This window comes from Clostridium sp. (assembly GCF_021372645.1).
Classification (GTDB): domain Bacteria; phylum Bacillota; class Clostridia; order Clostridiales; family Clostridiaceae; genus Clostridium.
This window is the reverse complement of the sequence record NZ_JAJFUC010000103.1, coordinates 1-47,072: the sequence shown is the minus strand read 5'-3', so window position 1 is coordinate 47,072 and position 47,072 is coordinate 1. Positions and strand designations below refer to the sequence as shown.

Annotated in this window: 40 protein-coding genes and 1 other annotated feature; of the genes, 5 read left to right on the top strand and 35 right to left on the bottom strand. The window is 29.5% G+C overall.

Annotated elements, in window-relative coordinates; all coding sequences use genetic code 11:
- Positions 1–182: 182 nt before the first annotated feature.
- From LLF98_RS15215 to udp, 13 genes are all read right to left on the bottom strand, one after another.
- Entirely contained in the window at positions 183–1,022 is an 840-nt protein-coding gene (locus tag LLF98_RS15215; protein WP_291705095.1) for an Mrp/NBP35 family ATP-binding protein, read from the bottom strand.
- Positions 1,023–1,037: 15 nt separating this feature from the next.
- Complete coding sequence (locus LLF98_RS15210) at positions 1,038–1,874, bottom strand: hypothetical protein (protein WP_291705093.1); 837 nt, start codon at positions 1,872–1,874, stop codon at positions 1,038–1,040.
- On the bottom strand, positions 1,861–2,634 hold the full coding sequence (locus LLF98_RS15205) for a prolipoprotein diacylglyceryl transferase (RefSeq protein ID WP_291705091.1): 774 nt from the start codon (positions 2,632–2,634) through the stop codon (positions 1,861–1,863). Before LLF98_RS15205 ends, LLF98_RS15210 begins: the two co-directional genes overlap by 14 nt.
- A 111-nt stretch (positions 2,635–2,745) precedes the next feature.
- Positions 2,746–3,312, bottom strand: coding sequence for a hypothetical protein (locus tag LLF98_RS15200; protein ID WP_291705089.1), 567 nt, complete (start codon positions 3,310–3,312; stop codon positions 2,746–2,748).
- Positions 3,313–3,327: 15 nt separating this feature from the next.
- Positions 3,328–5,208: a hypothetical protein gene (locus tag LLF98_RS15195; protein ID WP_291705087.1), complete on the bottom strand. Its 1,881-nt coding sequence runs from the start codon at positions 5,206–5,208 to the stop codon at positions 3,328–3,330.
- Positions 5,209–5,291: 83 nt separating this feature from the next.
- Positions 5,292–6,143 (bottom strand): 16S rRNA (adenine(1518)-N(6)/adenine(1519)-N(6))-dimethyltransferase RsmA, encoded by an 852-nt coding sequence (gene rsmA / locus LLF98_RS15190; RefSeq protein ID WP_291705085.1) that lies wholly within the window; start codon positions 6,141–6,143, stop codon positions 5,292–5,294.
- Entirely contained in the window at positions 6,144–6,701 is a 558-nt protein-coding gene (gene rnmV, locus LLF98_RS15185) for a ribonuclease M5 (RefSeq protein ID WP_291705082.1), read from the bottom strand. It lies immediately after the preceding gene.
- Between the two features lie 174 nt (positions 6,702–6,875).
- Positions 6,876–7,931, bottom strand: a complete 1,056-nt coding sequence (locus LLF98_RS15180) for a 3D domain-containing protein (RefSeq protein WP_291705080.1) — start codon at positions 7,929–7,931, stop codon at positions 6,876–6,878.
- Between the two features lie 269 nt (positions 7,932–8,200).
- Positions 8,201–8,986, bottom strand: coding sequence for a TatD family hydrolase (locus tag LLF98_RS15175; protein WP_291705078.1), 786 nt, complete (start codon positions 8,984–8,986; stop codon positions 8,201–8,203).
- Between the two features lie 82 nt (positions 8,987–9,068).
- Positions 9,069–9,248 (bottom strand): hypothetical protein, encoded by a 180-nt coding sequence (locus tag LLF98_RS15170; RefSeq protein WP_291705076.1) that lies wholly within the window; start codon positions 9,246–9,248, stop codon positions 9,069–9,071.
- A 122-nt stretch (positions 9,249–9,370) separates the two neighbouring features.
- A complete protein-coding gene (locus tag LLF98_RS15165) occupies positions 9,371–10,561 on the bottom strand; it encodes a phosphopentomutase (RefSeq protein WP_291705074.1) in 1,191 nt (396 codons plus the stop codon).
- An 80-nt stretch (positions 10,562–10,641) separates the two neighbouring features.
- Positions 10,642–11,046, bottom strand: coding sequence for a cytidine deaminase (cdd, locus tag LLF98_RS15160; protein ID WP_291705071.1), 405 nt, complete (start codon positions 11,044–11,046; stop codon positions 10,642–10,644).
- A 39-nt stretch (positions 11,047–11,085) separates the two neighbouring features.
- Entirely contained in the window at positions 11,086–11,862 is a 777-nt protein-coding gene (udp, locus tag LLF98_RS15155; protein WP_291705069.1) for a uridine phosphorylase, read from the bottom strand.
- A gap of 383 nt (positions 11,863–12,245) precedes the next feature.
- Here udp and LLF98_RS15150 point away from each other — a divergent pair, with 383 nt between their 5' ends.
- Positions 12,246–12,998, top strand: a complete 753-nt coding sequence (locus LLF98_RS15150) for a GntR family transcriptional regulator (RefSeq protein WP_291705067.1) — start codon at positions 12,246–12,248, stop codon at positions 12,996–12,998.
- Positions 12,999–13,226: 228 nt separating this feature from the next.
- Here the strand turns inward: LLF98_RS15150 and metG are convergent, their stop codons facing one another.
- The 4 genes from metG to LLF98_RS15130 form a co-directional block, all read right to left on the bottom strand.
- Complete coding sequence (metG, locus tag LLF98_RS15145) at positions 13,227–15,155, bottom strand: methionine--tRNA ligase (protein ID WP_291705065.1); 1,929 nt, start codon at positions 15,153–15,155, stop codon at positions 13,227–13,229.
- Positions 15,156–15,281: 126 nt separating this feature from the next.
- Positions 15,282–15,525 (bottom strand) — a binding site (T-box leader).
- Between the two features lie 112 nt (positions 15,526–15,637).
- Complete coding sequence (locus LLF98_RS15140) at positions 15,638–16,882, bottom strand: aminopeptidase P family protein (protein WP_291705063.1); 1,245 nt, start codon at positions 16,880–16,882, stop codon at positions 15,638–15,640.
- A gap of 115 nt (positions 16,883–16,997) precedes the next feature.
- Positions 16,998–17,519 (bottom strand): nucleoside recognition domain-containing protein, encoded by a 522-nt coding sequence (locus tag LLF98_RS15135; protein ID WP_291705060.1) that lies wholly within the window; start codon positions 17,517–17,519, stop codon positions 16,998–17,000.
- A gap of 81 nt (positions 17,520–17,600) precedes the next feature.
- Positions 17,601–18,176: a nucleoside recognition domain-containing protein gene (locus tag LLF98_RS15130; RefSeq protein WP_291705059.1), complete on the bottom strand. Its 576-nt coding sequence runs from the start codon at positions 18,174–18,176 to the stop codon at positions 17,601–17,603.
- A gap of 111 nt (positions 18,177–18,287) precedes the next feature.
- On the opposite strand from LLF98_RS15130, the gene LLF98_RS15125 reads away from it, so the two are divergent.
- On the top strand, positions 18,288–18,473 hold the full coding sequence (locus tag LLF98_RS15125) for a hypothetical protein (protein ID WP_291705057.1): 186 nt from the start codon (positions 18,288–18,290) through the stop codon (positions 18,471–18,473).
- A 63-nt stretch (positions 18,474–18,536) separates the two neighbouring features.
- Here LLF98_RS15125 and LLF98_RS15120 read toward each other — a convergent pair whose 3' ends face one another.
- The 6 genes from LLF98_RS15120 to LLF98_RS15095 form a co-directional block, all read right to left on the bottom strand.
- Positions 18,537–19,910, bottom strand: coding sequence for an MATE family efflux transporter (locus LLF98_RS15120; protein ID WP_291705055.1), 1,374 nt, complete (start codon positions 19,908–19,910; stop codon positions 18,537–18,539).
- Between the two features lie 18 nt (positions 19,911–19,928).
- Positions 19,929–20,345 carry a MarR family transcriptional regulator gene (locus LLF98_RS15115; RefSeq protein WP_291705053.1) on the bottom strand — a complete coding sequence of 139 codons (417 nt, stop codon included), beginning with the start codon at positions 20,343–20,345 and terminating at the stop codon, positions 19,929–19,931.
- Positions 20,346–20,589: 244 nt separating this feature from the next.
- Entirely contained in the window at positions 20,590–21,588 is a 999-nt protein-coding gene (locus tag LLF98_RS15110; RefSeq protein WP_291705051.1) for a LacI family DNA-binding transcriptional regulator, read from the bottom strand.
- Between the two features lie 282 nt (positions 21,589–21,870).
- Positions 21,871–24,984, bottom strand: coding sequence for an isoleucine--tRNA ligase (ileS, locus tag LLF98_RS15105; RefSeq protein WP_291705049.1), 3,114 nt, complete (start codon positions 24,982–24,984; stop codon positions 21,871–21,873).
- Positions 24,985–25,482: 498 nt separating this feature from the next.
- The gene (locus LLF98_RS15100) at positions 25,483–26,205 is read right to left on the bottom strand and encodes a 2-phosphosulfolactate phosphatase family protein (protein ID WP_291705047.1); all 723 of its coding nucleotides are present in this window, start codon (positions 26,203–26,205) and stop codon (positions 25,483–25,485) included.
- Positions 26,206–26,300: 95 nt separating this feature from the next.
- A complete protein-coding gene (locus LLF98_RS15095) occupies positions 26,301–27,227 on the bottom strand; it encodes a TIGR01212 family radical SAM protein (RefSeq protein WP_291705045.1) in 927 nt (308 codons plus the stop codon).
- Positions 27,228–27,492: 265 nt separating this feature from the next.
- Between LLF98_RS15095 and LLF98_RS15090 the strand changes: the two genes are divergently transcribed.
- Together LLF98_RS15090 and LLF98_RS15085 are read left to right on the top strand one after the other, a co-directional pair.
- A complete protein-coding gene (locus tag LLF98_RS15090) occupies positions 27,493–28,566 on the top strand; it encodes a transporter (protein ID WP_291705043.1) in 1,074 nt (357 codons plus the stop codon).
- A 186-nt stretch (positions 28,567–28,752) separates the two neighbouring features.
- Positions 28,753–29,736, top strand: a complete 984-nt coding sequence (locus LLF98_RS15085) for a radical SAM protein (protein WP_291705041.1) — start codon at positions 28,753–28,755, stop codon at positions 29,734–29,736.
- Positions 29,737–29,813: 77 nt separating this feature from the next.
- Here the strand turns inward: LLF98_RS15085 and LLF98_RS15080 are convergent, their stop codons facing one another.
- From LLF98_RS15080 to murI, 5 genes are all read right to left on the bottom strand, one after another.
- Positions 29,814–33,002, bottom strand: a complete 3,189-nt coding sequence (locus tag LLF98_RS15080; RefSeq protein ID WP_291705097.1) for a S8 family serine peptidase — start codon at positions 33,000–33,002, stop codon at positions 29,814–29,816.
- Positions 33,003–33,227: 225 nt separating this feature from the next.
- Complete coding sequence (locus tag LLF98_RS15075) at positions 33,228–33,896, bottom strand: helix-turn-helix transcriptional regulator (protein ID WP_291705039.1); 669 nt, start codon at positions 33,894–33,896, stop codon at positions 33,228–33,230.
- Positions 33,897–33,925: 29 nt separating this feature from the next.
- Positions 33,926–34,291 carry a DUF3783 domain-containing protein gene (locus LLF98_RS15070; protein ID WP_291705037.1) on the bottom strand — a complete coding sequence of 122 codons (366 nt, stop codon included), beginning with the start codon at positions 34,289–34,291 and terminating at the stop codon, positions 33,926–33,928.
- 114 nt (positions 34,292–34,405) lie between these two features.
- Positions 34,406–34,930 carry a peptidylprolyl isomerase gene (locus LLF98_RS15065; protein WP_291705036.1) on the bottom strand — a complete coding sequence of 175 codons (525 nt, stop codon included), beginning with the start codon at positions 34,928–34,930 and terminating at the stop codon, positions 34,406–34,408.
- Between the two features lie 103 nt (positions 34,931–35,033).
- Positions 35,034–35,813, bottom strand: a complete 780-nt coding sequence (murI, locus tag LLF98_RS15060) for a glutamate racemase (protein ID WP_291705034.1) — start codon at positions 35,811–35,813, stop codon at positions 35,034–35,036.
- Positions 35,814–36,395: 582 nt separating this feature from the next.
- On the opposite strand from murI, the gene LLF98_RS15055 reads away from it, so the two are divergent.
- Positions 36,396–37,505 carry an HD-GYP domain-containing protein gene (locus LLF98_RS15055; protein WP_291705032.1) on the top strand — a complete coding sequence of 370 codons (1,110 nt, stop codon included), beginning with the start codon at positions 36,396–36,398 and terminating at the stop codon, positions 37,503–37,505.
- A 119-nt stretch (positions 37,506–37,624) separates the two neighbouring features.
- On the opposite strand, the gene LLF98_RS15050 is transcribed toward LLF98_RS15055, so the two are convergent.
- The 7 genes from LLF98_RS15050 to LLF98_RS15020 form a co-directional block, all read right to left on the bottom strand.
- Positions 37,625–37,762 carry a hypothetical protein gene (locus LLF98_RS15050; RefSeq protein WP_291705030.1) on the bottom strand — a complete coding sequence of 46 codons (138 nt, stop codon included), beginning with the start codon at positions 37,760–37,762 and terminating at the stop codon, positions 37,625–37,627.
- A gap of 183 nt (positions 37,763–37,945) precedes the next feature.
- Positions 37,946–41,158 carry a carbamoyl-phosphate synthase large subunit gene (gene carB, locus LLF98_RS15045; RefSeq protein WP_291705027.1) on the bottom strand — a complete coding sequence of 1,071 codons (3,213 nt, stop codon included), beginning with the start codon at positions 41,156–41,158 and terminating at the stop codon, positions 37,946–37,948.
- Positions 41,159–41,172: 14 nt separating this feature from the next.
- A complete protein-coding gene (gene carA / locus LLF98_RS15040; RefSeq protein WP_291705025.1) occupies positions 41,173–42,222 on the bottom strand; it encodes a glutamine-hydrolyzing carbamoyl-phosphate synthase small subunit in 1,050 nt (349 codons plus the stop codon).
- A gap of 443 nt (positions 42,223–42,665) precedes the next feature.
- Positions 42,666–43,445, bottom strand: a complete 780-nt coding sequence (locus LLF98_RS15035) for an SDR family oxidoreductase (RefSeq protein WP_291705022.1) — start codon at positions 43,443–43,445, stop codon at positions 42,666–42,668.
- A 195-nt stretch (positions 43,446–43,640) separates the two neighbouring features.
- Positions 43,641–44,903, bottom strand: a complete 1,263-nt coding sequence (locus LLF98_RS15030; protein ID WP_291705020.1) for a glutamate-5-semialdehyde dehydrogenase — start codon at positions 44,901–44,903, stop codon at positions 43,641–43,643.
- A 16-nt stretch (positions 44,904–44,919) separates the two neighbouring features.
- Positions 44,920–45,735 carry a glutamate 5-kinase gene (gene proB / locus LLF98_RS15025; protein ID WP_291705018.1) on the bottom strand — a complete coding sequence of 272 codons (816 nt, stop codon included), beginning with the start codon at positions 45,733–45,735 and terminating at the stop codon, positions 44,920–44,922.
- A gap of 355 nt (positions 45,736–46,090) precedes the next feature.
- Positions 46,091–46,735, bottom strand: coding sequence for a hemolysin III family protein (locus LLF98_RS15020; RefSeq protein ID WP_291705016.1), 645 nt, complete (start codon positions 46,733–46,735; stop codon positions 46,091–46,093).
- Positions 46,736–47,072: the final 337 nt, after the last annotated feature.

Here is a 47,072-nt window from a genome sequence, read left to right as displayed (position 1 = left end):
TGCTTTAACATTTATTTACCACCTTGCTTAGTCTTAATAAATAAATTATATAACAAAAAAAGCATATTCCCAATACTAAACGTATTGGAATTATACTTTTTAATTCTTAAAATAGAGTGAGGGCACTTTTTCAGTGGCCTCCTCGATTATGCTAGTTATTTTTTAAATATTCTTAAACACTTTTAGTATAATCCTTCAAATATTAATGAATATAATGGATTTTCTCTGACATATTCTTCAGCTTCTCCTTCTTCTAGTGCTTCTGTAAGTTCAATATTAATTGGCAGTTCTCCTATTAGAGGTAATCCTAGATATTCAGCATTTTCTTCTGAAGATTTTCTACTAAATACTCTTATTTTTTTATCACAATCTGAGCAGTTTATATAAGCCATGTTTTCTACTACTCCCTTAACTTTTACTCCTATCTTTTGAGCCATGATAACAACTTTCTTAACAATCATTGATACCATATCTTGTGGTGTAGAAACTATTACAATTTCATCAATTGGAAACTCTTGCATTACAGTTAAAGCTATCTCTCCAGTACCTGGTGGCATATCTATAAGTAAATAATCAAGTTCTCCCCAATTAGTTTCTATAAACATTTGCTTTAATACTCCTGTAATCACGGGACCCCTCCAAATAACAGGTTCATCTTCTACTGCTGTTAAAAGATTCATAGAAACTATCCGTATTCCACTTTCTGTCTCTACAGGCTCAAACTTTACCATATCATTTTCTAAAGGAATTATAGTTGCTCTTTTACTATTAACACCAAAAAACCTTGGCATAGATGGTCCTGTAATATCTGCATCTAAAACGCCTACCTTATAGCCTCTCTTAGCTAACATAGCTGCCATAATTCCAGTAACAGTTGATTTACCAACACCACCTTTTCCACTTATAACACCTATTACATTTTTTATCTTTCCATATCTAGGTATTAACTTTAAACTTTCTTCTTTACAGCCTTCTCCCTTAGATTGACATGTATCTTTACTTTTACAGTTTTCACAACTCATTATATTTATCCTCCTCTACCAATCTTGTGGTACTTTGTTAGGATCGCTTACTTTAATGTCCCAATCCTTATAATTATATTCTGCTGTTATATAATAACTTTCAAAGGACTTATCCTTCTTATTATTCACAGTTATTAAAGTTTTAAAAATTGTGCTATTATATCCTCTGTTTTTGACTTTAATTATTGTATCAAAGTCTTCAGAATTATTGTTTACTAAATCAATATTAGGTAAAGTTTTATTTAAACTTTTTCTAAAATGTTCTAAATATACAGAAAATATATATTTTAAACAATCTGTATCTCCGCTTATATCTAATCCAACCTTATTTACATTGGATAAAACATCTTTTTTATTTTCAATAACCTTTAATATTGATTGATAGTATATATAATTAAAATCTGTTGGTTTTCTTATAACTGAAAGATTTTGCATTATTGTATTCTCTAAATTCTTCGATACCAAAAAAGCTTTATCATCATCATAAAAATTTCCTGTACCACGCTCATTTGCTCCAACTACATAGTTATATTTTCTTACTTCATCCCCAACATATATTTCAAAAATATAATCTGGATCAAGAGAGCTTTTTTTAGAAACCTCACTACCTCCTGACAAAAGATTATAAATGTCATATATTGCCTTACTATCATTAATCACAAACCTAAATCCGCTATCTCTAACATTTTGTATTATTATCTTATCTACTTTATTTTGTTTTATATACTCAAATTTCTGATTTCTAAGATTCATTTTAACTTCTAAATTATTAATAAAGGTACAGCCTGAGAGCATCATGCTTGCAATTAATAGTGCAGTTAAAACTATAATTGAAAATTTATTGTTCTTCAATGTTCTTCTTCGCTCCTTTAAAAATCTTGTGCTTATTAAAAATAATAATCCCAAGCACTAAAGTAAATATTGAAATGAATTGTGATGTAGAAAGAACTCCAACACTACCTCTTGGATCATTTCTCAAAAATTCTACTAAAAATCTTCCTATACTATATATTATTAGGTATAACCCCATTACCTTCCCATTTTTTCTTTCCCTTTTACTATAATATAAAAGAACAAATCCTAATAAAAAATCAAAAATAGAAGAATAAATCTGCGTTGGATGAACATGTATCCCTGTTGGCGCAAGAGAATTTTTAGGAAATTCAACACCTATAGGCAATGTAGTTTCTGCACCATAACAGCATCCTGCTAAAAAACATCCAATTCTTCCAAATCCCTGAGCTATTGCAAGTCCTGGAACCATCATATCTAGCATTTCAATGATATTCCAATTCTTCTTTTTACAATATAAATACATAGCTAGAGCTCCACCACCTATAGCTCCATAAATAACAAAACCATATCCAAAATTTAATAATATACTTGAATCCTTTATAATATTCTTGAATTCAGTTATTATAAATAATCCTTTTCCTCCAAGCATTCCACCTATTATTGCAAAAATAATTAAGTTTAATAATGAATCTTCATCAAAACCTTTCTTTTTTGCCCTATTTATAAATAACGTTGCTGCAACTATTATACCAATTGCAATCATTAATCCGTAACTCTTTATCTGTATACCAAATATTTCAAACAATATGATTCTCATTATTCCCCTCCAAACATCAAATAAGTATCAAGGAGAAGCTAGTTTCTGCCTCTCCTTGATACTTAAATTATAATACTTATCCTTATCCTTGGCAAATTTTATTTGTCTTGTTTAAGATACCTTAACACTTGAAATAATAGTATTAAACATAGTCTTCATATTCTCCTTATAATCTTTTTCCTTTAGATTAAATAATATCTTTATTGTTTTACCTTCTTCTAAATTTAAGTAATAACATTCATTTTTAAAGTCATATCCATTCTTTATAGCTGTCTCATATTGTACTAATACTCCTGAATTATTAGAATTTTTAAAAGGCATTACCTCAGAATTATAATACTCCAAGTATTGATTATTTAAATCATTTTCTGCAAATACGCTTAGATCCTCTTTAGTATTTATTAATTCTACTAAACCATTAAGTTTATTATTTTTGTCTCTAAAATCTAATTTATAACTTACATATTCTCCTTCACTTTCTTTTTCATCTACAATCCATTCACTTGGCAATGATATAATGTGCTTACCTTCATTGAAATGATATTCCTTAAATTTACTTATTCCTTGGTTCATAAGAACTACTTGTTCAAAATCATTCTTAAAGAAACCCTGAGTTATGGCTAATATTAGCATTAATGATAACAATATTGACGTAACAATTACTTGCTTTTTATTCATAACAATTTTATTTCCTTATTTTGTTGGGATTACAATTGAAGAATTTTTAAAATCATAGAACATTAGCCAATATCCTTTACCATTTGCATTATCGCTAGTCCATGTTACGAAACCTGTTCTTCCACCATATGGTTGATCAATCTTATCTTTACTTCCTGGTACTGCATATACGATATATTTCATTTCCCCATTTCCATCACATTTATAACCTAATAAAAAATATCCTTCTTTACTAATGTAAGGATAATAATTTAGCATTGGATAATATGCCAATGTATATTTATTATAATTTGATTCATCAGATAAATCTTCTATACTATTTACATTCATTTTATACAATTTGCAATAATTTATATCAGCTAAACTTCCGTTATAGGGCTCAAAGTCTTCCGCAAGTTTTTCAAAATACTTACCTAATTCTCCAGTTATGTTAAAATTCTGTGTTGAAACTAGCTGTTGTTCCATATTGCCTAAATTGCATTTTTCTTTTTTCTTTACTACTTCTGGCTGCTCCATTATTAGATGAGTTGTTTTAGTTTGACATTCTGCATTCATCGGCCCTTTTGGACCCATTGGTCCTGTTGGTCCCATTGGTCCCATTTCTCCTGTTGGTCCTTTGTCTCCTGTTGGTCCCATTGGTCCTATTTCTCCTGTTGGTCCTTTGTCTCCTGTTGGTCCCATTGGTCCTATTTCTCCTATTGGTCCCTTTTCTCCTGTTGGTGCCTTTGGTCCTATTTTTTTAATTTCATTTTCATATTCATCAAAATCTATTATATCTAACCTATCCAACCGATCTACTGTATCAATTTCATTTAATTTGTCTAATTTAAAGTTTTCTTCTATTCTCTTAGAGTTGCTTTGAATATTATTGAAGTCTTGTCTCTGATTTCTACATTTCTTTTCTATTTTAAATTTTTTCCACTTACAATCACAATCTTTCTTGTCTTTTATAAAACCATAAATTATAACATCTTCATGTACATTGTTTATCATTAAATCTATTACGCCATCATAACTATCCAATTTTTTAGCTAATTTATTAATAGTATCTTCTATATTCTCAATTTTCTCACATTTATCGTGTTTCTCACATTTCTTAGGTTCTTTACACTTATTTCTATCTTCATCTAAAGTATTTATAGTTTCAGCTATATTTTGGTGATTTTCAGGCACTATATTCTGATGATTTTCAGAAATTCTATTTTGTTTCTTATCTTCCACGTTAGAATTATCTTCCACGTTAGAATTATCTTCATTTAAAACACCTATTTCTGTGTTCCCTTTAGGCTGAAGATTAATTTCATCTTTCTTACGCTCAGCTAATACATTTTCTGATTTAGATGTTTCTATAATTTTAGTTTCTAAAATATTTGATTTTGATGTTATAGGTTTATCAGCTATACCTAAACTAGAAATATCTTTCTTTTTAGGCTCTTCATCCAATTTATTAATGTACCTTTTAGAGTCTATCTTAACAATTTTAAATTTTCTCCAGTTATCAGTAGAATCTTCTCCATTCATAAATCCGTGCATTATAAACTCAGTTTCATTATCCTTCACCTTACAAATTGCAGCTCCAGATATTTTTTCGTAAGATATTCCAAGTCCAGCTATGTTATTGACATAGTAGTCTTTGCTGACATCTCCCTTTCCAACTTCATTTATTGCCAAAGGTCCTAAATCGATTAGTTGTTTTAAATCCCTTTTGCAACAGATAAGTACCATAGAATAATTATCTCCTTGTCTAAGATTTTGGGCATAAAAAGATACCTTACATTTATCACCTTTTGCCTCAACCTTCGCATATCCAGACAAAGCTTTATCATTAGAATGAGAATATCCTCTTTCATCTTCCTGTAATATTATAAAGTTTCTATATAATTTATTATGTGCCAACCCTATATTCCCTCCACATACATTTATTCCATATATTATATGCTGAGGAATTACTATTATGATTTAATTAAGGTTCAATGCCTTTAATCTGTGATTTTTACATCATATATACTATCTGCCAATGTTGCAAATTCTTGTACTGTTAGTGTTTCAGCCCTTCTCTTAGGGTCTATTCCTGATTTTTTAAATGCCTCTTCTAATTTTTCTTTATTTACTTTAAGTGTCTTTGTAGCATTCCATAAAGTCTTTCTTCTCATATTAAACCCAGCCCTTACTAATTCAAACATGAGCTCTACATCCTTAGTTTTAACTCTTGGTTTATCTAGTCTATCTAATTTTATTACTATAGATTCAACCTTTGGTCTTGGAATAAATGATGTTGGTGCTACTCTTCTCACTATACTCGTATCACAGTAATATTGTACCAAAACAGACAATGCACCATATTCTTTGCAATCTGGCTTAGCATTAATTCTTTCTGCAACTTCCTTCTGTATCATGATAGTTAAAGATTTAAAATTATATCCATCTTTTAAAAGTTTAAGGATTATAGGTGTTGTAACGTAATATGGAAGATTAGCTACAAGTTTAACACTTTTCTCATCTCCTATAAGTTCATTAAAATCTACTTTAAGTGCATCTTTATGTATTAAATTAAAATTCTCATTATCCCCCAATTCTTTTTCTAGAATGGGAATTAAGTCATTATCTAATTCTATTGCAGTTACCTTCTTTGCTTTTATTAAAAGCTGAGCAGTTAAAGTTCCTACTCCTGGACCAATTTCTATAATAAAATCTTCATTATTTACTTCTGCTCCATCTACTATATCGCTAAGTACTGAATCATCAACTAAAAAATTTTGACCAAGACTTTTTGTAAACTTAAAATTATACTTCTTAACTAATTCTTGAGTTTTTATATCTTTTAGATCCATTTATTTCTTACCTACTTCCAATTGTTTTTCAATTTCTTCTATAGCATTAGTAAATTCTTCTTTTGTTATTCCATAATTATTTAATCTAGAAATCATTTGAGTTGCATTGCCATATCCTATCCCTAATATTTTACCTAACATGCGTCTTCTAACCTTTGATGTGCCATCTCCAGTAAGTTTAAAATAGAACATATCTTGCATAGTAAAAAACTCTTGTTTTTCTATCTGTGTTATTTTAGCCATTTCAAGTGCTTTTAAAATAACCTCCGGGCAAGCATTTTCAACTCCAATATCCCCATTTTTAAGTCCATCTTCTTTTGCAATATATGCATGCTTTATGCCCTTAACTCTCTTAGATATTATTCTTCTTATCTTCTCACCTGCAAAATCTGGATCTGTTAAAACAATTACTCCTTTTCTTTTTTGGGCTTCTTGTATTCTTGCAATTACCTTTGCATTTATTCCGAAGCCTCCAACAGCTATTATTTCTGCCTCTAAAGCCTTCTTTACAGCATCAACATCGTCTCTACCTTCAACAACGATTACTTCTTTTATCAATATTCTACTTCCTTTCATTTCCCATTAAATTATTCACTGTTCTATAAGACTATTAACTTAAATTTAATTATCAAATAATCTCTCTTTATTTTATCTCTTCTTTAATAATATGCTAAAAACTTTATAATTTAAAGAAAAAAAATAGAGATAACAAATGTTATCTCTTAAGATAATTTACCATTCTCCCGGAGAAGCAACTACTAATACATTAACTGATTTTCTACCCCAACTATTACATTCACTTGACGAATTAAGGTATATGTCAATCTTATTGCCCTTTATAGCACCACCTGTATCAGCTGCAATTGCATATCCATATCCATCTACATAGACTTTACTTCCTAATGGAATTACACATGGATCAACTGCAATCGTACTTAAACCGCCTTCATTTCTAACAGGTGTTCTTCCTGTAGCAGTATTAGAATGGTTACTGTAAGCTGTTGCTGTGCAATTAAGCTTTTTCTTATAAGTTATGCTATCTCCGCCTCTGCTTGCATACACTTGACCAGTTCCTTTTACCACTATTTCATTTTGTGGTTCTAAAATAGTTTTAGTGCTCTTTACATTACGAGAAATTTCTACTCCATCTTTATATACTACTTGATAGGTAATTTCCTTCTCGCCATTATTTCCTTCACTCTTAACCTTTTGAACACTACTATCTAGATTTGCATCTTTTTCAACTATTGTATCAAATTTAATTGCTTCTTTCTTAACAATATCTTTTGTTTCTACTTTAACGAGTTGTACACTTAAGTTACCTTCTATTTTAGAATCTAACGAAGGTGATACTTCATCTACATTTTTGTCAAATTGGATCCCTTGTTCTTTTAATGTAGTTCCTTCTGCATCTAGCATATCTTCAATAGTATTTTCTGCTGTTTGCACTTGTACTTTTATTCCATTTGAATTAATTTCCACTGGAATAGCTGTCTTTAATTTAATAGTTTCTTTCTCAGATACTTTGGATTCCAATGATGGTTGCACTATATCTTTAGGCGCTAATTCTATTCCCTTTTCTTGCAACACATCTTTAACAGTCCCCTTGTACGTGACAAAAGTCGCTTCTTTACCGTCTATACTTATTACGAGCGTTTTTCTCATGCTCATTATTGTCACTAATGCAACAATTACAACTGCCATTGCAATTGTTCCAATTATAATTTTTGCCTTGGTCGGACCGTTAGAAAAACTTTGTTTAATAAATTGTTTCAATTTTTCTACCATTAGTTTCCCTCCTTTGGCAAGAGTGTTCTTTGAATTATATATTAATAACCCAAATTTGTCAAATTCATAACCTCTTGCATTATAATGAAGCATAGTAATAATGCACTCTGTGCATAAAAATATAATAATATAAAAATGATAGCTGATTTTAACGCTACTCCATTATATAGTTAGAAATGCAATGATATTTAATTGTAAACTTTTGTATTTAATTTATTATTAATTGAGTACAAGAATTATTGTTTTGAGTGTACAAGTTATATTTTACCTTAATTTTCCTTATTAATCAACCTAACAAAATTCTCATTAAAAGTCAAATTTGCCTTGTATGGGTCAATTTCTTTAATCTCTGCAATCTTAGTTATTATATATTCAATATAGTCCGATTTGTTCCTTTTTCCTCGGTTTGGCTCTGGCGTCATATACGGACAATCTGTTTCAACAAGAATTTTTTCTAGTGGTATTTCCTTAGCTACTTCAACAAGCTTTTTTGCATTTTTAAAAGTAACAACACCTGTGAATCCTATGTAATAGCCTAGACTTATACACTCCTTTGCAAACTCTACACTCCCTGAAAAACAATGCACTACCCCTGTAACTTGTGGAAATTCCCGCATTATTTTCAATGTATCTTTATGTGCATCTCTATCATGAATAACAACTGGAAAATTCAATTCTCTTGCTAAATTCATTTGTCTTCTAAATACTTCTTTTTGAATATCCTTTGGTGGATTTTCATCCCAATAATAGTCTAGGCCAATCTCTCCTATTGCTACTATATTATCATTATTTTTAATATAAGCTTTAATCTCATCTAAAGTATCTTCCTTCATTTCATTAGCGTTTTCTGGATGTATTCCTAGGGCTCCAAATATAAAATCATAGTCTTTAGTTAATTTATCTGTAGTTTTTAAGCTAGCATATGATGCTGCACAATTTAATACTCCAATGACTCCATTTTCTCTAATTTCATTTAATACTCTTTCTCGATCTTTATTAAAAGCCTCATCATCATAGTGTGCATGACTATCTATTATTTTAAATTTTTCTTTCATACTTAGTATCATCCTTCCTGTTAAGTACATTAAAGATAATGTTATTCCATCAAATCCAATTATCAAAATGTCTTCTGGAATTTTATATTCTCTTCTTTGTAAGATCTTTTATTCCTCCTATAGCTATTATATCATTAGAATAAAAAATAGCGTCAACAGATTCACATTTATCAATTATTTGATTAGTTATTTCAATACCACCTTCTAAAGAAAATTTACTTTCAAAAATTAACGATTTATTATAAATTCCATGCTCAGTCATAATCTCCTTATATCTGTCTACAAATACAAATGGTATGTTATTGAATTTTAATAGTTTAGCACTAGCCTCACTTTCTTGTCCTGGAATTAAAATTATTCCATCAATTAATACCTTTCCTGGTCTTAAATAAGTTTTTCTAATACTGATTCACCAATTGTGTTTTCAGGCATTTCTAATTCAAAATTATCTGCTATTGTAGCTCCAATAGCTGCAAAACTATTGCTTGTTTCCATTAATCCATTTTCAATCATAGATGGTGAATATGATAAGAAAGGAACAAATTCACGTGTATGATCAGAACCTTTATAAGTTGGATCATTACCATGGTCTGCAGTAATTATTAGTAAATCATCTTCTTTTAATTTACTTAATACTTTTCCTAAGTTTATGTCAAATTTTTCTAATTCCTCTGAATAACCAACTGGATTTCTTCTATGTCCCCATAATGCATCAAAATCAACTAAGTTAACAAAGCATAATCCATTAAAATCTCTATCCATTATTTCTAATGTTTGTTCCATTCCATGGACAGAACTTTTTGACCTGTTTGATTCTGTTATACCTTCACCATCAAATATATCTCTTATTTTTCCGACAGATATTACATCAAATCCATTATCTTTTAATACATTAAGTACAGTTGCTCCATATGGTTTTAATGCATAATCATGTCTATTACTTGTACGTTTAAATTCACCTTTTTTCATTCCTAAATATGGCCTTGCTATAACTCTTCCCACTTTCCATTCGTCTATAAGCGTTAATTCTCTTGCAATTTCACAGCAACGATAAAGTTCATCTAATCCAAATGCTTCTTCATGACCACAAATTTGCAAAACAGAATCTGCTGAAGTATATACAATCATATCACCTGTTTCTATTTGATACTCTCCAAATTCATCTAAGATTTCTGTACCACTAGCACTTTTATTTCCTACAATGTTATGACCTGTTCTTTTTACTAATTCATCTAATAATTCTTGTGGAAAGCCTATATCCGTAAAAGTTTTGAATGGAGTTTCTATTTTTAATCCCATCATTTCCCAGTGACCAGTCATTGTATCTTTGCCTACGCTTGCTTCTCTCATCTTCATAAAATAACCTAAAGGTTTTTTAACTGGATCTACATGTTTGATAGGATGTAAATTAGCTAAACCTAACTTTTGTAGATTAGGCAATTTAAAATTTTCCACTGATTGCGATATGTGTCCAAGTGTATCTACACCAATATCTCCATATTCTTTTGAATCAGTCATTTCCCCAATCCCAAGTGAATCTATTACTATTGTAAAAATTCTATTATATTTCTTCATAGCTCATCCTTTCTAAGCTTAGAATGCTTAAATCTATCCTTGTACTCATTAAATAATTTATTTTTTAACCATTTGAACTATTATTCTTTCAAATCTTCTTCACCAAAAGACATTGGTAATAATTCTTCAATATTAGTAATTTTCTCTGTATTTTTATTAGATAGGACTATTGGTGTATTTTTTTCTAATAACTCTACTAACACTTGGCGGCAAGCTCCACAAGGAGTTGCTAATATTTTTCCATTACTTACAATAGCTATTGCCTCTATATCATTTTTACGATATCCATTTGAATAAGCTTGAAAAATTGCATTTCTTTCAGCACAATTTGTCAGTCCGTAGGATGCATTTTCGATATTTGCACCTATGAAATATTTTTTATCTTTAGTTAAAACACAAGCACCAACATAGTATTTTGAATAAGGTGCATATGCATTTTTCATTGCTTCAAAAGCTCTATCTAAAATATCTTGATATTTCTCCATATTTCACATCTCCCATAATTAAATAATTTTTTCACCGAATTATTTATTCATATCAGCTTTTATTAAATTTCTAATCCCTTCAATTGCAACCTCTATTGCTGTTTCTGTATCATGTGCTTGCATATTTTCTAATCCTGCCTTTTCACGTTCTTGATTAGCAATTACTAAAAAGACTGATCCTACTCTTACTCTTAAATAACTTCCTACTATAAACAACGCAGCTGATTCCATTTCCGATGCAAGACATCCACATCTTAACCACGCATCCCATTTACTCATTAATTCATAGCTAACCGGTTTTGTTTCTGGTGAATGCTGTCCATAAAATGAATCTTTACATTGAACAACCCCAGCATGATACACTTTATTTAAACCCTTAGAAGCTTCTACCAACGCATTTGCAACATCAAGATTTGCAATAGCCGGAAATTCAATCGGTGCATATTCCTTACTAGTGCCTTCTGCTCTAATTGCTCCAGTAGCTACAACTACATCTCCACCTTTAACATTTATATCCATTCCACCACAGGTACCTACTCTTATGAAAGTATCCGCTCCACAGTTTACTAATTCTTCTAATGCTATAGCAGCTGATGGACCACCTATTCCTGTTGATGTAACACTTACTTTAACACCATCTAAGAATCCAGTATAAGTAACATATTCTCTGCTATCAGCAATTAACTTTGGATTATCAAAGTGTGCAGCTATTTTTTCACATCTCTTTGGATCTCCTGGCATTATAACGTACTTTCCTACTTCTCCCTCTCCAACATTAATATGATATTGTTTTCCTGAACCTTGTGAGTAATTCATGTTGATCCCTCCATTTGCTTTTTATATAAACCGCCTTTAGTATACGATTACAATAGTACCAAAAAAAAAAGCACTGATCGTTTCTACTTGTCTATTAAGTTGTATTTTTGTATATTTCTAGAGCATAACATGTCTATTATTTCATGTCAAGTTTTTTCATACTCTATAGTTATTATTATGTGCCAATCTATGATAAAATATAAATAGTAAGCTAGACCATATGGTGCTTTATGAATGCTTAAATACTATTTGTAATAATTTAATTGCATATATTATAAAATTAAAGCTATAATTAATATAAATAAGCTATTTAATTGAAAATTTATAATTTCATTAGTCTACTTGTCTAGACAAGTTTGTATTCTGTAGAAAGGTGATATTTTATGAATGAATTTTGTATAATTGAAAAACAAAAGGAATTAAGATGCGTAAGCGTATATAATCAACTTTTTAAAATGATAAATGAAGGTATCTTTCCTGAGGGAAGCAGATTACCATCAGAGCCTGAACTATCAAAATTAATTGGTGTTAGTAGAACAACTTTAAGGCAGGCACTTGCATTATTGCAAGATGATGGACTAGTAAATAATATTCGAGGTAAAGGAAACTTTATAGTGAAATCGAAACCTAATAACGATATTGGATTAGAAACCATAGGACATCCTATATACAAGTGTATGAATAATACCATTGACGATATTGAAATGGAGTTACGTATAGAACCATCAACAGATTATTTTAATCAAATTTTAGTAAAGAAAACTTCTGCTGTGGTATTGGTAGATAGATGGTACAAATCTCAAGGTAGCACCATAGCTTATTCTTTTACCTTATTACCAATTGAAACTATTTCAAAATTTAATGTGGATTTAAATGATCAGGACAAATTTTTAGAATTTCTAGAAAAAGATCTTTATGAAATATCTAGTAACATATTAGTTGAAATAAAATATTCAACTTCTGGAAATTTTGCAGCTAAAACTCATCCTATTTCACCTGAGAATCAATTCCACTTAATACAAGAAACTATTCATAGAGATTCTGGATTTCCCATTGCTTCTAATAAACATTATTTACCTATAAAATCTAGTTCTATTAAGCTTCATCCAAATAAAATCGACTTAAAATTTAGCTAAACATAATATTAATACATTTGACACCTAATTGACATATTTTTGTCGTAAAATTTAAATTGTAAAGTAGTTAAAGCATTATTATTTATCCCTTTTAACCATTACTATTATATGGCTAAAGAACGGCTCACCCCCCTAAGTGAGACGTTCTATTTTTTTGTGTTTATTTTATTAAATATAACATTTATATTTTTACATTTTTATAAGGTCTCACTTCAACTTTTTTAAAGCTTATCTTACTATGCTTCCAGTCTCAAGTTCACCTGGATCTATTGCTTTTAATATACTATCATCATCAGTTGCAGCACATAAAATCATACCTTGTGATAATTCACCTCTAAGTTTTACTGGTTTTAAATTAGCAACTAATACTACATTTTTTCCAATTAACTCTTCTGGTTTATAATAATTTGCTATTCCTGAAACTACTTGCCTTTCTTCTCCACCTAAATCTACCTTTAATTTTAATAATTTTTTAGCTCCCTTTATTGGTTCACATTCTAATACTTTAACCACTCTTAAATCAAGCTTCTCAAAATCATCAATTGTTACTTCTTCTTTTATAGGAGTTATTTCTCTCTTAGTTGGTTGTGATGCAGCCTTTAACGCTTCCAATTCTTCCAACTTTTTATCAACGTCTATTCTCGGGAATAAATTTTCAGCTTTAACCACCTTAATTCCTGCTTTTGTTCCATTAAATGACTTTAATGAATCCCATGAAACTTCTGACGTATTTATTTGTTCATTAATCTTCTTAGCTGTATCTGGCAAAAATGCTGAAATCATTACTGACGAATATCTAAGACTTTCAGCTAAATTATAAAGAACTGTTCCAAGTCTAGCCTTTTTACTTTCATCTTTAGCTAATATCCATGGAGTTGTTTCATCTATATACTTATTAGCTCTTCCTATTAATTCAAAAATATACTCTAATGCTTGTGGTATATTTAATTCATTTATTGCTTCTTCAATTTTAATTGGTGCTGATAATGCTAAACTTATTAATTCATCATCAATATCTTCCTTTTCAACTTGTGCTGGCATTTCCCCACCAAAATATTTTTCAACCATTGCCACAGTTCTTGATAAAAGGTTACCTAAATCATTACAAAGGTCAGAATTTATCTTCTTTATAAATATTTCATTATTGAATAATCCATCTGCTCCAAATGGAATTTCTTTCAATAAGTAATATCTTACAGGATCTACTCCAAATTCATTTACAAGAACAACTGGATCAACTACATTTCCCTTAGATTTTGACATCTTTCCACCATCAACAAGTAACCATCCATGACCAAATACTTGTTTTGGAAGTGGTAAATCTAAAGCCATTAACATAATTGGCCAATAAATTGTATGGAATCTTAAAATATCTTTTCCTATTAAATGTACATCTGCTGGCCAAAACTTTTCATATAATTCCTTATTATCTTGGCCATATCCCAAAGCAGTTATATAGTTTGATAATGCATCTATCCAAACATATACAACGTGACTTTCATCAAAAGTTACAGGTACTCCCCAGTTAAAGCTTGTTCTTGAAACACAAAGATCTTGAAGACCTGGTCTTAAGAAATTATTTAACATTTCATTTTTTCTTGATTCTGGTTGAATAAACTCTGGATGATCTTCAATATATTTTATTAATCTATCAGCATATTTACTCATCCTAAAGAAATAAGCTTCTTCCTTTGATTTTTCAACTGGTCTTCCACAATCAGGACAGTTTCCATTTTCTAATTGAGTATCAGTCCAAAATGATTCACAAGGTGTACAATACCAACCTTCATAAGAACTCTTGTATATATCTCCTTGATCATATAATTTTTTAAATATATCTTGAACTGCTTTAATATGATAATCATCAGTAGTTCTAATGAATTTATCATAGCTTATATTCATCATGCTCCAAAGGTCTTTAATCCCAGCAACAACTTCATCTACATGTTCCTTTGGCGTAATTCCCTTTTCCTCAGCTATCCTTTGGATTTTTTGACCATGTTCATCAGTTCCTGTTAAGAACATTACATCATAGCCTGTTAATCTCTTAAACCTAGCTAGTGCATCAGCAGCTACAGTAGTATAAGTATTTCCTATATGAAGCTTTGTTGATGGATAATAAATTGGTGTGGTTATATAGTATGTTTTTTTACACATTCTTTGTGCTCCTCCTTATTTTTAAACAATGAGTAACAATTTAAAAATTTCTCATTGCAATTTTACATTTTAAATTAAATTCTCTTTTTTCTAAAAAAAATCTCTATATAGGTATATTAAAACCTATATAGAGACGTATTATACGCGTTACCACTCTAATTTTCACTTATTTCACAATAAGTAACTCAATATGTGACTATCATCACCCTGCAATATAACGGTTGCTACCGCACTTCCCTAACCAAATCATCTTGGCTCAAAAAATATGCTCTAAGACCATCTTCATAAAATTCACAAACGCTAATTTTCAGCATATATTAGCTCTCTTATGGAATGATTCTTTTACTACTCTTCTTTTCACAGCATTTATTTTATAGTATTTATCCTTAAAAACTATTTTATACTATTTTTTTTATATAATCAATTTATATTTTAACAAAATATCCTATATAAGATATTTTTCATTTTCAAAATGATAAATATTATTCCATAAATTCCTCAATATCATTAACTTCCTTAATCATATCCTTTGTTAAAACTTCACAACCATTTTTAGTAACTAAAATATCATCTTCAATTCTTATTCCAATACTTTCTTCACTTATATATATTCCAGGCTCTACTGTAAATACAATACCTTCCTCAAATATAAATTCCCTTCCATGCATCCCCAAGTCATGAGTATCTAATCCTAAATTATGCCCAATGCTATGCCAATAATACTTGCCAACTTCACTTTTTTCTTTTATAAGCCCCAACTTTATACATTCTTCAGCAATTAAATCTTTTGCCCATATATTAAGTTCCTTAGAGTCAACTCCTGGTTTTATCCTTTCAATGACTGCTTTGTTTACTCTAAGAACAGCTTCATAAACTTCTTTTTGCCTTTCTGTAAACTTACCACTTACAGGAAAGGTTCTTGTAATATCTGCATTATATGAATTCCATTGAGCACCAAGATCAAACAATATTAAATCCCCATCTTTCAATTCACTATTATTCTCTACATAATGAAGTATAGTTGCATTTTTTCCTGCTGCTGCTATTGTTCTAAAAGCTAAATCCTTAACTCCTTTAGTCTTGCATTCAAAATCAAAATACGCTTCAATCTCATATTCCTTCATTCCAGCTTTTACATTCTTCATTAAGGATTTTACTCCATCAATTGTTATTTCTATTGCCTTTTGCATTTCAGCTATTTCCTGCTTAGATTTAGTCATTCTAAGTGGTGCAATTTTACTTGAAATATTTTTTATTGTAACTTGTGGATATTTACTTTTAATTTCCTTTGCAAAAATATTAGCTACAGAATCCGTTTCGTCAATAGCTTCTCTATATAAATCTAAATACAACTTACTTTCTTCATATGCATTAATAAATTTATTTATATATGAATTAAATTCATTCATATATACAACATCTTCTACTCCACATATATCTTTCCCTTCAGTATCTCTTAAAGTCTTTCCATTCCACATTTCCTTAGCTAAATCCAAGTCTTTTAAAAATAATTTTTCACTTATTACATTGTTGACTTTTGACATTATTAAAATATGTTCTTCTTCTTCAATTCCTGTTAAGTAATAAAAATTCCTATTTGGAGTAAATTTATACAGTTCATCACCTGTCTTTTTAGGTGCCTTTCCTGCAAATAATATTACCATTGAATTATTTTCCATGGTCTCCATGAGTTTAATTCTATTTTCTATATAAACATCCTTATTCATAATTCTGCCTCTTTCTTCCTAATAAATATTTTCTTCTTTTAAATATAATACTCCAAAAAATAATACTAATAAAGGTACTTAAATTAATAAATATTCTGACCTGTAATTATTAGAATTAGAGAAACATATTGACCATAAAAACAGCCATAATTATTGCTGTAATATCTGCGAAAATTGCAGCCCATAAGGTATGTCTTATTTTTTTTACTTTTACAGCACCAAAGTAAACTGTAATTGTATAAAAAATGGTCTCTGTACTTCCCATTACAACAGATGCTATAAGTCCAGTTCTTGTATCTGGACCAAAACTTTTTATTACATCGGTGAATACACCAATTGCTCCACTTCCTGATAGCGGCTTTATTATTAGCAATGGAATAAGTTCCTTAGGTAATCCTATCAAATTCGCAAGTGGTGCTATTAAATTATTTAATAAATTCATTAAGTTTGCTTCCTTAAATATTTGCACTGCAATTATCATAGCTAAAAGATATGGGAATATTCTTAAGGTTACCATCAATCCCTCTTTAGCGCCTTCTATAAACCATTCATAAACTTTTCTTCCTTTAAACATGCCATAAGTTATTATAAGTAAAAATATTATTGGGATTATGCTCTTACTTAAATAATTTAACATAGTACTATTATTCCTCCTGCAAAAGTTAATTATTAAACTGGATTATTTCAAAATTAGCTGATGTACGTTATTATTTCTCCCCTAAAAATATCTTTGCAATATTTTGCAGCATATTACTCCAACTATTGCAGCTGTTGCTGTAGATACTAATGTTGGCAGTATTATAATTCCCGGATTTATTGAATTACACGCAGCTCGTATAGAAATTATTGTAGATGGAACTAATTGAATACATGTTGCATTTAAAACTAAAAAAAGTGCCATATCATTGGATGCAGTTTCATTACCATTATTAAGCTTATTCATTTCTTCCATTGCTTTAATTCCAAAAGGTGTTGCTGCATTTGATAATCCCATCATATTAGCAGTAAGATTCATAACTATAGCACCTAAAGTCTTTTCATCTTTGGCTGCTTCTTTAAAGATACGCTTTAAGATAGGTTTTAATAACTTAGATATTTTTTCTGTAAGTCCACTATTTTCTGCTACTTTCATAACACCGCACCAGAAACACATTATCCCCGTAAGTTCTATGATAAAAGTTACAGTATTACCACTAGAGTTAACTATTGCTTTAGATATAATTTCACCATTTCCACTTAATAATCCAACTAAACTCCCACAAAATATTAAAAAAAACCAAATATAATTTATCATATTACCCTCCATAGTATAATTATTCTTTACATTTATATTCCTTGCACTTGTTTTTTAGTAGTGATAGGATATAATTACTAAGCATAATTATATTTAGAAGGAGAACTTTTTATGAACAATTTAAATTTAAAAATAGCTCAGCAAGATGTAGAAGAAGCCTTAAAGACTGTTGAAGATATGGAGAAATTTATCAATGATAATGGACCTTCAAAGGAACATTTGAAGGAAAAATTTATCTGCCTATCTAATAGAGTTCAGAATTTAGAAAATATTTTAAAAAGCGAAGGAATCCTTTAAATAAAATAGGGAAGTTTCAAAATTATTAAAAATTTTGAAACCTCCCTATTATTATTTATTAATTTAATTTTCTATTGCAACCTCCTGAACTTTTCTATTTCCCATTAATCCTTTTGCTGTTTTAATAAATACAAAAAGTGTGATTATAACCGATAAAACGTCGGATGTTGCGCCAGCAATCCATACCCCATCTAAACCCTTAAACATTGGAATTATTAAAAGGCACGGAATTAATATTATAACTTGTCTTAGTAGACTTAAGAACATTGATATCTTAACTCGTCCAATTGATTGAAAGTAATTAGTAACTATAATTTGTCCCCCTATGAATGGTAACATAATTAAAAATATCCTCATTCCATGTGAAGTGATTTCTATAAGTGAAGAATCATTATTAAAAATCATAACTAATTTTTCTGAAAATCCTTCAATCACTAAAAAACCCATTGTAACTATTATCGTAGCTGTAATAACTCCATATTTTACTGCTTGCTTAATTCTATCATGTTTTTCAGCTCCAAAATTATAGCCTATTATAGGTTGAAGCCCTTGATTTAATCCAAAAATCGGCATTAAAAATACCATTGCTAAACTGTTTATTATTGTCATTGCACTTACTGCTAAATCCCCTCCATATGTTTGTAACGAATTATTACAAGCTATTTGAACTGCACTTTGCGCAAGTTGCATACTAAATGGACTTATTCCTATTGCAAAAATACTTAATACTACACTTTTATCTAATTTTAAGTTTTTCTTTCTAATTTTAAGAGTACTAGAACCTTTAGTAAAATAATATATAATCCCAATACTACTTACTATTTGTGCAACAACGGTTCCAAGTGCTCCTCCTCTAACACCAAGATTTAATCCAAATATGAATATAGGATCTAAAATAATATTTATAATAGCACTTATAAGCATAGATGCCATAGCTATTTTAGGACTTCCATCACTTCTAATTGAATGGTTAAGACTAAAACTTATCAAATTAAATATACAACCTATAAAAATTACTTGAATAAATTGTTCCCCATATCCTATAATATTTTCACTTGCTCCAAACATTTTTAGAAGTGGATTAGCAAATAAAAGTCCGAATATTGTTAACAAAATACTTATTATTATTATTAAAGTAAATGCATTACCTAAATGTTTCTCTGCACCTTCTTTATCATGCTGTCCAAGTTTTATTGATATTCTAGTAGCTGTCCCAATTCCAATTAACATACCAAATGCTAAAATTATAAACATTAATGGCATAGTCACTCCAACTCCTGCCATTGCAAGGCTTCCTATTCCTTCTATGTGTCCAATAAATATTCTATCTATTATATTATATAAAGTATTAACTAACATACCTATAATAGCTGGAATTGAAAATTCCAATAATAATTTTCCTACCTTCATTTCGCCTAAACGTTTCTGACTATTCATAATTATCCTCCTTAGTAATTAAAAACTTTTAGATAATTTATTTAATAATTTCATTAATTCTTGAGATTCTTCATTAGTAAAACAATTTTTAACCTTAGTTTCCCACTCATCCATTATTAAATACACTTTTTCTCTTATTTGATCTGCCTTTTCTGTAATTTCAAGTTTGTAAGCTCGTCTGTCATTTTCTTTTTTTACTCGCTTTACATAACCCTTATCTTCTAATTTTTTTATAGCCCTTGCAGTAGTTGCTTTATCTAATTTAACTTTCTCCGTTAACTCTTCTTGTGTTATCCCATCACATCTGTAGAGATTTAATAAAAATGTATATTCACCTGCACCTATTCCAATTTTACCAAATTCCTTATTGAAATAAATACAACTCGATTTGTGAATATCGCTAATATACTTGCCTATATGTTGATAACTTTCCATATTAATTCTCTCCTGTCATTATTAAAGCAACATAGTTTTCATAACCTAATAGTTGCAATAACAACTATTTTAGCATTAATTAGTTGCAACCGCAACTAATTAATCTAAAAATCTATATCTAAATGAAAAATTCTAAAATTTAATAAACACAAAAAAGAACTATTCTAAAATGAAGAAAACTCATCTTAAACTAGTTCTTTTATTTTAGGCATATTCAAAAAAATAACAAGTGAGTATACCTTAATTAAATTGTACTTTCTCTTTCGATTAATTGATGTTCTAAAACATAATGTGGTTCTTCTAATTCTTTTTGGTTTAAAAGTTTAATGAGCATTCTCATAGCAACTGAACCCATATCATAAGTTGGTTGAGAGATTGTTGTAATCTTAGGATAGAATATTGATGCTGCAAAATTATCATTAAATCCTATAACGCTTACATCTTTTGGAACATTAAATCCATTCTCTCTTAGAGCATTTATTGCTCCCATTGCAATATCATCAGATGCACATACAACACCCTCAAATTTCTTATTTTGCTTTAGGAATTTTTGTATACCTTCATATCCACTTTTAACCTTTATTGATTTAAGATATACTAATTCTGGATCTATTTCAATTCCTGCTTCTTTCATAGCATTTTCATATCCAATATATCGATCTCCCCAAGCATTCAATTTATCTTTTTCAACACCTATAAAGGCAATGTTCTTTATTCCCTTTTGAATTAATAACTTTGTACTATCATAACAGCCTTTAACATTATTAATAGTTACACTTGGTAATACCCCGTCCTTATCTTTTGTCTCTACTAATACCGTTTTTAAATCTAATTCATTGATTAGTTCTAAAATTTCTTCATTTAGAGAACTACTCATATAAATTACACCATCAACCATCTTTTCTCTAAGTACTCTTAAATATTCCTTTTCCTTTTCTATATCAAGGTCTGAATTACACAATATTATATTGTAATCGTATATATTTGAAACATCTTCCGCACCTCTTACAATTTCTGGATAAAATTGATTTGATATATCTGGAAGCAATATTCCTATTGTTTTTGTTCTTTGAGTTTTTAAACTTCTTGCGACTATGTTTGGTCTGTATGAAAGTTTTTTTATTGCTTCTAAAACTTTTTTCTTAGTATCTTCATTTACTACATCGATGTCATTTAAAACTCTAGAAACGGTTGCAATTGATACTCCAGCTTCTTTTGCAACATCCTTAATAGAAGTAGCCATTATTATTCCTCCTTTGAATTATTCTAGATAATTCCATTATACTAATATATCATGTTATAAATCAACAATACTATAAATAATTTATTATTTTATAATAAGTTTTATCAGAAATCATAATTTTTAATCTCAAATTTATAACTTTATTGAATTGATGTAGAATATTAGCTATAAGAATCCATATTCTAAAATTACAAAATATAGTCTTAAAAGCAGAATAACTAGGAATCTCAATAAATTCTTTCAATTCCTAGTCAATATTTAGGTATTAAATATGCATTATTACTACTTTATAACTTCAACATTCATATTTAATGCTTCACTATTTATAATAGTTTCGGCATATCCTGCTTCTGTATTATAAATAATTTCACAAGTTAAAGTTTCTTTCTTAATTATTTCTTCAAACTTTTCAATAACACCTATCAACATATCATTATTGGCTACATAAAGTTTTATCTTATCTGAAACTTCAAAACCCTTATCTTTTCTCATATTTTGAATCTTTGAAATAATTTCTCTTACATGCCCTTCTTCTTGAAGTTCTGGTGTAATTGTTGTATCTAAAACAACTCCAAGTTCACCTTCTCCAGCAAATGCATATCCTTCTAGCCCTTGCATTGTAACTAAAAGATTTTCATTTGTAAGAGTTATTTCGATACCATTAACATCAATAGTTTCACTTCCACCATTTTTAATTTTTTGAGCTAATTCCATTTGATCTTTCTCTGAAATTGCTTTCTTAATTTGTGGAATTAATTTACCATACAATTTTCCTATAACTGGTAAGTTAGGTTTTATTTCAAAGTTTACATATTTTGAAAGATCAGCTCCAAGCTCAACTTCTTTAATATTTAATTCTTCTTTTACAATATCTCCATAGTATGCTGGAAGTGACTTTGTTGAAATTAGTATTTCTGAAAGTGGTTGCCTGTTCTTAATATTAGCAGCATTTCTAGCACTTCTTCCAAGTTTAACAAGTGTATAAGCTAAATCCATGTCTTTCTCTAAATCTTTATTTATAGCTTCCTTATTAACTTCTGGCCAAACACATAAATGAATACTTTCATCTGCATTTTTATCAAGATTTACAACTAAATTTTGATAAATTTCTTCTGTCATAAATGGTACAAATGGTGAGGCAACTTTTACCAAATTTGTTAATACCTTGTATAAAGTTACATAAGCACCTATCTTATCATCACTTAATTCTTGTGACCAATATCTTGATCTATTTCTTCTTACATACCAGTTTGATAACTCATCTGTAAAATCTTCAATAGCAAGAGCTGATTGAGTGATTTTATAAGTATTTAAATTACCGTCAACAGTTTCAATTAATGTATTTAATTTTGATATAATCCATTTATCCATTACATTATCTGAAACAAAATCTGCATACTTTGTTGGGTCAAAATTATCTATTTCAGCATATAAAACATAAAATGAATATACATTCCATAATGTTCCTAAGAACTTTCTTTGAGCCTCTCCAACATCATCAATTGAGAATCTTGTTGGAAGCCATGGTGCACTTGCAGTATAGAAATGCCATCTTGTAGCATCTGCTCCTTGACTGTTTAATACTTCAAATGGATCTACAACATTTCCTTTATGCTTAGACATCTTAAGTCCTTTTTTATCTAAAACATGACCTAATACGATACAGTTTTCAAATGAATTTGTATCAAATATACATGTTGAAATAGCAAGTAATGTATAGAACCATCCTCTAGTTTGATCAACAGCTTCTGAAATAAATTGAGCTGGGAAATTTGCTTCAAAAGTTTCCTTATTTTCAAATGGATAATGCCATTGAGCAAAAGGCATTGAACCTGAATCAAACCAACAGTCAATTACTTCACGAGTTCTAGTCATTTCCTTTTCGCAATTTGGACATTTTAATTTTATTCCATCTACATAAGGTTTGTGCAATTCTACACCCTTACAATCTGTAGTTGCTTTTTCTTCTAATTCTGATCTACTACCAATACATTCCTTATGACCACATTCACATTCCCATATAGGAAGTGGTGTTCCCCAATATCTATCTCTTGAGATACCCCAATCAATAACATTTTCAAGGAACTTACCAAATCTTCCTGTTCTAGTGTTATCAGGATACCAATTTATTTTATTATTATTTTCAAGTAATTTATCTCTAACTTGAGTCATTGCAACAAACCAACTATCTTTTGGATAATATAAAAGTGGAGTATCACATCTCCAGCAATGTGGATATGAGTGAGTGTGCTTTTGCGCACTAAATAGTTGATTATGCTCTTCTAAATACTTAACAATGCTTTCATCACATTTCTTAACAAACTTTCCTGCCCATGGTGTAACTTCTTCTACAAAATTACCACTTGCATCTACTAAGTTTACAAAGGTAATTCCATTTTTCTTTGCAACAAGACTATCATCTTCACCATAAGCTGGTGCAATATGTACTATTCCAGTACCATCTGTAAGTGTTACATAATCACCATGTATTACTACAAATGCTTTTCCTTCAACTTTAGCAAAAGGAAGTAATTGTTTATATTCTACACCTAATAATTCTTCACCCTTGAATTCTTTAACTAATTCATATTCTGTGTCACCTAATACTTTTGTTATTAAATCCTTAGCTAAAATATAAGTTTCTTCGCCTACCTTAACTTCTGCATATGTATATGATTTATTAATACATAAAGCTAAATTAGATGGTAAAGTCCAAGGTGTTGTTGTCCAAGCTAATATATACTTGTTTTCTTCTCCTTTAACTTTAAACTTTGCAGTTGCCGTTAAATCTTTAACATCCTTATATCCTTGAGCTACTTCATGAGATGAAAGTGCAGTTCCGCACCTTGGACAGTAAGGCATTACCTTATGACCTTGATATAGTAATTTCTTATCCCACATTTGTTTTAAAGCCCACCATTCAGACTCAATATAGTTATCATGGTACGTTACATATGGATCATCCATATCCACCCAATATCCTATTTGCTCAGACATTTCTTTCCATAGGCTTACATATGAAAATACACTCTCTTTACATTCCTTAACGAATTTCTCTACGCCAAAATCTTCAATTTGTCCTTTGCCTGAGATTCCAAGCTTCTTTTCTATTTCTAATTCTACTGGAAGACCATGAGTATCCCATCCAGCTTTTCTTATAACCTTATATCCCTTCATAACTTTATATCTAGGAATTATATCTTTCATAACCCTTGTTAAAATATGACCAACATGAGGTTTTCCATTTGCTGTTGGAGGGCCATCATAGAAAGTAAAATACTCTCCATCTTTGTTTGAATCAAAACTCTTCTTTATAATATCTTTTTCTGTCCAAAACTTTGAAATATCTTTTTCCATGCTTACAGTGCCTTTTGACGAATCTACTTTGTTATACATTAAATTTTCCCCTTTCATTTTGAGTAAACTATATATTTTTTCTTTTAAGAAATGTTTCCCTATTATATATTTTTTTAGACGTAAAAAAACTCCATCCTACAGGACGAAGTTAAATTCGCAAACCACCTAAGGCTAAACATTTAACCTCAAAATTAAATGCTTTATTTCAAGTACATAAATACTCTATCCTTTAACGCAGGCTGTTACGTGATGACTTATTTGGCCAGTTTTGCCTTTCAGTCTCCAACTCCTAGGTGATTTTCTCTAAGATTTAATATAGCTTTTCACCAGACAGCTACTCTCTAAAAATAACATCAAAGATAATTTTCCTAATCATAGTCTTTTATTGTAATAATTATATATTAATGATTTTTAAATGTCAATTAATAGTGAAGCTTGTTCAGGATAAACTAATAAAAGTTTATCCTACACTTATTTATGAACATCTTATATAATTCGATACCTTGTTAACCCTAATTTTTACTGCATATATCCTTTTTAGATAATATATCTTGTTATCTTATTATCTTTATATTCTGGCACTATTTCCATAATGCTCTTTTTAGTGCAATATTCAATGTCATCATTTAACTTTAAAGATTTCATAACTGAATAATGTGTGGCCTCTTTTACGTAGCTTATTATATCAGGATTTTCTTCATATACCATATTAGCTGTCTTTGCTATATCTGTAAGTTCTAAGTTCTTATCAGTCTTTAACATTTCATTAATTATATATCCACCACAAATATAATCATCCATCGAAAAATTGCCACTTGTTCCTGCATTAATGATAACTACATCTTCATTTATCTGCAGTAATTCTTTAGCTACTGCTTTTGCATTTATCATAGCTGCTATTAATATTCTTTTAGCAGAAGTTGATTTTGTAAGAGTTCTAGTTCCATTTGTAGTAGTCATTAATACTGTCTTATTTTTTATTACTTCTTCTGTATATTCTAATGGAGAATTAGATAAATCAAAGCTGTCTATTTTAACCGCTCTTCGTTCTCCTCCTAATATGTAATCTTCTCTATTAAGCTTACTAGAATGTTCTAAGGTTTCTTTAATTGTTAAATAAGGAATAACTTCTTTGCACCCATTATTTAGTGCTGTAACTATTACAGAAGTTGCCCTGAACATATCTATTACAACTGCAATCTTATTTTCAATTTTACTTTCAATTATATGGTCTGCTGATATTATAATATCTACTTTCAATTTATTTCCTCCATACTTATATCTTTGGGTTAGCTATATCTTGTGTGAAATTTAAGCTTAAAAAATATTATATTAATAAACCTATTATCCACTTATTACACAAAATTTTTTCCCTGCCATAAATCATTATCTTCTAAAGCCTTATCTATTGAATTTAAAACTTCCCACTTTTTCAAGCTCCACATAGGTCCAATTAAAAGTTCCCTTGGTGCATCCCCTGTTAATCTATGTACTACCATATCTTTAGGAAGTATAGATATGCCTTTTGTTATTAACTCTATATAATATTCTTGTGATAAAAATTCAAGTTCACCTTTTTCATATATTTTTACCATTGGTGTTTGCTTCATTAAATGAAGTAAATGAAACTTAATTCCCTTAGCCCCTGAGTGAGAAATATAATCTATGGTTTTTAACATCTCTTCTTTAGTTTCACCTGGTAGTCCTAAGATGTCATGTACTACTACATCAATATTTCTTTCTTTTAGTTTTTTCATTGCCTCATTAAAAGTTTCTAATTTATATCCTCTATTTATTCTCTTAGCAGTTTCATCATTTGAAGTTTGAAGTCCAAGTTCTATCCAAAGATAAACTTTACTATTTATCTCTTCTAATAAATCCAATATATCATCACCTAAACAATCTGGCCTTGTTGCTATTGCAATTGCTACAACACCCTCTTGGTTTAAAGCTTCCTCATATTTGATCCTTAATTCTTTAGTTGGTGCATATGTATTAGTATAAGCTTGAAAATAGGCAACATACTTTCCATTCTTCCACTTATGTGCCATCATTTCTTTTATGTCATTAAATTGCTTTGTAATAGATAATTCTCTATCTCCAGCATAATCTCCTGAACCGCTTTCACTGCAGAAAAGACAACCACCACTACTTATCTTTCCATCTCTATTAGGACATGAAAATCCGCCATCTAGAGATATTTTAAATACCTTTTCTCCAAATTTATCTCTTAAAAAATAGTTTAAGCTGTGATATCTCTTTCCATTCCAAAAATTATTCATACTTCCTCCTGATTTCCACATCATCAGTAAATGTAAAAAATTCTACAAAATTTATTGATAAGTTTTTTAAATTCAAATTAATTTTTCTTTCTTTATTGTACATTGTACATTATTAAATGTACATTAGGAATCTGAAAGAAAATAATAGACTAACATAGTAGTTACTTTTTGAAAATGACTTTTTTAAATATTATAGATTTAAAGAATAAATCAAAAGTAAACTTTATATATTAATAAAAGGAACATTCTTCAAGGAGGATAAATATTGAAAAAGAAATTAGTTAGTATATTTCAAGTTGCCACAGTATTTATTGGGACAATTGTTGGTGCTGGACTTGCTTCTGGAAAAGAGATTACAGAATTTTTCACTATGTATGGAGTAAATAGTTTTTTAGGAATTATAGCTTGTGGCATTTTCTATATTATAATGGGTTCTATAATCTCAAAGATAAGTATTGATTACAATCTTAGTTCATACAGTGATGTTATAAATATAATAAGTCCTAATATATTAGGGAAATTTACCGGATTTATAACTACCTTTTTTCTTATTTCTAGCGCTTCTATAATACTAGCTGGAAGCGGGGCCTTAATTCATCAATTTTTTGGGATACCCCAAATACTTGGCTCACTAATAATGATTTCTATTGCCGTATTCTTTCTACTCCGTGATACTGAAGGCTTAATTGAGGTTAATTCTTTTATTGTTCCAGGATTAATTGGAACACTTACCTTAATTACATTTTTATATTTTTCATTTTGCAAAGATACAATTTCATTTAGTAATATATCTAACTTTCCACCGCAAAAATCAGGACTTGCTATTTCAACAATATTGTATGCAGGATATAATACTCTGTCAGCTTCAGGAGTTTTGGTTCCACTTAGTACCCAAATGAAAAAAACTAAAACTATGATTATTGGAGTAATAACAGGTGCAATTGGACTCACTATGCTTTGCTTAATGATAAATTTATTATTAACAGTTAATCAACCATATATATATATATATGAAATTCCACTACTTTTTGTAGCAAATAGGTTTGGTAATATAATTCAAGCTTTATTACTTGTAATTATTTGGCTAGAGATGTTTTCTACTGAAGTTTCAGATATATATTCAATAAGTAAGACCTTAGAGAAATCATTTAATCTTAAATTTAAAAAGGCTATATTTATAGTTTTAGGTGTTGCTCTTTTAATTTCTCAATTTGGCTTCGGAAATCTAATAACTAAACTATATCCTATGTTTGGGTTATTAAGTTTAATTTTCATATCTCAATGTATAATATTCTTCTATAAACATAAAAAAGATTTTTCTAAGGTATCTGAAAAATAAATAAAGACACTCCACTCACATTCACTCACTTAGTAAGTCATTCACATCAAATCATAGATTTGGGTTCTCTACTTATGATATACTCTTTATAAAAATATTTTAATAATTAGGCATATGGAACAAAATAGACTAGCATACTGAAGCGTTATTTTTTGAATATGCCTTATCTTGAAGGGTTTGATTTATATGAATTATTTAGATATGTTAGATGAATGTACTCTTTGTCATAGAAATTGTAAAGTTAACAGAAATGATAATCAAATGGGATTTTGTAGAGCTTCAAATAAAGTGAAAATTGCTAGAACTTCTTTACATCTTTGGGAAGAGCCACCTATATCTCAGGGTAATGGTTCTGGTACTGTATTTTTTTCTCATTGTAATTTTAAATGTGTGTTTTGTCAAAATCATGATATAAGCCAAGGAACTAAAGAAAATATTTCTTCTACCTCTTCTTTAAACAATATGAAAATTCAAAATTCAATCAATGAATCGCTTGTTACTGGGATGGAAGTATCAATTGAAAGGCTTTCTGAAATATTTTTAGAGCTTCAAGAAAAAGGAGCAAATAATATTAATTTAGTTACTCCAACACATTATGTTCCTCAAATAATAGAATCATTAAAAATAGCAAAGAGAAATAAATTAACAATTCCTATTCTTTATAACACAAATGGCTATGATTCTCTTGAAACAATAAAATTATTAAATGGATATATTGATGTTTATCTTCCAGATTTTAAATATTTTAATGATAAGTACGCAATTAAATATTCTAAAGCTAATGATTATGCTTCTAATGCCATAAAAGTAATTGATGAGATGATAAGTCAAGTTGGTGAGCCTAAATTTGACTCAAAAGGCCATATGATTAAAGGCATTATCGTAAGACATCTAATGCTTCCAGGACTTCTTTTTGATTCAAAAAAGGTAATTGACCTTATTTACAATAGATATGGTGATAACATTTATATAAGCTTAATGAATCAATATATACCTATGTTTAAAGCTTGTGATTACCCAGAAATAAACAGATCCCTAAATCCAAAACATTATGATAGTCTAATTAATTATGCAGTAGAACTTGGAATTACAAACGGATTTATTCAAGAAGAAGGTACTAATACTTCTGATTTTATTCCTTCGTTTAATTTAGAAGGCGTAAAAAGATAAACTACACTTATGCATCCCCCTTTATTTCAGTGGGCTATACGCATAAGTGTAGTTTTCACCTTTGGTATCTAATTAACCTAATAATAAAATTTAGGTATTTCTCTTCTATTATCTAAACCCAGTACAATTGGTGGTATAAACTCATTTCTTGTCCATAACCTACTTGATTCGGTAGTGGTAAGTTCTGCTAATCTAGTTACTCCGACATAAACATCTGATATTTTATACCATGTTGCATAATCAACTACGCCTGTTTGTGGTAATGTAAATATTTGTTGAAATACTTTTACTGCTTCTGCTGTTTTAGCTGTATATTGTCCATCTTCAGCAACCTTTGGTATCAATGGATAATTTCTTGATATTCTGTTTAATTGACCTTGAATTGTTCTAACTGGTGGGCCAGATGATCCAATTGTTAACTCTTCTCCAGGGTATGATATAGGACTTCCAGCAACTTTTTCAGCTGTAACTAATTCAATGTCGTCTCCATAATAATATTTCAATATCTCGTATGGAACTTTGCCCTGCAAACTCAAATATTGGCTATCCCATTGACTTAACCATTGTGGGCACTGAACACTCTTACCATCACAATATTGTGTGAAAAGTGGTTGTTTCTTACCAATTCTCCTTACATAAGTAGAAAATATCTCATCTACAATTATACTTATATTATCATAAATATTTCTTCCATAATTAAAAGCTTGATCATAAGCAGTTGAACTTGTAAGATCAAAATTCTTACCTTTACCTCTATACCACTCTGTATAGATTCTATTTAACGTAAATGATATCATACAAAAAACATTTGCTCTTATAGCTGATTCAGTCCAAGTTGAATATATTTCGCATGATGCAACATTTTTAATGTAATCTTTAAATGGTACTTTATAATTTGGTGCTGATGGATCATTTGGACCTCCTTGATGAACAATGATATATTCTGGCACTATAGGTTGAGGCAATACAACTCCTGAGCTCGGTGGTGGCAATGGCTTATCAACTTCCTCAGGTATCTTTGGCGGAAAATTTCCATTTAGTGTATTTGGTTGTATATCTATAACCTCCTGCCTCATATCACCTCTTCCTAAACTGCTTTCTAAATTAGATATTTGATACGCAACTTGTGTAGGAAATACTTGGCACCCTTTTATTATTATTGGCTTAAATCCATTTCTTTCGATAGTTAAATCATATAAACTATAAGGTGTTTTATTACTATTCTTATCTAAAGAATATTCTATGGGTGGTGCTTCTAATTCTATTTCATTTGTTAATCCAACTGAATTCGTAACTAACTCAATACTTTTTAAATTTTCAGATCCTGCTGATCCCTTTACAGTTATCTTAGCACCATCAATTGGAATGTAATCATTACCTCTAAAGCATTGCACCTTCAATCTACCCATATTGGGTTTAGCTGTCCCATTACTCATATTATCCATAATTCTTCCTTCAATATTTTTCCTCGAAATATTATATTTATCAAATGTATTATTTGTTACTAGTACATCCTTATGATTTATATTTCCTCTACTTAAAATAGCATTTAGATCTTCTTTAAGTAAACTTAAACTATCCAATGCACACACTTCTCCATATCCCCATAATGGATTTGGATATGTTACATCTATACGTCTTCTTTTTGCTCCTTTTATTAAATAATATTTCAATCTTTGTCCAAACATATATGGATCATTTCCTTTAACTATACCCCACTGCATAATTAGTGCACATATCCCAGATACTTGAGGAGTTGCCATTGATGTTCCAGTCTTACTATCATAACTTCCATTAGGAACTGGACCCATTATATCTTCTCCTGGCGCCACTAAATCAGGCCTTACTAAACTCCCTTGATTTTGTGCACCTCTTCCACTAAATGATGAAAGATTATTCGTTCTATAATTATAACTTCCAACTGCAATTATATTATCTACTGTTGCTGGTATCCCTAAAGTATTGAATTGATTTGGCTCTAAAAATTTTGTTTTAGGATTAAGACCCTCTAACACCGGAAGCCATATTGAATATGTACCTAAGTACTCATTCAAGACATTTATTTCTAAAGTCCATACTCCGTCAGAAATATATTCAGCTCTAGTAGATAAAATTATTTTAATTTCACTATTTAGTTCAAAGGGTTTAGCTCCTGCTACATATATATCATATCTATCACTTCCTACAGCACCTTGAAGATATCCTTCTTGTATATTAATATTTCCACTACTCCGCCCTGTTGGGCTTATTATATTAATTGATATATTAGGTAAAATTGACTTATATAAATTCATAACAACTGATTGTTCATCACTTGCTATGTTGAAAATTTCTCTTTGAGTCTTATTTAATGTACCTCCAACATGATGCCCTGCATCTCCTTCATTTCCAGCAGCTATAACAATGGCTACTCTCTCCAAATTAGAAACTGTTCTAATATATTGTTCCAATAAGCTACTTCCATTATGAGCCCCATCATTTGTGCTTAAGCTAATACTAATAATTAAAGGCATATTGAGTTCCTTACTCTTATCTAATAAGAACTTAATCCCTTGCATTATTTGAGAACTTAATATTGTTACCCCTCTTGCAGCCTTCACCATTGCTATTGAAGCATTAGGTGCTGCTCCTTTATACATCGGATTTATATTTCCTCCAGCGCATGCAATTCCTGCTACATGAGTTCCATGCCCCGTATTGTCAATAGATGGGATTATTGAATATGGGTTAGTAGACTTTATTGCTTCATTTATCATTTGCTTATTATAAATATTTCCTCCAGTACTTAAATCATAAATATACTCTATTCTTGTTGTTCCACTAGTGTTCATAAATGCTGGGTGCGTATAATCTATTCCTGAATCTACAAATCCAACTAGCACACCTTCGCCTGAAACATTATAATCAGGAGTTAATTGAAGTATGCATGATACCCTATTACTTTCTTGATCTTGCTCATATAAATTTTTAGGTAATTCTATATATTGAATAGTGTTGCTTACTGATAGTTCCTGTAACTTATTTATTGGTATATTAATTATTGCAAAGTTAAATCCTAAATCCTGAAATTTTCCACCTAAACTTTCAATAAATGCCTTTGTTTGATCTGCACTATTTCTATATAGAATAACAAGCTCTATATTATTACTTTGGTTTTCTAAGTTAAATTTGTAACCTAATTTATTTAATATTGCCGTTGGCACATTAGTTAATAACCCTATTGATGCGTCAGTCTTTGACGATATTTGTCTTTTTAAATTAGCTATAATAACCACACCCTAAATAAAATATATACATATACTATGCAACTAAATATCCATGTGTAACAAAAATAGAATTATTTACAATGGAGTATAAACTATCATGCATATGATTTCATAAAGAAAAATAAACAAAGAAATAGAGAATAATTAGAATAACCAATTACCCTCTATTTCTTTGTTTATTTCTATATTTAATCTTTCAAAACAACTTCTTATATTTCTTTTTTACTATAATTTAATTTCAACTCTTTCTAATTTAGCAATTACATCTATTTCTTTTAATTCCATAGTTTCAGTAAGTAAACTTCCTGCATTACTAACTAAAAGTACCTTTGAATTTCCTAAAACTTTTACTTGTCTTATCTTTCTATTTCCCTTATAGTCAATTAAGAAAAATCCATTATTGTTAACTTCTTTTATACTATGCGCAAAAGCAATATCACCTTTTAACATTCTGAAACCATTCATTTCATTATCTTCTATTTCCAAATAAAATACCTTATCTTGTGGATAATTTTCTATTTTATTTGAATGAATAGGCATCTCTTTAGACCCCTTTTTATTTGATAATGAATAATTATATATTGGAACGCTTTTAAGTACTGATGAAAAAGCATCTGTCCAGACTTCTGAGTTCTCTGTATTTCTCTTAGGAATCTCTTTTAAAGTCTTCCTTTCTTCCATTAATGCCTCATCTGTAACAACCATACTTATATCATTCAAATCAGCCTTTAAAACTTTAGCTGCTTTGTCTATAAATGATTCAGGAGCAACTTTTCTTCCCATTTCAACTTCATTTAAGTATTTATCCGCTACACCTAATTTCTTAGCTAAGGCTTTAACTGTCATACCACTTTTTTCTCTAGCTTGCTTTATATTTTCTCCTACACGACTCACTTTACTTTCTCCCCTTTTGCTTTGACTCGCTATTTCCTTTTAGATGCTTCAAACCATTCTCTTTCTTCAACTAAATGTTCTAATAAACATTTAAAAGTCCACTTATAATTTTGTGCTGTAGATACAGCTAATACTCCACCTTTAACAAATCCCCTAATATATCTAATTATAACTTTTAATTGTTCATCTTTAAATCCATTAAAAATAAGTGCCTTTTCATTTAATGGCAACTCATCATAAGAATTTTCATTGCTCTCTTCACATATTATATCTTCCAATTTCATTAATGCCATATCATTATTTATTTCTATTATCTTAATATTTTGGCTCTCAATTTTTTTAATTTCTTCTTCCTTTAACCCATATGCTAATATACACTTATTACTTATAGCCATTTTCGCCCCTTCTTTTCCATTTACTTCATGTAAGCTCTGTAACTAAATATATCGTTTTGAAATGATTTTGCAGCAAACTATCTTATTGTATATACATTGTTTTAACTAAGAGATTTATTCTTCAATTATTTCTGGCTCTTTAATTTCTTCACCTAGTGTGTCTACTGTAACACTTTTTATTACTTGATCTTCATAAGGTCTATCTGACATATCAGTCTTTTGAGCAACAATTTTATCTGCTACTTCCATCCCTTCGATAACTTTACCAAATGATGCATATTGTCCATCTAAGTGCGGAGCATCTGCTACCATAATGAAAAATTGACTTCCTGCTGAGTCTGGGTGCATAGATCTTGCCATTGATAATACTCCCTTTGAATGCTTTAATGTATTTTTAAAACCATTACCTGTAAATTCTCCCTTTATAGAATATCCTGGACCACCCATACCACTACCTTCTGGACATCCTCCTTGGATCATAAAACCAGGAATAACCCTATGGAATATTAGCCCATCATAAAAACCTCTATTAATTAAATCTACAAAATTGCTTACTGTATTTGGCGCTATTTCAGGATATAATTCTGCTTTAATAACTCCACCATTTTCCATAGTAATTGTAATAATTGGATTCTTCATTTTTAAATTTCTCCTCTCGATATCAATCTTAAATAATATTATTATCTAAAATATAAAATTAAATTCGTAATTAATATTGATTTTCTCTAAACTCGAATTATATTTATATTTTTACATTAATTAGATTATAACAGAAATCTATAATTTTATTATCATTTATGGAATTATAAATTGCTATATTTCCTTTTTCTTTTGAATCATTTAACAAACCTTTTTCTATTAACTTTCTTTTTAATTCATGAGAAGTACCAAGTCCACCATCAATAAGAGATATATCATGACCAACAACATTAGATAAAGCCTTCTTTATAAAAGGATAATGTGTGCACCCTAAAACAATTGCTGCCATATCATCCTCTAAATAAGGTTTGAATTTTTCTTTTAAATAATTTTCTAATTTTTCTCCGTCTAGTATTCCTTGTTCTATAAATTCTACAAGACCTGCACAAGGCAATGATACTATACTTGATTGATTTTTATACATATCCATTAGAAGCTTAAACTTCTTCTCTCTTAATGTCATAGGTGTTGCCATTATTATTATATTACCTTTTCTATTAAGTTTAACAGCAGGCTTTAAAGCAGGTTCTATGCCTATTATAGCAATATGTTTATACTTATCTCTAATATCTTCAATTGCTGCACTAGTTGCTGTATTGCAAGCTACTACAATTGCTTTAACATTCTTATTTAACAAAAAATCTACTGCACTCAAAGTAAGATTTTTAACTTCAACTAGCTCCTTAGTTCCATAAGGAGCATTTTTTGAATCTCCAAAATATATAAAGTTTTCATTTGGCATCATAGAAACGGCTTCTTTCATTACACTTAAACCACCTACCCCTGAATCAAAAAATCCTATGGGACTATTTTTAATATCCAAAGCGTCCTCACTCCATCTTTTTCTAAAAGTAGGCATATGAAATAAATTAATGAGTCAAAGATATGACGTATATTTTGCACTAGACAAGGATATATGTTCATCTCATAGTGAGCTATTAGGTGAACATAACAACATAGTATTGCATAAAATAGACACATATTGACTTGTTATTTCTTGAATATGCCTCATCTAATAAATATTTTATTACTTTATTTATCTCATGTCTAGCCGTTCTAACACTACTTTGTTTTAATGATTATTTTAACCTAGTTATGTGCACCTTCATAGTACTAGGTGCTCCTTATGTCCATAATCTGAAATATAAGACTCTACCTGACAATTATGATTTTATAATAAATCCCTATCCAAGCATTAAAGAGAAATAATGTTTTTACAGATGCTATAATTAATAGCTTTAAATTAGCTGCCATTAAAAGATGGTCTACAGAAATAACTAAGCGTGTGATTATTACTTTTAACGCTATTATCTTCACATTTTTTTATTCTTATAGTATAATTTTACATGTTGATGTTATTTATAACATAACAACAATTATTATTAATTTTGCGAGGTATATAACTATGCGATTGGTTCCTATTGAATGTATTAGAGAAAACTCTTTATTGGGCAAAGATATATATTCTTGTGATGGCCGCTGTTTACTTAGAGCTGGTATTGTATTAACAGATGATATATTAATGAAAGTTAAAGAATTTAAAATATTTTCTCTTTACATAATTGACGAATACAGTTCTGTAGAAATTGAAGATATTATCAAACCAGAATTAAGACAAAAGTCTATTTCTGTAATTAAAGAAACTTTTTCTGATATAGAAAGAATAGCTTCAACTCATAAATTCGAAAAACGTACTATTAGTGAATATACAAATCAAGAACAAAAATATTTCAATTCAATTAATGAAATAGCAGAAGAAATATTAGAAAATGTTTTATCAAATAAGAATGTATTACTTTCTTTAGTTGATATAAAAAGTATGGATAACTACACTTATGCTCATTGTGTTAATGTTGCCGTAATATCTATTATACTTGGTATTAGCTTAAATCTACCTAAGGAAAAATTGACTTATCTTTGCATTGGCGCATTAATTCATGATATAGGAAAGTCATTTATACCAAAAGAAATTCTTCAAAAGCCAGGTAAGTTAACTCCTAAAGAATTTGAAACGGTGAAATGTCATTCAAGATATGGATATGATTTATTAAAAAAGTCTTTTGATGTAAGCTCTTATATTAAATCAATAGTTTTACAACATCATGAAAGATTTGATGGATTAGGTTATCCTAACGGTATTATAGGTAATAAAATTAACTATCTGGCTAGAATTGTAAGCATTGCTGATGTTTATGATGCACTAACTTCTGATAGACCATATAAAAGAGCTATGTGCCCTAATGATGCATTAGAGTATTTAATGTCCAATGCAGGAACACTATTCGATTATGATATCCTTAGTATATTTTGCAAAATTGTTATTCCTTTTCCTCAAGGAACAATCGTAAGCCTTAGTAATGGTGATATAGGAATAGTTGAAGAGACACTTCCAAATTTTCCATTAAGGCCTATTGTAAAAATAATTAAAAGCGAACGTCTAAATGAAGTTGGTTCTAAAATTAATTTAATAGATGCTCTTTCAATAGTTATTTCAGATATAAAATATGAAATATAAAATAAGCTATTAATTTTTAATGTAGCTTTTTTTATTTTAGTTTATTCTTTACTTTTTATTCATAAATGGGTTAATATTGTCAATATATTCGGCTTCTTTAAAACTTCTAGCTCTAAATACTAAAGTCTAACCATCTTTGTTATACTTTCATTTTCTTGTTGATTCATATGATTTTCTTGTCTATCTATTATCGGACTTCTAATATTATCTATATTCTTACAATTTAATTTCACAAAAAAATTTCCTATTTCCTTCATAATACACCTCTCCCCAACAAACATATGTTCAACAATTGCATTTTACATAACACTAGTTCGATTGTTACTACTATGCAATTTATTTTATATAAATTTATGAAGCCACTGAAAAAAATAATATTTTCTTCAGTGGCCTCATAAATATCTATAATATCTATTCTATTTTAATTTTTATGACTGTTTTTATTCTGCAGCTATATCAAATACTTCTAAATTCTTATTCTCATCAAGCTTTTCAAGTTCTACATCAGCTATTGCTCTTAATGTATCTAATGCAGTAATTACACCTACATTTCGTTCAACTGCAGCTCTTCTTATTAAGAACCCATCCCTCTTTGAATCATTTCCCTTAGTTGGTGTATTTACAACTAAATCAACTTCTCTATTTTTAACTATATCTAAGATATTTGGTTCCTCTTCATCAATTTTTCTAATTTCTTCTACTTCTATATCTGAGTCTCTTAATAGTGCGGCAGTTCCTGTAGTTGCTATAAATTTATATCCAACTGCTGCAAGGTCTTTTGCTATAGGTAAAAATTCGGCCTTATCATGTTTGTTTATTGTTGCAAGTATTTTTCCTTTTTCTTTTGATGGATACATATTAGCTCCAACAAATCCCTTATAAAGAGCTTCCTTTAGATTTCTACCTACCCCTAAAACTTCCCCTGTAGATCTCATTTCAGGTCCTAAGCATACTTCAACATTAGGCAATTTTTGAGTTGAGAACACCGGAACTTTAACTGAAACTAATTTAGGTTCCTTATATACATCTACTCCATACCCTAAGTCTGTTAATTTAGCTCCAAGCATTACTTGTGTAGCTAAATCTACTATTGGAACATTACTTACCTTACTTATATAAGGCACTGTTCTTGATGCTCTTGGATTAACTTCAATTACATATAATTGCCCTTCAAATTCTATGAATTGGATATTTATCATTCCCTTTATTCCAATTGCTAAAGCTAATTTTCTAGTATATTCTAATACATCAGCTTTTATTTTATCAGAAATATTTTGACTAGGATACATTGTTACACTATCACCTGAATGAACTCCAGCTCTTTCTAAGTGTTCCATAATTCCTGGGATTAATATATTTTCTCCGTCTGAAATTGCATCGACTTCTATCTCTCTGCCCATTAAGTATTTATCTATAAGAATGGGATTTTTATTATCTTTGGCAAAGGCATTAGTTAAATAGAATGTTAATTCTTCTTCATCATGAGTTATTTCCATTCCTTGGCCACCAATTACATATGAAGGTCTAACAAGTACTGGAAATCTTAATTTTCTAGCTTCTTCTAATCCTTCTTCTACAGACCATATTCCTTTACCCTTTGGTCTTGATATTCCTAATTTTTCTAATAATGCATCAAACTTTTCTCTATCTTCAGCCAAATCTATTTGATCTGCTGTAGTACCAAGTGTTACAATTTTTTGTTCCTTCAAGAAATTTGCAAGCTTAATAGCTGTTTGACCTCCAAATTGAAGTATTACACCATCTGGCTTTTCCTTTTCAATTATATTTAAAACATCTTCTTCAGTTAGTGGCTCAAAGTATAATTTATCTGATACGTCAAAGTCTGTACTTACAGTTTCTGGATTATTATTAACTATTATGGTTTCAATTCCAAGCTTCTTTAATGCTTTTACACAATGCACTGAAGCATAGTCAAATTCAATTCCTTGACCTATTCTTATAGGACCAGATCCTATAACTATAACCTTTTTCTTGTCTGATACTTCAACTTCATCATATTGTTCATAAGTTGAGTAGTAGTAAGGTGATAATGCTTCAAATTCTCCTCCACAAGTATCAACCATCTTATATGAAGGTCTTATATTCCATATGTCTCTTAATCTATATACATCATCTGGACTAACTTTTAACATATCAGCTATAGCTTTATCAGAAAATCCTTTTTTCTTTAAGTAGTATAACCACTCTTTATCTAGATCTTCTATTTTGCTTAATTTTAATCTTTGTTCTTCTTCAACTATCCATTTAATTTTTTCTAAGAAAAACATATCGATTCCTGTAATTTTATTTATTTTCTCTATCATGTAGTCTCTTCTTATCATTTCAGATAATGCGAAGATTCTTTCATCATCTGGTTTCATTACTATATCTTTTAACTCTGCAATGCTATGTTCTTTAAATTTCTTATGATCTAAAGAATACTTTCCTATTTCTAAACTTCTAATACCCTTTAAAAACGCTTGCTCAAAATTAGCTCCTATAGCCATAATTTCTCCAGTAGCCATCATCTTTGTTCCTAATTGTCTATCTGCACCAAAGAATTTATCAAATGGCCATTTTGGTATTTTAACTACAACATAATCAAGTGTTGGCTCAAAACATGCATAAGTCTTTTGAGTTACAGCATTTTTTATTTCATCTAATCCATATCCAAGAGCAATCTTTGCACCAAGTTTAGCAATAGGATATCCTGTTGCTTTTGATGCTAAAGCTGAACTTCTTGAAACCCTAGGGTTGATTTCTATAACTGCATATTCAAAAGTATTTGGATTTAATGAAAATTGTACATTACATCCGCCTTCAATTTTAACTGCATTTATTATATTTATTGATGCTGTTCTTAGCATTTGATATTCTTTATCTGAAAGTGTTTGTGATGGTGCAACAACTATACTATCACCAGTATGTATACCAACAGGGTCTATATTTTCCATGTTACATACAGTAATACAGTTTCCATAAGAGTCCCTCATTACTTCGTACTCTACTTCTTTCCAACCTTTAACACTCTTTTCAAGTAAAACCTGATTTATTGTACTTAATTGAAGCCCTAATTTTAATATAGTTTCAAGTTCTTCTTCATCATTAGCAATACCACCACCAGATCCACCTAACGTATAAGCGGGTCTAACTATAACTGGATATCCAATTTTATTTGCAAAATTTAACCCTGATTCTAAATCAGTTACTATTTCACTCTTTATAACTGGTTCTCCAATTTTATTCATCATATTTCTAAATAATTCTCTATCTTCACCTTCTTTGATAGATGCAATAGAGGTTCCTATTACTTTTACATTATATTTTTCTAAAATACCAGCATCATGTAATTCCACAGCAAGGTTAAGTCCTGTTTGACCACCCATTCCTGCAAGTAAGCTATCTGGTCTTTCCTTGGCAATAACTTTTTCAACAAATTCTACTGTTAATGGCTCTAAATAAACCTTATCTGCAACTTCTTTATCGGTCATTATTGTTGCAGGATTTGAGTTTACAAGTACAACTTCTATACCTTCTGATTTCAATGCTTCACAAGCTTGAGTTCCTGAATAATCAAACTCAGCTGCTTGACCTATAACTATTGGGCCTGATCCTATAACTAAAACCTTTTTTATATCTTTATTTAATGGCATTTTCCCATAACCTCCTATAGTGCATATTCTAAAAATTTATCAAATATGTATTCACTGTCCTTTGGACCTGCTGATGCTTCTGGATGGAATTGAACTGAATATATTGGTAAAATCTTATGCTTCATTCCTTCTACAGTTCCATCATTTATATTTACATGAGTAACCTCCATATCATCTGGTAATTTCTCTACTACATAACCATGATTTTGAGAAGTTATATGTACAATATTAGCTTCTAGATCTTTAACAGGATGATTACATCCCCTATGTCCAAATTTTAACTTAGTAGTTTTTCCACCTAAGGCTAATCCTAATAATTGATGTCCTAAGCAAATACCTGTTATTGGTTTCTTGCCAACTAATTTTTTTATATTCTCTATAGCAAAATCTAAATCTTCTGGATCTCCAGGTCCATTAGATAAGAATACTAAGTCTGGGTTAACACTTAAGACTTCTTCTGCTGTAGCAGTAGCTGGGAACACAGTTAATTTGCAATTTCTCTTCTTAAAGTTTCTGATGATATTAGTCTTTATACCAAAATCCATAATGGCTATATGTTTGCCTGTTCCTTCTATTGTATAAGACTCCTTAGTAGTAACAGTCTTTACTGCTTCCTTTGTTGAGAATCCTGCTACTTTTTCATTAACATATTCATCATCAACATCTTCGAGTGTAATGATTCCTCTCATTGTGCCGCTGTTCCTTAGAACTTTAGTTAATGCTCTTGTATCTATTCCTTCTAATCCAATAACTCTTCCTTGCTTTAAGAAATCTTCTAGTTCTAATTCACATCTAAAGTTACTTGGTAAATTACATTTTTCTCTTACAATAAAACCACTTACCTTTATTGAGTCTGATTCCATATCTTCAATATTAATTCCATAATTGCCTATTAAAGGATAAGTCATAGTTACTATTTGTCCGTAATAAGATGGGTCAGTAAGCACCTCTTGATAACCTGTCATACCAGTTGTAAATACTACTTCTCCAACGCTTTCTTTTAGGTATCCAAAAGCTTTACCTTCAAAAACCATACCATTTTCTAATATAAGCTTTGCTTTCATGCTCAAGCCTCCTACAAATATATTTTTGCTAAAACTACACCTTATGAATCTTTGTTTATATAAAACAAAAGGATAACAAAGAGACTACAGTAAAACTGTGCTCTTCACTATCCTGTGATATACCTTACAAATATTGATTTCAAAAATAAGCTATGAAATTTTTCACTCTGCTTCCAAATATCATAGTTATGCTCCCTTTTTGGCCTCACAGGACCAAGTTAAAGTGTACCTTAACTTTTAAAATTTTCTCTTTCCAACTATTTTAGTTGATTGAGCATACTATGTCAAGCTAATTTAAGGATAGTTTACTATTTAATATTATTCTAAATATTTATTTTAAATATTCATTCCACATATTAATATTATCACATAATTACAATTACATAAAGCATAAAAATTCACTTTATATGCATCTTTATTCATCTAATTGTTTTAAGCTTATATTAACTATTGCTTTTTAATATTATTTTTCTACTCCATGCCCTTGGTATTAATTTATTCCCTAAAGTTAGTAATTTATTTTTATAACCTGGAATAACTATTGTTTTTCCCTTTAAGAACCCTAAATAAGCTTCTTCTGCAACCTTACTAGCATCCATCAAATATTTTTTTGACTTTTCTGATTTATCTATTCCTGCTTTTTCTTGAAATGATGTTTTCACTGGCCCTGGGCAAAGACAACTTACCCTTATTCCTAAGTTTTTTACTTCATCATGAAGTGCTTCTGTTAATGATAGAACATATGCTTTGCTAGAATAATACATAGACATTTTAGGCCCCCCAATAAAAGCGGCTGTTGATGCTACATTTAAAATTCCACCCTCACCCTTTTTAATCATATCCTTTAAAAAATACTTTGTAAGAGTAGTCAATGCAATGATATTTATATTTATTAGTCTCTCCTCAAATCCATCTTCTGATTCACCAAAAAATCCAAAGCTCCCAATACCAGCATTATTTATTAAATTATCCACAATTAAATTTTTTTCTTCCACAACTTTTATTATTTTTTCACAGGATTTATCCACACATAAGTCAATCTGAATTATTTCTACAATTACTTTATATTCTTTTTCAAATTTAATTTTAATATCGTCTAGCTTATCTTGATTTCTAGCTACTATAATTAAATTATGTTTGTCAGTAGCAAAAAGTTTTGCTAATTCTAGACCAATTCCTTCTGTGCCACCAGTTATTAATGTATATCTATTTAAAATATTCATTCTTATCTTTCCTGTTGTTCCAGAAGCAACCAAATCATGCTTAATTGCTTTAAATCTAATTCATCAAACTTTTTAATCTTCCATTTATTCATTTATTCTATTCTTCCTTTACTTTTTACTTGCACAACACATTCTTGTATATTTAAAAGAACTGCTTTAAAATTAAATTTAAAACAATTCTCTTATTTTTACCTATTATCTTGTTTGCCCATTTCCATAAATAATATATTTTATTGCTGTTAATTCCTTAAGTCCCATCGGTCCTCTAGCATGTAGTTTTTGAGTGCTTATTCCTATCTCAGCTCCAAATCCAAATTCAGAACCATCTGTAAATCTTGTTGAAGCATTCACATAAACAGCAGCTGCATCTACTCTTTGTAAGAACTTTTGAGAATTTTTATAGCTTTCTGTAATTATAGCTTCTGAATGTCGTGTTCCGTATTTATTTATATGAGCAATTGCTTCATCTATATCTTTAACTATTTTTACAGCCATAACATAATCTAAGTATTCTTTTCCCCAATCCTCTTCGTTAGCTTTTTCAATATCATTTATTATAGCTTGTGATGCCTCATCACCTTTAACTGCAACTCCACTTTTTCTTAAAGCCTTAATAACTATTGGTAAAAAGTCCTTAGCTACTTTTTCATTTATTAGCAACTTTTCAGCTGAATTACAAACAGATGGTCTTGATACTTTGGCATTAACAGCAATATTTTTTGCCATTTCAAAATCACAGCTTTCATCTACATATATATGGCAATTCCCTATACCTGTTTCTATAACTGGAACAGTAGCATTTTTAAGAACTGCTTGAATTAATCCTGCTCCTCCTCTTGGAATAAGCACATCTATATATTCGTTTAATCTCATCATTTCAGTCGCAACATCTCTACTTGTATCTTCTACAAATTGAACTGAAGCTTTAGGTAATCCAGCTCTTTCAATTCCCTTAGTCAAAGCCTTAATTATAGCTTTATTAGAATTAATAGCTTCACTACCACCTCTTAATATAGTAGCATTTCCTGCCTTTAAACAAAGCCCAGCTGCATCACAAGTTACATTAGGTCTCGCTTCATAAATTATCCCAATAACACCTAGTGGAACTCTTTTTTGACCAATTTGTAATCCATTTGGTCTTTGCCACATTGAAATTACTTCTCCAATTGGATCTTGAAGTTTAACTAACTCTTTAAGCCCATCAGCCATTGCCTTAATTCTCTCATCACTTAGTGCTAATCTATCTAACATAGCTTTTGATGTGCCCTTTGACTTAGAAACCTCTAAATCTATTTCATTAGCTTTAATTATCTCTTTCTTCGAATTAATTAGTTCCTCAGCCATTAAAATTAATGCATCATCTTTTTCCTTTGTTGATGCAGCACCTAATTCATATGACGCTTCTTTTGCGTTTCGTCCCATATCTGCTAAATAATTTTTTACTAATAATTCACTCATCTTTTAGCCCCCTTTTCTATTTTTTTACAGATGATACAAATAAAGTTCCTATTTCTTCACCTGATAAAATATCTAGTATTATACTTGGTTCACTTCCATTAGCTAAAACCATATCTACCCCTGCACTTGTCGTTGTTTTAGCTGCTGTTAATTTTGTAATCATTCCACCAGTTCCTATGTTTGAACCGGCTCCTCCAGCACATTCTTCTAGCTGTGGAGTTATTTCTTCAATTTCATTTAATAATTTTGCACTATCATTACTTCTTGGATCTGAATCATAAAATCCATCTATATCAGATAATATTATTAACAAATCTGCATTAACTAATGATGCTACTATTGCTGATAGATTGTCATTGTCTCCAAACCTAACTATGTTTTCAATTTCATCTATAGAAACTGTATCATTTTCATTTACTATTGGAACTATTTTATTTTCTAATAAAGTTTCAAATGTATTGCATACATTTTCCCTAATATGATCATCTTCTATTACATCTCTTGTAAGTAGAACTTGACCTACTATATGACTATATTCTCCAAAAAACTTACTATATATATGCATCAATTCACATTGTCCAACTGATGCTACTGCTTGTTTTTCTCTTATACTTTCGGGCTTTTCTTTTAAATTCAATTTATTGATACCAACAGCAATTGCACCTGATGTTACAAGAGTAACTTGTTTACCTGAATTAACTATATCAGATAAAATCCTTGTTAGTTTTTCAATTCTGCTTAAATTAATATTTCCATTATTATAAGTTAATGTTGATGATCCTACTTTTACAACTATTCTAGTTGCATCTTTTAACCTTTGACGAAAGCCCATTTTTACATCCCCTTAAAAGTCATTTTTATTTCTTATATTTTATCTTACTATACCTAATTTATCTTATCAAGACAGAAAATATTTTCCTTAAAATTTTCCTAGATTATAATGAAGCCTTTTAATACATTCATTGTAAATAACTATATTTTTTAATGAGTTTACATAAATGGATATTGAATTTCCTTCACTAGTAATGACTTAATCTTAAAATAACTTAAAGATATTCCTTACAAGCTAGATAGAAAGGACTAAAGGATACAAATTTAATCCTTTAGTCCTTTATTTATTTGATGATTAAAATCAACAAAATATAAAATTTTTATGTTAACTTCTTAAGCTTTATTTTATCTCGACCTTAAATTATATATGCAAATACACAAATGAAATGGCACAGTGTACCTAGCATAGTGAATACATGAAATATCTCATGTCTTCCAAATAACCATATTTTTTTATCTGATTTTAATGCGTATATTACTCCGCCTATTGTATACATTACCCCACCTAAAATCAACCATACTAACCCTAATACTGGCAAAAATTGAGACATTGGATATATTGCAACTATTGCAAACCAACTAATTCCTATATACATTGTACTGCTAAGCCATCTAGGGCAAGTTACCCAGCATAATTTAAAGACTATTCCTAAAACTGCACATATTGTTACTGCCAAGAATAAATTAAATCCTATCTTCCCGTGTAATGCCACCAAGCAAAATGGAGCATAAGATCCTAAAATTAAGATAAATATCATTGAGTGATCTAATCTTTTTAGCATTTTTATTACTTTATCACTAGCTTTTACTGAATGATATGTTGCCGATGCACTGTATAATAAAATCATGCTTACTCCAAAAAACAGTACTGATCCAAATGTTATTGCAGAACTTTCTGTTATATATGCTTTAACTAGCATAGCAATTAAAGCAAATAGTGATAATACTGCACCAATAAAATGAGTTAATCCATTAATAGGTTCTCTTAAATATTTCTCCATTCTTTCAACCTCCCACTTAATTCCACATAGTTTTAATAACTACATGTTGATATATCAATAATTATTTCATATATTTGTAAATATTGCAAAAGTTATTTTTCTTTATTTTTTATTATTAATTAATATCTTGCCCACAAATGTTTGAATTATCTCTATCTTTCCATTAATATTGAAATTATAATAAAAAACATAGTTTTATTATAGGTAATTGCGAAACTCATTTATAAAACTGAATAAAAATTGATTAGAAATTGCAAAAACATCATTAATTGATGGAAAAGTTGCTTTTATACAATTCCAATGGTTTGATTAGCTAAAAAAGGGCGCACAAAATAAA

Excerpts from the sequence above, each read along its gene's own strand:
- LLF98_RS15215 (WP_291705095.1), bottom strand. The coding sequence starts at position 1,022 with ATGAGTTGTGAAAACTGTAAAAGTAAAGATACATGTCAATCTAAGGGA.
- LLF98_RS15205 (WP_291705091.1), bottom strand. The coding sequence starts at position 2,634 with ATGAGAATCATATTGTTTGAAATATTTGGTATACAGATAAAGAGTTAC.
- LLF98_RS15200 (WP_291705089.1), bottom strand. The coding sequence starts at position 3,312 with ATGAATAAAAAGCAAGTAATTGTTACGTCAATATTGTTATCATTAATG.
- rsmA (WP_291705085.1), bottom strand. The coding sequence starts at position 6,143 with ATGGATCTAAAAGATATAAAAACTCAAGAATTAGTTAAGAAGTATAAT.
- LLF98_RS15180 (WP_291705080.1), bottom strand. The coding sequence starts at position 7,931 with ATGGTAGAAAAATTGAAACAATTTATTAAACAAAGTTTTTCTAACGGT.
- LLF98_RS15175 (WP_291705078.1), bottom strand. The coding sequence starts at position 8,986 with ATGAAAGAAAAATTTAAAATAATAGATAGTCATGCACACTATGATGAT.
- LLF98_RS15170 (WP_291705076.1), bottom strand. The coding sequence starts at position 9,248 with ATGACTGAGCATGGAATTTATAATAAATCGTTAATTTTTGAAAGTAAA.
- LLF98_RS15165 (WP_291705074.1), bottom strand. The coding sequence starts at position 10,561 with ATGAAGAAATATAATAGAATTTTTACAATAGTAATAGATTCACTTGGG.
- cdd (WP_291705071.1), bottom strand. The coding sequence starts at position 11,046 with ATGGAGAAATATCAAGATATTTTAGATAGAGCTTTTGAAGCAATGAAA.
- udp (WP_291705069.1), bottom strand. The coding sequence starts at position 11,862 with ATGAATTACTCACAAGGTTCAGGAAAACAATATCATATTAATGTTGGA.
- LLF98_RS15150 (WP_291705067.1), top strand. The coding sequence starts at position 12,246 with ATGAATGAATTTTGTATAATTGAAAAACAAAAGGAATTAAGATGCGTA.
- metG (WP_291705065.1), bottom strand. The coding sequence starts at position 15,155 with ATGTGTAAAAAAACATACTATATAACCACACCAATTTATTATCCATCA.
- LLF98_RS15140 (WP_291705063.1), bottom strand. The coding sequence starts at position 16,882 with ATGAATAAGGATGTTTATATAGAAAATAGAATTAAACTCATGGAGACC.
- LLF98_RS15135 (WP_291705060.1), bottom strand. The coding sequence starts at position 17,519 with ATGTTAAATTATTTAAGTAAGAGCATAATCCCAATAATATTTTTACTT.
- LLF98_RS15130 (WP_291705059.1), bottom strand. The coding sequence starts at position 18,176 with ATGATAAATTATATTTGGTTTTTTTTAATATTTTGTGGGAGTTTAGTT.
- LLF98_RS15125 (WP_291705057.1), top strand. The coding sequence starts at position 18,288 with ATGAACAATTTAAATTTAAAAATAGCTCAGCAAGATGTAGAAGAAGCC.
- LLF98_RS15120 (WP_291705055.1), bottom strand. The coding sequence starts at position 19,910 with ATGAATAGTCAGAAACGTTTAGGCGAAATGAAGGTAGGAAAATTATTA.
- LLF98_RS15115 (WP_291705053.1), bottom strand. The coding sequence starts at position 20,345 with ATGGAAAGTTATCAACATATAGGCAAGTATATTAGCGATATTCACAAA.
- LLF98_RS15110 (WP_291705051.1), bottom strand. The coding sequence starts at position 21,588 with ATGGCTACTTCTATTAAGGATGTTGCAAAAGAAGCTGGAGTATCAATT.
- ileS (WP_291705049.1), bottom strand. The coding sequence starts at position 24,984 with ATGTATAACAAAGTAGATTCGTCAAAAGGCACTGTAAGCATGGAAAAA.
- LLF98_RS15095 (WP_291705045.1), bottom strand. The coding sequence starts at position 27,227 with ATGAATAATTTTTGGAATGGAAAGAGATATCACAGCTTAAACTATTTT.
- LLF98_RS15085 (WP_291705041.1), top strand. The coding sequence starts at position 28,753 with ATGAATTATTTAGATATGTTAGATGAATGTACTCTTTGTCATAGAAAT.
- LLF98_RS15070 (WP_291705037.1), bottom strand. The coding sequence starts at position 34,291 with ATGGCTATAAGTAATAAGTGTATATTAGCATATGGGTTAAAGGAAGAA.
- LLF98_RS15065 (WP_291705036.1), bottom strand. The coding sequence starts at position 34,930 with ATGAAGAATCCAATTATTACAATTACTATGGAAAATGGTGGAGTTATT.
- LLF98_RS15055 (WP_291705032.1), top strand. The coding sequence starts at position 36,396 with ATGCGATTGGTTCCTATTGAATGTATTAGAGAAAACTCTTTATTGGGC.
- LLF98_RS15050 (WP_291705030.1), bottom strand. The coding sequence starts at position 37,762 with ATGAAGGAAATAGGAAATTTTTTTGTGAAATTAAATTGTAAGAATATA.
- carB (WP_291705027.1), bottom strand. The coding sequence starts at position 41,158 with ATGCCATTAAATAAAGATATAAAAAAGGTTTTAGTTATAGGATCAGGC.
- carA (WP_291705025.1), bottom strand. The coding sequence starts at position 42,222 with ATGAAAGCAAAGCTTATATTAGAAAATGGTATGGTTTTTGAAGGTAAA.
- LLF98_RS15035 (WP_291705022.1), bottom strand. The coding sequence starts at position 43,445 with ATGAATATTTTAAATAGATATACATTAATAACTGGTGGCACAGAAGGA.
- LLF98_RS15030 (WP_291705020.1), bottom strand. The coding sequence starts at position 44,903 with ATGAGTGAATTATTAGTAAAAAATTATTTAGCAGATATGGGACGAAAC.
- proB (WP_291705018.1), bottom strand. The coding sequence starts at position 45,735 with ATGGGCTTTCGTCAAAGGTTAAAAGATGCAACTAGAATAGTTGTAAAA.
- LLF98_RS15020 (WP_291705016.1), bottom strand. The coding sequence starts at position 46,735 with ATGGAGAAATATTTAAGAGAACCTATTAATGGATTAACTCATTTTATT.